We start from the raw sequence: 41,927 nt of genomic DNA, 5'->3' as shown, positions 1-41,927 counted from the left end.
CGCGGAAATCGTCGATGTCGTAGTTGAGGAGATAGCCCAGGTAGTAGAAGCCGGGCGGCGGCACGCTCGCCGCCTGCATCCCCTCGACGCCGGGCACGTAGTGCCCCTCGGCCTGAGCCAGCGGCGCGGCCAGACCGCCTGCCAGGGCAAGCGCGGCAATGACCCTGTGTTTTTTCATGCTGTGTTCCTTGTGCATGGATGCGCGCCGGGTCAGGTATAGACGTCCGTGAAGGACGGCACCAGGTAGCCCGTGTGATAGAAGATGCCGCTGCCCAGTTGGTCTTCGGTCCAGGTCGTCACTGGGCGGTCGGGCTGCGCCAGGTAGCCCAGTCCGGCAAAGGTTTCGTTGCGGTTGCCGCTGGGGTCGAAGAAGTAGATGGTCTCGCCGCGCGTGATGCCGTGGCGCGTAGGGGTCACATCTNTCTTCTTGGCCATGACGTCGGCGGACTTGAGCACGTCGTGCCACGAATCCAGGAAAAACGCGATGTGGTGCAGGCCGCTGACGGGGCCGCCCACAAAGGCGATGTCGTGTGGCGTGGACGTGCGCGCCATCCAGGTGGCGGCCTGCATGTCGCCCTGGGGGCCCACCAGCACCTGCTCGGTCAAGAAAAAGTCCAGGCATTCCTTCATGAAGCGCGTGTTGTCCTGCACGGTGTTGATGCCGGCCTCGGGGTTCATCTCGCACATCAGCAGCAGGTGGTCGAGCCAGTGCGCGCCCGCGCCCCGGACACCGTCGGGCCACGGGTCGGGATTGACAGTGCCCACATCGGTGCCCACGTATTCCTTCATGGCGTACAGGCGCATTTCGTGGCCGCTGGGCAGGTTGAACTGCAGCATGCGGCCGGTGGAGGGCAGCGTGCCTTCAGGCAGCAGCGTGGTCTTGATGCCCCAGGCCTCGATGCGTGCCTGCAGCGCCTCCAGATCCTCGTCTTTCTCCACCTTGTAGGCAACGTGGTTCAGGCCCGCCCGGTCGCTGGGGGTCAGGATGATGGAGTATTTGTCCCACTCGTCCCAGCATTTCAGGTAGACGTTGCCCGCACTGTCCTTCATGACGGTCTTGAGGCCCAGGACCTCTTCGTAGTGCTTGACGGCAGCAGCGATATCCATGACCCGCAGGCTCGCGTGGCCGATTCTCAGTACACCCATTTCATGTCTCCTCTTGGTTGATAAATCTTCAATGACTCAATTGGCTGGACGTTGCGCCACCGAGGCGGCACTGCCCAGAAACGGTTTGCGCAATCGGGCGGCCACTTCCAGGCACACCGCCTGGGTGGGCGCCACGCGGCAGGCCAGCGTGTAGCCTTGCGCTTCTTCTTCGGTGCTGACATGCGCCCGGCTCACGGGGCCCAGCGGCTGCACGCCGCCCTCGACGATGCGCACCTTGCACACGCCGCAGCCGCCGTTGACGCATCCCACGGGAATGCCCTTGCGGCCCAGCCGCAGCATGCCCTTGAGCAGGCTTTCGTCGGTGGCGCAGGCATAGCAGTCACCGGTCTGCGCGACATGCACATCCACGGTCGGTCGTTGGCTCATCCACATGCCGGCCTCCGTCAGACGCGCTTGAACAGCGGGCTGCGCGCGCCCTGCGCATCGGCGGCCGAGAGGAACTTCTCGGTGTAGATGTCGCGCTCGAACAGCCGCCCCTGCATCAGCGTGGCAATGCAGGCCTCGACCATGGGAGGCGGGCCGCACAGATAAGCCTTGTGGCCCGCAAAGTTGCCCTGGAAGTGCGCCTGCGCGGCCTGATGCACAAAGCCGCGCGCGCCGCTCCAGTCCGAGCCCTCGGGCTCGGCTGACAACGACGGCACGTAGGTGAACTGCGGGTGCTGCTGCGCGAGTGCGCGAAATTCATCGTCGTAGTACAGCTCGTCGCGCGAGCGCTGGCCATAGACCAGCGTGACCGGCTCCGTGCAGCCGCCAGCAAGCAGCGCATGGATCATGGAGCGCGGGCTCGACAACCCCGAGCCGCCCGCCAGGAACACCATCGGCAGCCGCGCCGAACGCCGCACAAAAAAGCGCCCATACGGCCCGGCCAGGCGCAGCCGCGCGCCTTCTTGCAGCTGCTCGTGCAGCCAGGTGGTGCCGGCACCGCCGGGCACATGGCGCACGTTGAGCTCAACCTGCGCGCATTCGCCATCTGCGCCCGGCGCGTTGGCGATCGAGAAGGCGCGGCTTTGCCCCAGGCCCGGAATCTCCAGCTGCACATACTGCCCCGGCTGAAAGCGGATGGGCTTGTCCAGCCGCAGGTGCAGCGCCTTGATGGTGGGCGTGAGCCGCTCGATGCGCTCCACCGTGGCCGCGAAGTCGCGCACGGGAATGATTTCGGCGTCGGGCTCCTCGTCGATGTCGGCCTCGATGGTCGTATCGCACTGCAGCGTGGCGCAGCAGGCCAGCGTCTTGCCCTCGTCGCGCTCGAAGTCCATCAGCGCGAACGGGTTGGCGGCACCGTGGTCCACCTCGCCGTCGGCAACCTGCACCTTGCAGGTACCGCACAGGCCGTGGCCGCAGGCGTGGGGAATGTAGATGCCCTGGCGCAGCGCTGCGTCGAGCAGGGTCTGGCCCTCTTCGACGTCGATCGTTGCGCCCAAGGGCTCGATGGTCAGTTGGTAGGTCATGGCATGGACGCGGGGCCCGGGGGTAGCCCCCGGGCTTCCCTCACCGAATGGGACTTAGCTGCACGTACCCTGGATGCCGGTCAGGCCCGGGGTGCGAAAACGGATCGCGTCCTTGTGCTGAAGGCCATTGGCCTGCAGCGACTTGGCCGGATCGGGCGTCCACGGCTGGCCGGACTTGAACCACTCGACCTGGGACCAGTCGATCTTGGCAAAGTCGGGGTGCTCGCCGTACACGCCGGGCAGCACGCCCTGGACCAGCGCGCCGAACGGGGTATCCGGCGGCAACGGCAGGCAGACCGGTGATGCAAACATCAGGTGATCCTCCCAGCCGATGTAGAGCAGCGGTGCGGGGAAGTTCTCGCGCCGGTCGCGGGCGGGAAAGTCGTAGGGTTTGACAGCAACGACGCTCATGCCTTGTCTCCTTGAACAGCATCACCACGCCAGGCGGCAAAGTTCTTCTGGTCTTCCGAGCCTTCAAAGTCGAGGTTGTCCCGGCCCACCTTCAGGTCGTAGTAGTCCATCACGGCAGCCATCGGGTCAAAGCCCTCCACCGTCGGGTCGGTGCCCTCGGGGAAGCAGTTGCCCTGGTAAATCTGGTGCACGGGCAGCCAGGCTTGCGAATATTTCTCGGGCTCGTCGTCAAAAATTTCTTTGCAACCGTCGCTGCAGAAGTGGTACTTGTCGCCGTGGTAGTCGGACTCGCGGTAGCAGATCTTGGTCGGATCGCCGGGCTCGGTAAAGAACATGGGGACCTGGCAGATGGTGCACAGCATGGGCAGCGTCTTGTTGTAAAAGCGCTTGCCCTGTTGCTGCTGCGCGTGGAAATGCTCGAAGCGCGGCCGGTAGTACTTGTCGAAGGTGTCGGGGTACTTTTCGCTCAGCCACTGCATCTCGTCTTCCTTGGGAATCCAGGTGTGGAACGGGGCGGCGGCCGCATAGTTGTAGAAGGTATTCCAGGCCTGGTGGCTGATGTGGTCTTTGCCGGCGCACGCCTCCTTCCAGCCCTTGGGCTCGCGGATGCCATAGCGGGCCAGATCGCGGAACAGCGCGCCACCGTTTTCCTCGGCGTACATCTCCCAGGCCTCCTTCCAGCTCATCACGCGCTTGGGCAGCATGTAGTCCTGCATCATGGCCACGATGGTCAGCAGGCGGTAGCCGCGCCAGAGCCACTTGTCGATCCACTTCTGCACGATCGGCACGTTGGCCGGGTCCTGCTCGAGCATGAACTTGATGCACTCGATGCCCAGGGTCATGTGACGCGATTCGTCGGACTGGGCCGAGAAGCCAAACGTCACGGTGCTCATGTCGCCGTTGTGGGCGGCGCCGGACATGAAGGGCACGAACACCAGGTTGGTCAGCACGTACTCGAACGAGAAGCTCACGGCGGTGAGGAACTCGAACGGCCCTGCGGTGGAGGCGTCTTCAAAAAACGACTTGGGCACGGACAGGTACCACACACGGTCAAACATGTGGGGTGCCTGGTGCAGGCCATTGAAATACTTGTTGTAGTGCGACAGGGCGTGGGTTTCGGTCTGGCAGTGGCGCAGCTCGTCAATGGACTGCATCTGCGCGGCAACGCGGGCACCGGCACCGGTGAAGTGGCGGCCCACATGGGCAAAGCCGCGGTGCGCGAGGTACTCTATCGGGGTCACGGCCTGGAAGAAGATCTTGATCGCATTCACATAGCGCGCATCCGAAATACCCAGCTGGCCATTGTTCTGCGCAAAGGCCTCGATCACGGCATAGAGCTTCTTTTCCTTCTCGCCCTGGTATTTCCAGTAGGCGTCCATGGTCAGGCGAAACGGGTCTTCCCATTTATCCCAGTCGTGGATCTTGATGCCTTCGTATTTGTCGAACGGGAACACCTTGTCCATCGGTTGGTAGGTAGTGTCCCAGGCCAGATCGCGCGTCATGGCGATGTGGCGTTCTTTCAGGCCGAGCTTCTTTTTGGTAACGGGTGCGTCCATGGTGTTATCTCCTGGTGGTTGCGGCAATAAATCGGGGGGTGGCGGCTGCTTTAGCGCAGCCAGCTCAACGACAACTCGTCGTCGTCTTCATTGATGTAGCCTGAGATCGTGACCAGATTGACGTGAATCTGTTGCAGGTCAAAACGCTGGCCGGTTTGCTCTTCGATGCTCTCGCGGCGCACTACCAAGCGGCCGGGGGCGTCGATCTTGACCAAACCGGGCGAATGCACGGCAGTGGCTTCGGGGTTGTTGGCCAAGATGGCATCGACAATCGGGCGCGATTCTTCGTTGTCTTGGAAGGCAATGAAAACTTTAGAAACGGGTTCGGTCATCACAAACTTTCTCAGAGGGTTAGACCGGCCTTGCGGGCGCGGGTGTTGAGGGTTTCGCGCACGGCCAGCAGGGCTTCGGCACCGGCAGCGCCCAAGGCCATCTCTGCCACCGGAGCCAAGGCGGCTTGGGCTTGATCGGCGTAGCGTTGGAACCAGCTGCTGATCAAGGAATGGTTGTCGGCGTTTTCGGCGGCGGCCACTTTGATGACCGCGTCCACCCAGCGTGCGCTCTCGTCATGCCATTCGGGCATGAAGGCCGTGAGCATGGCCACCGCCGTACCGCCCTGCACCGCAAGGTGGTCGTCCACGAAATGCGTGTAGATCAGCGGGTACAGCAGACCGTCGAGCGCCAGGTTCTGCGCCACGAACAGCTCGAACGGGTCGTTGACGACCAGCGTGTCCTCCACCAGCTTGCGCAGTCCCTGCCAGCGCGGGTCCTGCAGCCAGTCGTTCTTGCCGGCTTCCAGTGCGCCGGGCTCCCCCAGCGCCAGGCCCAGGCGGGTCAGGTACTGGGCCACGCCTAGCTGGTCCATGGCGTGCATCATGGCCGGGGCGGTAAAGGCCGTTCCATAGCCGCGGTCACACACCTGGCAATTGTTCATGTTGGCGCCCCAGGCCGCGTGGCGCAGCGGCATGAGCACCTCGCAGGCTGCGGCGCGCTGCGCGTCGGGAATCTTGTCGATCAGGCCGCGCGACTCGACAAACTGGTAGTTGGCCTCCATCGCCTCTTGCTGGCGCGCACGCGCCATGGTCCAGTTGGCGTAGTAGAACTGGCGCGGGTCGCGCAGCGCGTCCCAATCGGCCAGCTTGACGGCCGTGCGGCCAGCATCAAACAGCTCAAACTCGGGCTCCCAGGTCGGGCGGTAATGGAAGTTCGCGGCGTTCTGAATGCCCAGCGTGGCTTCAAGGTAGCGCGACGCGGGCTTGTCGCCCGTGTAGGCCGCCACGCGGGCGAAGGTGTTGCGCAGCGGCTGAATTTCGCGCGCCTGCAAGTCGATGTTCATGGGGCTTATCTCCTGGTCGTGGTTGTTGGGGCAGGGCTCAGTCATCCAGGTGGCGCACGCGGTGCGCCGCGCAAAAGGCATCGAATGCCGGTTCAGGGAGCATCAGCTCCACCGACAGCTCGGGCCATCCGATCGAGAAAGCAAACTCGACAAAGCCGTTGTCGCGGCGGCCCAGCACGCGCACAAACCGCTGCGACAGATCGCAGACGGGTTGCGGGGTGGCAGATGCGTCGGTGGCAATGGCGGTGTGGGTCATGACGGTCTCCTTTTCGGTTTTGCGCCATCTGTTTAGCACGGGCCATGCCAATGCTGGCGTTTTGCGCGCAAATATCGATAAATCCAGGGTTAATCCCTAGCAAATCGCGTCAAAGAGGCCCGCCCGCAGGTTGGTAGCCGCCGGCTGCGGCACCCGCGGCCAGCCCGGAGCCGCGATTGCTGCACAGCAGCATGATGTTTTGATGAGACCCAGGGGTCAGCCAGTTCATGAAATGATGAAAAACCTCCCCGGGTCGATCCCGATGGACGACCACCCGCTGTTTATCGATACTTTTTTCATGCCAGCCACCACCCTGCCCCCCTACCCGTCCGACGCCGACTTGCGCCGGCTGGTGCACTTCTCGCCCGTCGATGGGCGCATCTGGCTGGCTGATCAGCGCATGCTGCTGGTACATGCGGCGGCCTTTCAGGCGTTGCGGCGCGAGCTGGTGGCCAGCCTGGGGCCGGAGCACGCCCGCCCCTTGCTGATGCGTGCGGGTTACGCATCGGGCGAGCGCGATGCGCTGCTGGCGCGCCAGGTGCGGCCGGGCGCATCGCTGTTCGACGCCTTTGCCGTAGGGCCGCAGTTGCACATGCTGGAGGGCGCGGTGCGCGTGCAGCCGAAGGTGTTCGAGCTGGACGAGGCGGCAAGCCACTTTCACGGCATCTTTCAGTGGGATCACAGCTGGGAGGCCGAGGTGCACCAGCGCGCCTGGGGCCCGCAAGGTGCGCCCGTGTGCTGGATGCTGCTGGGCTATGCCTCGGGCTACACCAGCGCGTTCTTTCGGCGCCCGGCCCTTTTCAAGGAAGTGCAGTGCACGGCCTGCGGCCACGCGCACTGCCTGATTGAGGGCCGCTTTGAGCACGAATGGCCCGACGGCGAGCAACTGGCGCGCGACTACGACCCCGACTCCATGCTGGTGCGCCTGGGCGAGCTGCAGTCGCAGGTGGATGCGCTGCGCACCCAGCTACAGCCCGCAGATGATCAGGGCCCGCTGCTGGGACGCTCGCGCGCCTTCAACGACACCGTGGAGCTGCTGCGCAAGGCCGCGCCCACGCAGGTCACCGTGCTGCTGACCGGCGAGACCGGCGTGGGCAAGGAGCGCTTTGCGCGCGCGTTGCACGCCATGGGCCCGCGCGCCGACAAGCCCTTCGTGGCCGTCAACTGCGCGGCGCTGCCGGCCGAGCTGATCGAAAGCGAGCTGTTCGGCGCCGAAAAAGGCGCCTACACCGGCGCCACCGCCGCGCGCGTGGGCCGCTTCGAGCGCGCGCACGGCGGCACCTTGCTGCTGGACGAGCTGGGCGAGCTGCCCCTGCCCGCGCAGGCCAAGCTGCTGCGCGTGCTGCAGCAGGGCGAAGTGGAGCGCCTGGGCGGCACGCAGCCGCGCAAGGTGGACGTGCGCGTGATTGCCGCCACCAACGTCGATCTGGAAAAAGCCGTGGAAGAAGGGCGCTTTCGGCGCGACCTGCTCTACCGCCTGAACGTCTATCCCATCCGCATCCCGGCGCTGCGCGAGCGCGCGGACGACATCGAGCTGCTGGCCATGCACCTGCTGCAGCGCTACGCCGCCCTGCACGGCAAGCGCCTGGCGGGCTTCACCGACCTGGCCATGACCGCCATGCGCCAGCACGCCTGGCCCGGCAACGTGCGCGAGCTGGAAAACCTGGTCGAGCGCGGCGTGATCCTGGCGCCCAACGACGACCTGGTGGACGCCGCCATGCTCTTTCCCACATCAGTCCTTCCCACGGCCCACACCGTGAACGCGGCAGGAGCGCTGGAAAGCGAAGCGCACTGCCAGCAAAGCGCCGGTCTGTACGACACCCTGCAAGCCAGCGGCCTGACGCTGGACGCGCTCGAAGACGCGCTGATCCGCGAAGCCGTGGCGCGCGCAGGCGGCAACCTGGCCGCGGCGGCGCGCGCGCTGGGGCTTACGCGCCCGCAGCTGAGCTACCGCCTGTCGCGCCTGCAAGAGCGGCCGCTGGCGGCTTCGTGAGGCGAACGCCAGCCCCGCATTGCCATGGCCAAACGCAGTTTTCACCCCCTGATTGCACTGCCCGGCGGCGACGCCGCCGAGGACGCAGCCCTGTACGACGCCCCCTCGCGCACGCTGATCGAGCAAACCTACGCCACGCTGCGCAGCGACATCGTCGAGGGGCGCCTTGCGCCCGGCAGCAAGCTGCGCATCGAGCACCTGCGCACCCAGTACGCGGTGGGCGCGGGCACGCTGCGCGAGGCGCTCACGCGGCTGGCCAGCGACGCGCTGGTGACCGTGGAGGGGCAGCGCGGCTTTCGCGTGGCGCCCATCGCCATCGAAGACCTGGAGGACATCACCCACCTGCGCGTGCAAATCGAAACCACGGCGCTGCGCCAGTCGATACGCGCGGGCGACGCGCAGTGGCGCGAAGCGCTTGCCGAGGCCTATGCGGCCATCTCGGCCGAAGAGCAGCCCATCGCGCCGCACCGCCGCCGCCAGTGGGAGCTGCTGAACGTGCGCTTTCATGAGGCGCTGCTGGCGGGCCACGCCTCGCCCTGGACGGTGCGGGTGTTGCGCCTGCTGTCGCGCCACAGCGAGCGCTACCGCTTCTGCGCCATGGGCCTGCCGGGTGGTGTGCGCGATGTGCACGCCGAGCACACCGAAATCTTCGAGCTGGCCATGTCAGGCCAGGATGCCCGCGCCGCGCTGGCGCTGGAGGCACACATCCGCGCCACGCCCGATTTGCTGATCCGCGCCCTGCGCGAAGGCCGCGCCTTTTTGCCGGGCTGCGCACCGCCGCAGCTTCAAGTCAAATCAGCTGCCAGCCCTTGAACAGCGAGCGCTGCCAGCTACTAATAAAGTAGCAAGTCAGCCCCCCCGCGCTGCCTGGTACAGCCCCTGCACCTTGGGCACGTTGCCCTCCAGTTCACGGATGCGGTCCGGCCCCGAGGGATGGGTGGACAGAAACGCGACCCCGTTATTGCCCGTGGCCGCGCCCATCTTGCGCCACAGGCTGACGGCGGCCTGCGGGTTGTAGGCGGCGCGGGCGGCCAGCTCCAGGCCGACCAGGTCGGCGTCGGTCTCGTCGGAGCGGCTGAACTTGAGCGTGAGCAGCTGCGTGCCCAGGTTGGCCGCCACGTTGCCCAGCTCGCCCAGGCCCAGCAGCTGCGCGCCCAGCGACAGGCCGATGCTGGTGGCCTGGCTCTTGGCCACGCGCGAGCGGGCGTGCTCGCGCAGCGCGTGGGCCATTTCGTGGCCCATGACCATGGCGGCTTCTTCGCCGGTCAGCTTGAGCTGGTCCAGGATGCCCGTGTAGAACGCGATCTTGCCGCCCGGCATGCAAAAGGCGTTGATCTGGCGGCTAGCGATCAGGTTGATCTCCCAGCGCCACTGGGCGGCGCGGCTGTTCCACTGCGCGGCGTGGGGGATGAGGCGGCGGGCAATGCCGCGCAGCGCCACCAGCTGCGGGTGGTTGTCCGGCGCCAGCGCGCGCTTGGCCCTGGCCTGCGCCAGCAGCTGGCCGTATTGCTGCACGGCGGATTCTTCCAGCGTCTCGGCGGGCACCAGCATGCGCATGCCCGATGCGCTGCCCACATCCACCTGCGCCGCCGCCGGCAGCGCCGCCGCGCCTGCCGCCGCCAGCACAAAGGCGCGGCGCGCCTGCCAGATTCCGCCGGCCTGATCACCGCGCACGTCACCGCGCGCATTCACGCGCGCAACGCAGCACAGGCAGCCCGGCCAGGCGGACAACGAGGACAAGGGGTTGGTAGTGCGGGTGGTCATGCGCGCGAGTCTAGGACACCCTGGCGCGCTGCGCCACACCGGGTGGGNGGCGCCGCCGCAGCGTGCGGATAATCCCGCCACAGCACGCACCTGCACCTGTCCTGCGCTGCTCGGGTGCTCATACCGCACCCGCCCTGCACTCATCTCGCACTCATCTCGCGCACCCTGCCGCCCCTGCACATGCCCCCCGACACCACCACCGCCGCCGCCCCTGCCGCAGCCACCAATGCCACCGCCGCCCCCCGGCGCAGCTGGCGCCAGGCCTGGCTTGTCTATCTGGAGCCCGCCAGCCTGCGCATGCTGGCCCTGGGCTTTGCCGCCGGGCTGCCGCTGTTGCTGGTGCTGGGCACGCTGTCTTTCAGGCTGCGCGAGGCGGGCATCGACCGCACCACCATCGGCTATCTGTCGTGGGTGGGGCTGGCCTATGCGTTCAAGTGGGTCTGGTCGCCGCTGGTGGACCGCCTGCCGCTGCCGCTGCTCACGCGCTGGCTGGGGCGCCGGCGCAGCTGGCTGCTGCTGGCGCAGGCGCTGGTGATGGCCGGGCTGGTGGGCATGGCGCTGGCCGACCCGCGCGACGCGCTGGGGCCCATGGTGTGGTGCGCGCTGCTGGTGGCCTTCGGCTCGGCCACGCAGGACATTGCGCTGGACGCCTTCCGCATCGAATCCGCCGACGCCGACCATCAGGCCGCCCTGGCCGCCACCTACCAGACGGGCTACCGCCTGGCCATGATCTGGGCCGGCGCGGGCGTGCTGTGGGTGGCCGCGCGTGCCGAGGTGGCGGGATTGGCCGGCTACCAGGCCAGCGCCTGGGCCACGGCCTATCTGGTGATGGCGGCGTCGATGCTGGTGGGCACGGTGACGGTGCTGCTGTCACCCGAGCCCCAATCCGATGCCGCGCGCCCGCTGGCGCCCGCGCGCAACCTGGGCGAATGGCTGCGCGGCGCGGTGGTGGCGCCGTTTGCCGACTTCATCCGCCGCTACCGCTGGCAGGCGGCGCTGATTCTGGCGCTGATTGCCGTCTATCGCATCAGCGACGTGGTAATGGGCATCATGGCCAACCCGTTCTACGTGGACATGGGCTACACCAAGGACGAGGTGGCCGCCGTGAGCAAGGTCTTCGGCGTCATCATGACGCTGGCGGGTGCCTTTGTGGGCGGCGTGCTGTCCATGCGCCTGGGCGTCATGCGCGTGCTGATGCTAGGAGCCGTGCTCAGCGCGCTGACCAACCTGCTGTTTGCCTGGCTGTCCGGGCATGGCCACGACCTGACCGCGCTGGTGGCCGTGGTCAGCGCCGACAACCTGGCCGGCGGCATCGCATCGGCGGCGTTCATCGCCTATCTGTCCAGCCTGACCAACGTGCAGTACTCGGCCACGCAGTACGCGCTGTTCAGCTCCATGATGCTGCTGGCCCCCAAATGGCTGGCGGGCTTTTCGGGCCAGTTTGTCGATGCCTACGGCTACAGCGCGTTCTTTACCAGCACGGCCCTGCTGGGCCTGCCGGTGCTGCTGCTGGTGGCGCTGGCGAATAAAGCCAAAAAGGCCTCTAGCGCTTGATAGATAAGCGCTGGCAGCTATCAAAATCATACCAAACCGGTTTACCCAACTTTACCCGTGCTTCAACCGCCGTAGATGGCGCGCGGTGAACATGGCAGCACTGAAAGGCACCGCATGAGCTCGCAACTGCTGATGATCGAAGACGACCACCGCCTGGCGCAGATGGTGGGCGAGTACCTCGGCCAGTCCGGGCTGCAGGTCACGCACATGGCCGACGGCGCCAGCGGCCTGGCGCGGCTGCAGGCGCCCGAGGGCGGCCAGCTGCCCGACCTGGTGATCCTGGACCTGATGCTGCCCGACATCGACGGCCTGGAGGTGTGCCGGCGCATCCGCGCGCTGCCGGGCGCCGCCGCCCAGGTGCCGGTGCTGATGCTCACGGCCAAGGGCGACCCCATGGACCGCGTGATCGGACTGGAGATCGGCGCCGACGACTACCTGCCCAAACCCTTCGAGCCGCGCGAGCTGCTGGCGCGCATCCGCGCCATCCTGCGCCGGCGCGAGAGCGGCGCGCAGCCGGCCACGCAGGTGCTGCGCTTCGGCTCGCTGGAGATCGACCGCGACGCACGCACCGTGAGCGTGCACGGCCAGCCGGCGGAGCTGACCTCTTACCAGTTCGACCTGCTGGTGACCATGGCCGAGCGCGCGGGCCGCGTGCTCACGCGCGACCAGATCATGGAGGCCGTGCGCGGGCGCGAGCTGGAGGCGTTCGACCGCTCCATCGACGTGCACATGGGCCGCATCCGCGCGGCCATCGAGGCCGACCCCAAGAACCCGCGCCGCATCCTCACCGTGCGCGGCGTGGGCTATGTCTTCGCCAAGCAGCAGGACTGACCTGCCTCTTTTGAAAAGCCCCGCACGCATGTCCCTCATCAGCCCCTTCTCCCGCCGCCTGTACCTGCGCATCTGGCTGGCCGTGGTCGGGGGCGTGCTGGTGTTCGCCTTCGCCGTGGGCATGGCCTGGCGCTGGGCGGCCGAGCAGAACCAGCAGCAGCCGCCCTCGCGCGAGATCCGCATCACGGACGCCGCGGGCCGCACGCTGGTGGATGGCGTGGGCCTGCGCCAGCGGCGCGACCCCAGCGAAGGCGTGCTCTACCGCATCGAGAGCGCCACGGGCGAGGTGTTCGAGATGCACCTGTCCCCGCGCCCGCCCCGCCCGCGCCCCGACGAGCGCGGTCCCGCCGCGTGGTTCCGCCCGCCCTTCGGCTTTCTGTGGATGCTCGCGCTGGTGGGCATTGCCGTGACCGTGGGCGTGTTCCCCATCATCCGGCGGCTGCTGCAGCGGCTGGAGCAGCTGCAGCGCAGCGTGCAGCGCTTTGGCGAGGGCGACTTGTCGGTGCGCGTGGCCGAGCAGGGCCATGACGAGGTGGCGGCGCTGGCGCGCCAGTTCAACGCCGCCGCCGCGCGCATCGAGACGCTGGTGCAGTCGCACAAATCGCTGCTGGCGAATGCCTCGCACGAGTTGCGCTCGCCGCTCACGCGCATCCGCATGGGGCTGGAGCTGATGCAGGGCGGCACGCCCTCCCCTGCATTCCGCGCCGAGATTGAACGCAACATCGCCGAACTGGACCAGTTGGTGGACGAGATCCTGCTGGCCAGCCGCCTGGATTCCGGCGCCGCCGATGTGGGCACGGTCGAGCCCGTGGACTTGGTGGGCCTGGCCGTGGAGGAATGCGTGCGCGTGGACGCCGAACTGCACGTAGGCTCCGGCGATGGTGCAGACGCCATGACGGCGCCCGTCGAAGTGCCGGGCGTGTCCAAGCTGCTGCGCCGCGCCGTGCGCAACCTGCTGGAGAACGCGCGGCGCTACAGCCAGGGCGAGATCACCCTCACCCTCACGCGCGAAGGGCACGACGCCGTGCTGCGCGTGTGCGACCACGGTCCGGGCGTGCCGCCGGAGCAGCGCGAACGCATCTTCGAGCCCTTCTACCGCCTGCCGGGCGCCAGCGAACGCTCGGGCGGCGTGGGCCTGGGCCTGGCGCTGGTGCGCTCCATCGCGGCGCGCCATGGGGGCAGCGTGGTGTGCGAGGACCGGCCCGATGGCGCGGCAGGCGCCTGCTTCACGCTGCGCCTGCCGGTCACGCGCTGAGCGTCGGCGCACACGCCCTTGCCTCAGCAGGCACATTCGCCCATGTTGTAGGGTGGCGCTTTTCCCGTTCCGCAAGGCCTGCCCATGACCGCCGCCGCGCCCTTCTTTGCACCTGCGCCGCCGCTGCAGGTGGCGCACTGGTTCAACACCCCCGAGCCGCTCACGCTGGACAGCCTGCGCGGGCGCGTGGTGGTGCTGCACGCTTTTCAGATGCTGTGCCCTGGTTGCGTGGAGCACGGCATCCCACAGGCGCGGCGCGTGCATGAGGCGTTTGCGCAGGATCAACTCGTCGTGATCGGCCTGCACACGGTGTTCGAGCACCACGCCGTGCAGGGCACGCCAGAGGTGCTGCAGGCCTTCATCCACGAATACCGGCTGCGCTTTCCCATCGGCCTGGACCAGCCCGATGCGCCGCGCAGCATTCCACGGACCATGCAGAGCCTGTCGCTCAGCGGAACGCCCAGCCTGGTGGTGCTGGACCCGCAGGGCCGCGTGCGCCTGCACCACTTCGGCCATCTGGACGATCTGCGGCTGGGCGCGCTGCTGGGCCGGCTGCTGGCGGAACCCACGCCAGCCGCCCCGGCGACCGTGCCCGCCACGGGCTGCGACGATGGCGGCTGCCCACTGCCCGATCAGCCCCGCCCATGAACATGACCCCCTTGCCTTCCCAACCCACGGCCCTGGGCACGCTGCGCGCCGTGCTCACCGGTCGCGCGCAACCCTACACCCGCCCCGGCAGCCGCAGCGCCATTGCCAAGCAGGCACGCAGCGGCCCCGTCGCCGTAGGCGCGGAGGGACTGGACGGTGACGAGCAGGGCGACCTGCGCGTGCACGGCGGCCCCGACAAGGCCGTGCACTGCTATGCATGGCCGCAGTACACGCCCTGGCGCGAGGAGCTGGCGGGCCACGCCACGGCGCAGGCGCTGCTCGCGCAGCCCGGTGCCTTTGGCGAGAATTTCAGCCTGGACGGCGTGCAGGAGGCCCAGGTGTGCATTGCGGACCAGTGGCGCATCGGCAGCGCCGTTTTCGAGGTCAGCCAGGGCCGCCAGCCCTGCTGGAAGCTGAACGACCGCTTCCAGGTGCCCGGCATGGCGCTGCGCGTGCAACGCAGCCTGCGCGCGGGTTGGTATCTGCGCGTTCTGCAACCCGGGACGGTGCAGGCGGGCGACACCGTCTGGCTCCTCGCGCGGCCGCGGCCCGCGTGGCCCATCGCACGGTTGCTGGAGGTGATCGACCGGCGCGACTGCACACCCGCCACGCTGCGCGAAATCCTCGCTCTGCCGCTGCCGCCGTCATGGCAGCGGCTGTTCCAGCGGCGCCTGGACAGCGGACAGAGCGAGGCCTGGGACGCGCGCCTGCAGGGGCAGCACTGACGGCCTGTCAGGCGCGCTGCGGCCAGCGCCAGGCCGACCAGCCGTACATCGCCGCGCCGGCCACCAGTGCCCCCGCCGCCAGCGCCAGCCCGCGGGCAAAGCCCTGGCCGGCATCGGCGTGCGCGAGCAGCCACGCCACCAGCGGCGGACCCGCGATCTGGCCCAGGCCGTAGACGGCCGTGACCAGGCTCGCAAAGCTGTCGGCAGACTGCGGCCACAGGCGCCGCGCCTCCTGCAGGCCGTAGAAGGTGATGGCCGTGAACGGCAGGCCCACCAGCGCGCTGCTGAGTGCAAAGCCCGCCGGCGTGGGCCAGACCAGCCCCAGCACGATGCCCAGCGCCTGCAGCGCATACGCCGCCAGCAGCAGCCAGCGCCGGTCCCAGGCGCTGGGCGCGCGCGTGCTGAGCGCCGCGCCTACGGCCACGCCCGCGCCGAACATCGGCCAGAAAAGGTCGGGCCAGGGTGAACCGGAGGGCAGCGCGGCACGCGCAATCACGGGCAGGAAGGTGGCGGTCACGATGTAGCCCAGCCCCGCCAGGCCGTACGCCACGGCGTGCACGCCGCGCGCCGCCAGGGTGCCGGCGTTTCCCCCCTGCCCGGCCGCGCGGGGCTGGGCACCGGCGTCGGTCTTGACCGCGCGGCCGCGCACCACGGGCCACACGCCCACGCACAGCAGCACCGAGAGCACCCCGAAGACCACCCAACCCGAGGCCGCACGCCACTGCGCTGCCACCATCGCGCTGGCGGCCAGCCCCGTGAGCACGATGCCCACGCCCGGCCCGCAGAAGATCAACCCGCCCATGGCCGGGCGGCCCAGCACCGCCAGGCGTACCATGCACCAGGCCGCCACGTTCAGCAGCACGAAGGCGCTGGCGGCCCCGGCCGCAAAGCGCAGCGCCGGCCACGCGGTGGCCACGGGCAGCGCCATCGCCAGCGTGAGCAGCACCGTGGCCACCAGCCCGGCACGCGCCAGCCGCGCCGGATGCCAGCGCGCATAAAAACTCGGTGCCACCCAGGGCAGTGCCATGCAGGCCAGCGCCCCCAACAGGTAACCCACGTAATTGGCCGTGGCCAGCCAGCTGCCCTCGGTGAGGGTCAACACCCCGTCATGCAGCATCATGGGCAGCAGCGGGGTGAACGCGAACCGCCCCACGCCCATGGCCACCGCCAGCGCCAGCATGCCGGCCAGGGCCACGGCATGGGGCCGCTCGCTCCAGTGCAGGGCGGGCCCGCGGGGCGCGGGCACATCAATCGACGGGGTGGCTTGTGGTTCCATGGCGCGGTCTCCGGCGGTATGATCGCCATCAATCTTTTTTTAAGATGATTTTTCTACAAATCATCTCACAAACATATCCATGGACCTGGTGGCGCTGGAGATTTTTCGCACGGTGGCCCACGAGGGCAGCGTCACGCGGGCGGCCGAGCGGCTGGGCCGCGCCCAGTCCAACGTGACCACGCGCGTGCAGCAGCTGGAGGAGCAACTGGGCGCCGCCCTGTTCCTGCGCGAGGGGCGGCGCATGGTGCTAACGCCCGCAGGCGCCACGCTGCAAGGTTATGCCGAGCGCCTGCTGGCGCTGGCCGAGGAGGCGCGACAGGCCCTGCACCCGGGCACTCCCGCCGGCCACCTGCGCATCGGCGCCATGGAAAGCACGGCCGCCGCGCGCCTGCCCGCGCCCCTGGCGCAACTGCATGCGCGCTGGCCCGCGCTGGTGCTGGAGCTGCGCACCGCGCCCTCACGCCAACTCGTAGAGCAGGTGCTGGCCCACGAACTCGACTGCGCCCTGGTGGCCTGGCCGCCGCCGGGCCTGGACGAGGAGGCCCCGGTGCAGCGCATGCCCGTCTGGACGGAATCGCTGCTGCTGGCCCTGCCGGCCAGCCACCCGCCCGTCGAAACATCTGCCGACCTGCGCGTGCACACCCTGGCCGCGTTTGCGCACGGCTGCACCTACCGCCGCATCGGCGAAGACTGGATGCGCCAGGCCACGGGCCAGGCGCCGCAGGTGCTGGAGCTCGCGTCCTACCCGGCCATCCTGGCCTGCGTGGCCGGGGGCCGTTGCGCCGGCGTGGTGCCTGAGGCGGTGGTCGATCTGCTGCACACACCGCCCGCGCTGCGCTGGGTGCCGCTGGGCCCCTGCGACACGGTGCTGGTGCACCGCACGGGCTATGCCACGCCCGCGCTGGCCGCGCTGCAAGCAGCGCTGCACGACGCCCAGGACACCCCCTCTGTTCTCGCCCCCGATTCTTCTTTGCGGAGCTGACCCCATGAATGCCTTGCTGCAACGCCTGCAGATCGACCTGCCCCTCTTCCAGGGGCCCATGACGGGCTCGGACACACCCCAGTTGGCCGCCGCCGTATCCCAGGCCGGGGGGCTGGGCTTTCTGGGCTGCGGCATGCGCTCGCCCCAGGCCATGCGCGAGGCCGCGGCCGCCGTGCGCGCAGCCACCGCCAAGCCCTTCGGCATGAACCTGTTCGTGCTGGAGCAGCCCACGCCCGATGCAGCCACCGTGCAGGCGGCCATAGCCCGCCTGACGCCGCTGTACGCCGACCTGGGCCTGCCCCCGCCCGAAGCGCCAGCGCGTTGGTGCGAAGACTTTGACGCCCAGTTCGAGGCGCTGCTGCAGGCCCGCCCCGCGGTGGCCAGCTTCACCTTCGGCATCCTGAGCCGCGCGCAGGTGCGGCGCCTACAGGACGAAGCGGGCTGCTGCGTGATCGGCACCGCCACCACGCTGGCCGAGGCGCAGGCCTGGGCCGCCGTGGGCGCGGACGCCGTCGTCGCCAGCGGCATGGAGGCAGGCGGCCACCGCGGCACCTTCCTGGGCGACTTCGAGGCCAGCATGGTCGGCACCCTGGCGCTGGTGCCGCAGTGCGTGGATGCGCTCTCCATCCCGGTGATCGCCGCCGGCGGCATCATGGACGGGCGCGGCATTGCGGCTGCCCAGGCGCTGGGGGCGCAAGCGGTGCAGCTGGGCACGGCCTTCCTGGCCTGCCCCGAGTCGGCCATCGTGCCCGCGCAGCGCGCCGCCATGGCCCGCGCTCAGGCCACGGACACGCGCGTCACGCGCATCTACTCGGGCCGACCCGCGCGCGGCATCGTCAACACACTGATGCAGCGGCTGACACCGCACGAGGCCGCCGTGCCCGCCTACCCGGTGCAAAACGCGCTGACCGGCGCCCTGCGCAAAGCCGCCGCCAGCCAGGGACGGGCGGACTACCTGTCGCTGTGGGCGGGCCAGGGCGTGGCCGCCGCGCGCGCGCTGCCGGCACAGCAGCTGGTGGCGCTGCTGGCGCAGGAATGGCGTGCCGCGCTGCAGCGCCTGAAGGTTTAAGCCATTTTGGCCTCTGGCGCTTACACAACAAGCGCTGGCAGCTATCAAAAGTATAGCTACCGAGCATTAACGCGGTCTGCATCCAGCCACCGCCCCGCAACACTGTCTGGCAGGTACAGGCCACGCGCCAGGTAGTCGTCCAGGCGGCGGCGGTCGGGGCCGCGCAGCTTGATCAGCGGCGGCAGCGGCCCGCGCACACGCATGAACAGCAGCCGCAGCTTGAGCGCCGCGCGGCGCCAGCGGCCCAGCACATGCAAAAAGAATGGCCCCGACTCCGCCGGGGACAGACTCAGGCGGTAGCGTCCCCCGCGCAGCAAAATCACCTGTAGTGCCAGGTGCATGCTCAGGTAGGCGGGCATGTCAATGCGCTGCAGCGCCTGCGTGTACAGGCCCTGGGCCTGCAGGTGGGCGATGTACTGCTCGCCGGTGCGGGCGATGACCTCCTGCGTGAATTCACGCTGCAGATCCTCGATGAAGGCGCTGCCGGGCGGCGCGGCCATGAACCAGTTCTCCACCACCGGGCGCTGGGGGACGCTGGTGTACTGCTGCAGGTAGTAGCCCACGAAGTCGGCACCCGTGCGCGCCTGCTCCTGCAGAACCCAGTCCAGCGGCTGGGTGAGGATGGTGCTCGCGTCCAGCCAGATGCCGCCGTGGCGGCGCAACAGCTCCAGGCGGATCCAGTCGGCACGCTTGGCCGCCGATGCGCCGTCGAGGGCAGCAGGGATGGCCGGCAGGTACCGCAGCACGCCACGCTCGTCCAGGATGCGGATCTCGAAATGCGGATGCAGGCGCCGCCAGTGGTCGAAGCAGCGCTGCACCAGCAGCGGCGGTGTGCCGCCCTGCCAGTAGCTCCAGAGAATGCGGGGAATGGCCGTGCGCGTGGCCGGCGCTGCGGCTGCGGTGCCCATGGCGTACAGCGTGAACACGGGCGCTGGAGCGACCTCCAGGTCGCGCGGGCGCAGGCGGTACCAGCGCTTCAGCCAGCCCGCCAGCCACAGTTCGCCCCGGTGCTTCCAGTGGGTGGAGGATGGCGCATGCGACATGGGTCAGACCTTTTCTTCGACCGCCACGACACCCCAGGCACGGCGCAGCCGCAGAGCGCGCAGCCACCAGCCGCGCCGCACGTAGGCGCGCAGCAAGGCCTGCGCCGACAACGGCGATGCCGCAGCAAAGTCGTTACGCAATCGCTGCGCTGCGGCTCGGCGTTCGGCCGCGGGCAGATCGGCCCGCTCCAGGAAGCGCGCCGCGCCGGCAAGGTTGCGCGCACTCTGGTGGGCCAGGGCGAAATGCAGCGCCGCGCTGGCAGGCAAGACCCCTTTAGCCTCGGCCGTGCGCAGCGCCTGGGCAAACGCGCCCAATGCCCGTGACTGATCGAGCGCCTTGGGCAAGGTCATCGTCGCCAGGATGCTGCTGCCGCGCTGGCGGTAGGCCACCCAGGGCTGGGGCATGTAGCAATAGCTGCGCGCGCGCAGCAGGGCCAGCGGCATGGCGGCCATGTCCTCGAAGTAGCGGCCCGCGGGAAAGCGCAGGTCTGCGCCCCACAGCGCGCGCCGCGTGACCTTGGACCAGGCATGCAACTGCCCGGTCATCAACACGCCCGTCAGCAGCGCAGCGCGGTCGCGCTGAAGCCCTCCCTCCGGGCCGGCAAAGGTGGCGCGATGGCCCTCGCCGCGCAGCCGGTGCTTGAGTTGCGTACGCTCGCGCCACACCATGAAGTCGCACAGCACCGCATCCGGGGCATGGCGCTGCACGGTGGCCTGCAAACCGGCCAGCGCGCCGGGCAGCAGCTTGTCGTCGGAGTCCAGGAACCAGAGGTATTCACCGCGGGCGGCGTCGATCATGGTGTTGCGCGCGGCGCTCAGGCCCTGGTTGACCGCGTGGCGCATCAGGGTCAGCCGACCGGGCCAGCGCTGCGCCAATTGCTGCATCAGTGCACGCGAACCATCGGTGGAACAGTCGTCGAGCACCAGCACCTCCACGCCCGCCTCCCCCTCCCCGGCAAGCGGCAGTTGCGCCACCTGCTCCACCACGGAGGCGAGACACGCTTGCAGATAGTCCTGCACGTTGTAGACAGGCACCAGGATGCTGAGCCAGGGCGCAGCCGGCGCGCGCACGGCGCCGCTCACTGAGCAACCTCCAGCCCCCGCAGCAGCAGGTCCTCGTACCGCTTCGTCATGGTCTGCAGGCTGTACAGGTGCCGGGCATCTTCCTGCGCGGCCTGGGCCATGCGCTGCGCCTCGTCATCGCGCACTAGCAGCCGCTCCAGTGCGTCGGCCAGCGATGCGGGATCGGCATGCGCGGCCAGCAGGCCATTGCGGCCGTCATCGATGATTTCCTGCACGCCCACCACACGGCTGCCCACCACGGCGCAGCCTGCGGCCATGCCCTCGATCAGCGACAGGGGCATGCCCTCGTAGTGCGTGGCCAGCACGCAGATGCGGTGGCCCATGAGCAGTCCCGGCACATCACCGCAATGGCCCAGGAATTCCACCTGCCCGTCCAACCCTAGGGCCGTGCACAGCTTGCGCGCCGCCCGCTGCGCCGCCGCCTTGCCGCCGCCGGCCAGTTTGACGGGCGGCGTGAGGCCGCGATCGCGCAGCAGCGCGACGGCGCGCAGCAGCGTGGCATGGTCCTTCTGGCGCGCAAAGCGCGCGGCCATGACGATGCCCGGCACACGGTCGGCCCAAGCGGGATGGCGCGCCAGCTCATACGGCCCCAGCGCGATGCCATTAGGAATGGCCACGGTCTTGGCGGCGGGAAAGCCACGCGCGAGCAGGCTCTGGCGCACGCCTTCGGAGACGCCCACGATGAGGTCGGTGCGCTCAGCCAGCCACAGCGCTTGGCGCAGCCGCCAGGCGGTGTAGCGCTCGCGGGAGTTGTGCTCTACATGCACCAGGTGGGGCACGCCGGCGATCAATCCGGCATAGCGGCCCCATAAATGCTCGCTGAACCCATGGGCCACCAGCACATCGGGTTGGAAACGCCGGCAGAGCGCGACCAGCTGCCAGATGGTGGCCACGTGCGCCCAGCCGGCCACGGTTTCCACCACCAGCCCCTGGTCCCGCAGGGCCTGCACGCGTTCGTTGCGCGTGTGCCGCTTGCGGCGCAGCACCAGCAAGGCCTCGCAGCGGCCCGAAGCCGCGTGCGCACGTACCAGATCCACGGCCACCTGCGTGGCACCGGAAAACCCGCCCGTCACGAAATGCAGCACCCGCGGCCGGCGCACGGCCGGGGTGCCGGCCGCGCCGGGAAGGCCAGGGGCAGACGCCGCAGACACCATGGCTTGGCCTTATGCCGCAGCCGCCGCGGACCCCTTGCCCGCGTACAGCGCGTCCATGCCGCGCACCGCCGACCAGGTGGTCATCACCATGAACAGGTAGAACATGATCCCGCTGTTGTGTGCAAAGAAGACCTGCGTCATCCCGAATCCCGCGTACAGCAACGGAATGCACACGCCCGCCATGCGCAGCGCCAGCACCTGCGCACGCACCTCGGCCGCTTGCCCCGCGTAGGCAGCCATGCGCGCGCGGGTGGGCCAGAACATGCCCAGCGGCACCGCATAGAACAGCAGCAGCAACAGCACGCCCACAAGGCCCGCCTTGATGAACATATCCAGGGGTTCGTTGTGGGTGTAGATGTATTCAAGGATGGAGGGCTCGTACTGCCCCGCCGCCACCCGCTTTTCCTTTTCGGCCAGATAGCCGCGCATGCCCCAGCCGAGGAGAGGCTTCTCCAGCCCCACCTCCCAGGCAAAGCGCCAGTGCTCCAGCCGCTGACCCACGGAGGTGTCGGCCGCACGTTCGGTGCCGTAGATCAGCACTTCTTTCTCCATCACGTTCCAGCGCTCGGCCAACACCTTATGGTTGGCGGCACCCAGCACGACCAATGCAATGGTCGTCCCCGCCAGCATGCGCCACAACTCGCGGCGATAGAACTGCCACAGGAAATACAAGCCTACCGGGGTGGCCATCAGCAACGCCAGCCATCCCCCCCGCGATTGCGAAAGCACAGATGCATTCAGCGCCAACAGCCCTCCAACGCAGGCCATCGCCACAGCCCTACGACTCAAGTGTTCTCGCAAAGCCAACGTTTGCACGGCAAGCATGGTGCCCATCAGCAGTGCCAGATTGCCCCACTGGATGGCATTAGTCCTTCCCGTGGGGAAGCCCGATGCACGCGGGGAGTTTTCCACGTACACCTGCCACAGCGCCACGACACCTGCACCCGCACACCCGGCAAGCAGTCCCCAGAACTGCGCCCGGGGCTTGGGAGCCGCAGTACTCACGAATAACAGGCAGACAATGCCGAAGGCGAATTTGGAAGGACGATCCCACCCCCCTAGACCTTCCAGCGGATTGGCCAGCACCAGCCACAGAACCCCGATACCGGACATGGCAGCCGCGAAGGCCCAGGTCCAGCGATCCTGCGGCAGGCGAGGCCAGCCGTGCAAGGAGCACAGAGCGCCGACCAACAGCAGCGCCGCACCATACGAATAGCCTGACTGCACCGTCAGCGCCAGCGCGGGTACCAGAAATACAGCCGCGGTGGCAACCCGACGAGGCCAGGGCCCCGGGCCCAGAAGATCATCAATCGTCATGAACAATACGCAGCCCTGGCCAATCGGCCGTGCAAATATCAACGCACCGCAGCCGAGGCAGCGATGGTGCCAGCATGCTCGACACTCGCCCGTGGCGCGAACGCCGCATCAATGCCCGGAGTGGACAACCTCGCCCGCCTTCAGGCGGTACACGGTGCCGCAGTAGGGGCACTTGGCCTCGCCCGTGTGGGCCACGTCCAGGTAGACCTTGGGGTGGCTGTTCCAGAGCTTCATGCCGGCCTTGGGGCTGGGGCAATACACGCAGCCCTGGAGGTTGAGATCCTTGGCCAGCAGTTCAACGATGGCTTGTGACATGGGTTCAGACCTTGGTGAGCCAGTGGGCGTACTTGGGATTGCGGCCGTTCACGATGTCGAAGAAGGCCGATTGGATCTTCTCGGTCAGCGGGCCGCGGCTGCCGCTGCCGATCTGCACGCGGTCCAGTTCGCGGATGGGCGTGATCTCGGCGGCGGTGCCGCTGAAGAAGGCCTCGTCGGCAATGTACACCTCGTCGCGCGTGATGCGCTTTTGCACCAGCTCCAGCCCCAGGTCCTTGCAGATGTGGAACACGGTGTTGCGCGTGATGCCGTTGAGCGCGCCGGCCGACAGGTCGGGGGTGTACACCACGCCGTCCTTGATGATGAAAACGTTCTCGCCCGAGCCTTCGGACACGAAGCCGGCGCTGTCCAGCAGCAGGGCTTCGTCGTAGCCATCGTCGGTGGCCTCCATGTTGGCCAGAATGGAGTTGGTGTAGTTGCTCGACGCCTTGGCCTGCGTCATGGTGATGTTGACGTGGTGGCGCGTGAAGCTGCTGGTCTTGACGCGGATGCCGCGCTGCATGCCTTCCTCGCCCAGGTACGCGCCCCAGGCCCAGGCGGCGACGATCAGGTGAATCTTGTTGCCCTTGGGCGAGACGCCCAGTTTTTCCGAGCCGATCCACGTCAGGGGACGCAGGTAGCAGGATTCGAGCTGGTTTTCGCGCACCACGGCCTTCTGTGCCTCATTCACCTCGTCCTTGGTGAAGGGGATCGTCATGCGCAGGATCTTGGCGCTGTTGAACAGGCGGTTGGTGTGCTCTTCCAGGCGGAAGATGGCCGTGCCCTGCTCCGTCTTGTAGGCGCGCACGCCTTCGAAGGCGCCGCAGCCGTAGTGCAGCGAATGGGTCAGCACGTGGATCTTGGCGTCGCGCCAATCCACCATCTGGCCATCCATCCAGATCTTGCCGTCACGGTCGGCCATGGAGGGAACAACGGGGCTCATGGAGATCCTTTTCGAGAGAACTGCGTGGGTCGCAAAGCGGGCAATTCTACGATTCGTCCGCCGGGTTGGCGGCAGCAGTCGGGCCGGCGTCCTCCTGCGGGGCGGGTCGCACCAACTCCCAGCGCACCAGGCGACCGTTGACAAACTCGCAGGTCACGTGCGACTGCGTGCCGTCGGTCCAGCGGTAGAGCTCGGGCTGCTGGCCGTCCGCCGACAGCTGCTGGCCCAGCGCACGCGTCATGGCGACCACGTGCAGCAGGTTCACACCGGCTTTCAGCTTGGCATTGAGCATTACCGCGCTGCCCACGTAGCCGATGGGGTGGTTACGGGCCTTCTGCATCACGTTCATGAGCCGCGTGTAATGCAGCAGCCCCCACATGACCAGCCCTCCGCTCACGGTGAGGATGCCCTGCGGGCCATAGGCGCGGTAGGCGGCGATGACCAGGACGACGATGCCCGCTGGGATCAATATCTTGCGCAGATTCATGGCCGCATTGTCCTACGCAGCACCACCGGCGCCGCTGTGGAAGCTGCGTAGCCCCAGCGACACGACGCGTCAGTCCAGCCCGCGCACGGCAGTCATGGCCTCGTCCACGCGCTCCACTGCGTGGATCTCCAGCCCGGCGATCGGCTTCTTGGGCGCATTGGCTTTGGGCACCACGGCCACCGTGAAGCCCAGCTTGGCGGCTTCCTTCAGGCGCTCCTGGCCACGCGGCGCGGGGCGCACCTCGCCAGCCAGGCCCACCTCGCCAAACGCGATGAAGCCCTTGGGCAACGCCTTGCCGCGCAGGCTGCTGGTGATGGCCAGCATCACGGCCAGGTCGGCCGCGGGTTCGCTGATGCGCACGCCCCCAACGGCATTGACGAATACGTCCTGGTCGGCGCAGGCCACGCCCGCGTGGCGGTGCAGCACGGCCAGCAGCATGGCCAGGCGGTCGCGCTCCAGCCCCACCGACAGGCGCCGCGGGCTGGGCCCACCGCCGTCCACCAGCGCCTGGATCTCCACCAGCATCGGCCGCGTGCCCTCCAGCGTGACCAGCACGCAGCTGCCGGGCACCGGCTCGCTGTGCTGGCTCAAGAAAATGGCACTGGGGTTCGCCACGCCCTTGAGGCCCTTCTCGGTCATGGCGAACACGCCGATCTCGTTCACGGCGCCAAAGCGGTTCTTGATGGCGCGCACCAGACGGAAGCTGCTGTGCGTGTCGCCCTCGAAGTACAGCACCGTGTCCACCATGTGCTCCAGCACGCGCGGGCCGGCCAGCGCACCCTCCTTGGTCACGTGGCCCACCAGGATGACGGCGATGCCCGTGGCCTTGGCCATGCGCGTGAGGTGGGCCGCGCACTCGCGCACCTGGGCCACCGAGCCGGGGGCGCTGGTGAGCTGGTCGGAATAGACGGTCTGGATGGAGTCGATGACGCACACCGCGGGCTGCGTGGCCTCCACGGTGGCGAGGATTTTTTCGAGTTGGATCTCGGCCAACACGTTCACCTGGCTCGCATCCAGCCCCAGCCGGCGCGAACGCAACGCCACCTGGGCGCCGCTCTCCTCGCCCGTCACGTACAGCGTGGGCAGGCCCGCGCGCTGCAGCGCGTCCATCGCCTGCAAGAGCAGCGTGGACTTGCCGATGCCCGGATCGCCGCCGATGAGCACCACTCCGCCCTCGACCACGCCACCGCCCAGCACGCGGTCCAGTTCCTCGATGCCGCTCGCCGTGCGCGCCACCTCGGTCGCCTCGATGGCGGCCAGCGGCATCACCGCCTGCGCCTGGGCCAGGCCCGCGTACTGGCCGGCCCCGCTCAGGCGGTTCTTGCCCGGTCCGGCGTCGGGCACGGATTCGATCAGGGTGTTCCACGCACCGCAGGAGGGGCATTTGCCCAGCCAGCGCGGACTGGTGCCACCGCATTCGGTGCAGGAGAAGATGGTTTTTTCTTTGGCCATGGTGGCAGGACGCAGCGTAGGCCGGCGGTGGGCCGGCGCGGGGGATCTGTCCTATCCTAACGGGCAGTGCCGCCCCGCCGGGCGAACACCGACTCAGGAAGGACCCGCCATGCCCCTGCCGACACTTCGCCCCCTGGCCGCGCCACTGCTGACCGCCTGCGCACTGGCGCTGGCCGCATGCGACAAGAAGCCCGCCGATCCGCCGCACCTGCCCTCGGTCCCCGCCGTGCCCAAGCCCTCGGCGCCCGCCGCGCCCCTGCCCGACGCGCAGCCGGCCAGCGTGGGCTCCTGAGTTCCTGGTGCATCAAAAAAAGGAGCTGTCAGCGCTTGCCACAAGCCACATTCAGGTACTTATTGCATCGAAATGACCTGGGATTGAGCGCAAGCCGCTCCTCTTTTTATAGATACGATCATCCATCCTCCATCACGCCCGCCGTCCATGACCTCTCTCACCCTCTACTTCACCCCCGGTACCTGCGCACAGGCCGTGCGCATCGCGCTGGAGGAAGCGCAAGCACCCTATACCCTGGTCCGCGTGGACTTCGCCAGCCAGCAGCAGCGCTCGCCCGAGTACCTTGCGGTCAATCCCAAGGGCCGCGTGCCCGCGCTGGTGACCGAGCACGGAACGCTCACCGAGACCCCCGCCCTGCTGGCCTACGTGGCGCAGCGCTTCGCGGATGCGCGCCTGGCGCCCGCCGACCCCTTCGGCTTCGCGCGCCTGCAGGAATTCCACAGCTACCTGGCCTCCACCGTGCACATCGCCCACGCCCACCGCCCGCGCGCCAGCCGCTGGGCCGACGAGCCCGAGGCCCAGGCCGCCATGCAGCGCAAGGTGCCCGCCAACATGACCGAGTGCTTCACGCTGATCGAGCGCCATTACCTGGGCGACGGCCCGTGGGTGCTGGGCGAGCAGTACTCGGTGGCCGACGGCTACCTCTTCACCGTTGCGAGCTGGCTCAAGAGCGACGGCGTGGACATCGCGCAGTTTCCCAAGGTGCACGCGCACTCCCAGCGCATGGCGCAGCGCCCCGCGGTGCAGCGCGCCCTGGCCTGACGCCCAGGCGGGGCATACCCGCCCCCCAAAAAAAGGCCGGCGCCCCTTGCGAGGCCCCGGCCTGTAAAGGCCCGCAAGCGGGCCGGCTTTCATCCGTGACGGCGCATCAGTCGAAGGGCTGGGGGCGCTTGGTCGCATCGCTGGAGGGCGGCAGGATCGGCAGGGCGATCTGCGGCTGATCGCCCGTGAGCGTCTTGAGGAAGGCCACGATGTCGGCGTTCTCCTGCGCGGTGAACTTCTTGCCCAACTGGATGCGGCCCATGGTGTCCACGGCCTCGGCCAGCGTGTCGGCAGCGCCGTCGTGGAAGTAAGGGTAGGTCAGTTCCACGTTGCGCAGCGTGGGCACCTTGAAGTTGAAGCGCTCGGCATCGTTGCCCGTGACGGCGGAGCGGCCCTCGGCCGGGTTGTCCGTCTTGTATGCCTCGACCAGGCCCATCTTCTGGAAGGAGTTGCCGCCCAGGTTGGGGCCGTTGTGGCAGGCCACGCAGCCGCTGGTCTTGAAGAGCTGGTAGCCGCGCAGTTCCTGCGCCGTGATGGCCTGCTTGTCGCCTTTGAGCCATTGGTCGAAGCGCGCGTTGGGAGTCACCAGCGTTTCCTCGAACGCGGCAATGGCGGCCGTCACCTCGTCGATGGTGAGCTTGTCATGCCCGAAGACCCGCTTGAACTCCGCCACGTACTGGGGAATGGAGCGCAGCATGTCTACCGCGAGGTCATGCGAGAAGGCCATCTCGCCCGGGTTGGCGATGGGACCGCCCGCCTGCTCTTTCAGGTCCTTCGCGCGGCCGTCCCAGAACTGGGCCAGGTTGAGGCTGGAGTTCAACACCGTGGGCGAGTTGATCGGGCCTTTCTGCCACTTGTCGCCGATGGAGGTCTTGAGGTTGTCCGAGCCCCCCATGCTCAGGTTGTGGCACGAGTTGCACGAGATGAAGCCCGAGCGCGACAGGCGCGGATCGAACCACAGCTTCTTGCCCAGCGTGACCTGGGCGGGGTTGGTCACCTTGTGGGGCGCGATGGGCTGCACGGGCTCCTGTGCGCCGGCGCTGCCCATGGACAGCAGGGCCGCAGCCGAGACGATGCCCAGGAAGAACCGCGCGGCGGGACGGGAGGAGGGGGACTGGCTTTGCATAGGGGACTCCACTTCTTGTTCAGCGAACGTTCAAAGCGCTGCACGCCCGAGCACCCGGGGCGCCCTGCGGGCCGCACAGCAGGTGTTCGCTGTAAGAGTCATTCTTCGGGAAGACCCTGAGTAATGGCTTGATGCAAAACAAAGCCAAAAACATTTCCAGCAAAATGGTCTTTCAGCAACCCAGCGCCATCACCAAGGCATGCCGCGTGGGCCGCAGGGCCCCGCCAGAGGCAAGGTCAACGGCCCCGCAGCAGTTGCACCGCGTGTGGCAGCGAGCGCGCCTGCGGCAGCCAATGGTCCAGCGCCGCGCCCAGGGCCACCGCGCACAGCAGGGCGCCAAGCAAGGGCTTGCCCGTCAGGCGCCAGGCCGCGCCAAGCCAGCCCGCGCGCTCCGCGCCCATCAGCGCCCGTGCCGAGGCCACGGAGAACGCCAGTTCGACGGCCACGGCCAGCAGCACCTCGCTGCCAAAGTACAGCCACGCCAGCGCACCCGCACCCCCCAGCAGCGCCACGCCCACCACGAAGATCGCCACCACCGGCACGACCACCACGGCGGCTTCGTCGGCGCTTCCCGCGGCCTCCAGCGCGCCCGAGGCCGCGTCGCCCAGATCACCGCCCCATCCGGTGCCGCCGACGCCATCTGCGGCCGGCGCGTCCCACTGCCCAGTCGCGCCCGCCCCGCCAAAGTCGCCGCCACCGCCGTGCAAGGGTGGCGTGGTGCCCTGCGGCCCCGGGCCGGCGGGCCAGCCCGCATCGGGTAGCAGGTCCAGCCCGTCGGGCGCATCGCCCGCATCGCTGCGCCGGCGCAGCAGCCATGCGGCCCACAGGCGCAGCACCAACAGATAGACCCCATATCCCACGCCCAGCGTGACCAGGTAGCGCAGCGCCAGCGACGGCACGCCCAGCGCCATCTGCGCATGGGACACCGCCCACATCACACCCAGGATCAGACTGCCGATGCACCAGCCGTGCAGCCGCAGGGCATGGCGCTGGCGCAGGCCCTCCTGCAGCCGCTGCGGCAGGCGCATGCCGCGCCACGAGGCGCCCGTGCGGCCGCGCACCCGGGCCATGGATGGAATCAGTCCTGCACCACCACGGGCACGCGCGATGCCAGCGCGCACATCAGCTCGTAGCCGATGGTGCCGCCCGCTTGCGCTACCTCGTCGATGGGCAGCACGGCGCCGTTGGCGGCGCGGCCCCAGAGCGTGACCTCGGCCCCCAGCCCCGCGCCGGGCACGGGCGTGAGGTCCACGGCCAGCATGTCCATGCTCACGCGCCCGATGGTGCGCGTGCGCACCCCGTTCACCAGCACGGGCGTGCCGGTATCGCAGTGACGCGGATAGCCGTCGGCATAGCCGCAGGCCACGATGCCGATGCCCAGCGGCCCCTGCGCCGTGAAGCGCGAGCCGTAGCCCACGGTGTCGCCCGCCTGCAGCTGCTGCACGCCGATGATGCGCGAAGCCAGCGTCATGGTGGGCTGCAGGTCCCAGTCGGCCGCGCGGCGCTCGGGATGGTCAGGCGCGCTGCCGTACAGCACGATGCCCGCGCGCACCCAGTCCAGCCGCACCTGCGCATCACCGCCGTGGCGCAGCAGCGCGGCGCTGTTGGCGATGCAGCGCTCGCCCGGCAGGTCCTGCGTGGCGGCCTGGAACGCCTGCACCTGGTGCGCGATGCCGCGCGGGCCGTCGGCGTCGCTGAAGTGGGTCATGCACGAGATTTCGTCCACCTGGGGCAGCGCGTTCAGGCGCGCCCAGGCGCTGCGGTAGCGCTCGGGCGTGAAGCCCAGGCGGTTCATGCCGGAGTTCATCTTGAGGAACACGCGGTGCGGCACCTGCGTCTTGTGCGCGGCCAGCCAGTCGATCTGCGCATCGCAGTGCACGGCATGCCACAGGCCCAGGCGCGAACACAGCTCCAGGTCGCGCGGCTCGAACACGCCCTCCAGCAGCAGGACCGGGCCGCGCCAGCCGAGAGCGCGCACGCGCTCGGCCTCGGCCAGGTCCAGCAAAGCGAAACCGTCGGCGGCGCGCAGGCCTTCGAACACGCGCTCGATGCCGTGGCCGTAGGCGTTGGCCTTGACCACCGCCCACACGCGCGCATCGGGCGCGGCACGCCGCGCGCGCTCCAGGTTGTGGTGCACGGCTGCGGGGTGGATGGTCGCAAGAATGGGGCGCGGCATGGGGGTGTTTCTACGGACTGGACGGGGGCCATTCTGGCACTGGGCGCGCGGGGTCGCGTGATATAACCGCCCGTCGCTCCTCGGAGTGTTTCGAATTTTCACAGGCCATCATTCCCGCTGATGGAGCCACCAGCCACCTGATGAAGCGCGGTTTCTACACCATCATGTCGGCGCAGTTTTTCAGCTCGCTGGCCGACAACGCATTGTTCGTGACCGCGGTGGAACTGCTGCGTACGAGCGGCGCGCCGGAGTGGCAGCGCGCAGCGCTGGTGCCCATGTTCGCGCTGTTCTACGTGGTGCTGGCGCCGTGGGTGGGCGCATTCGCCGACTCCATGCCCAAGGGGCGGGTGATGTTCATCAGCAATGCCATCAAGGTGGTGGGCTGCCTGATGATGCTGTTCGGCCACCACCCGCTGCTGGCCTACGCCGTGGTGGGCCTGGGCGCGGCGGCGTATTCGCCGGCCAAGTACGGCATCCTCACCGAGCTGCTGCCCGCATCCCAACTCGTGAAAGCCAACGGCTGGATCGAGGGGCTGACCATCGCCTCCATCATCCTGGGCGTGCTTGTGGGCGGCCAATTGGTCGCACCCCACATCGCCAGCCATCTGCTGGCGCTGGACATGCCGGGCATCGATCTGGGCATCGACCTCGCGGCCGAAGCCGCCATCCTGGCGCTGGTGCCGGTGTACATGCTGGCGGCGTGGTTCAACCTGCGCATCCCGCACACGGGCGTGGAGATGCGCCCCCTGCCACCCAACCCGCTGGCGCTGCTGCCCGACTTCTGGACCTGCAACGCCCGCCTGTGGCGCGACAAGCTCGGGCAGATCTCGCTGTCCACCACCACGCTGTTCTGGGGGGTGTCGGGCAACCTGCGCTACATCGTGCTGGCCTGGAGCGCCGCGGCCCTGGGCTACAGCACCACGCAGGCCTCGGCCCTCGTGGGCGTGGTGGCCATCGGCACGGCCGCGGGCGCGGTGGCGGCGTCCCTGCACATGCGCCTGGACATGGCCACGCGCGTGATCCCGATGGGCATCGCCATGGGCCTGCTGGTGATCCTGATGAATGTCATCAGCAACATCTGGCTGGCCATTCCGTTCCTGATCCTGCTGGGTGGGCTGGGGGGCTTCCTGGTCGTGCCCATGAACGCGCTGCTGCAGCACCGCGGCCATAACCTGATGGGCGCGGGCCGCTCCATTGCCGTGCAGAACTTCAACGAGCAGGCCGCCATCCTGGGCATGGGGGCGTTCTACAGCCTGTCCACCAAGTTCGGGCTGTCGGCCTTCGGTGCCATCACGGCCTTCGGCATGCTGGTGGCGGGCGTGATGTGGCTGATCGGCCGCTGGCACGCGCACAACGTGCGCAGCCATCCCGAGGAAGTGGAGCACCTGCTCTCCATCGCCCGGCACGACCACCACTGAACCGGCGCGTGGGGCTACCCCGCGCAGCCCCGCGCGCCCGCCGTCGCGCCGGCACAATGCGCCGCAAAGGCTGGGCGTCTTCGCGCCTTCACCACTCTGTTTTTGATAGCTGCTTGCGCTTGCCAGATAAGCGCTACGGCCACTTTTTGCATGCAATCTCCGCTTCCCGCCCTGGCCTTGCTGTTCAACGCCTTCATCTGGGGACTGTCCTGGTGGCCGTTCCGGCAGATGCACGGCGCGGGACTGCACCCGCTGTGGGCCACGGCGCTCATGTATGGGGCCATCCTCCTTGTGCTGCTGGCGCTGCGGCCGGGCATTTCCGCGCAGCTGCGGCAGCACAAGGCCCTGTGGTTGCTGGCGCTGTGCTCGGGCCTGAACAACGTGGCCTTCAACTGGGCCATCACCATTGGCGACGTGGTCCGCGTGATCCTGCTGTTCTACCTGATGCCGGCCTGGAGCGTGCTGCTGGCCTGGCGCTTCCTGGGCGAGCGGCCCACGCCGCAGGCGCTGGCGCGGCTGCTGCTGGCCTTCAGCGGCGTGCTGCTGGTGCTGTGGCCCGCCGAGGGCGGCCTGCCGCGCCTGCTCGCCGCCCTGACGCTGGCCGATCTGCTCGCGATCCTCGGCGGCTTCACGTTTGCCGTGACCAACGTCACCCTGCGCCGCCTGCACGCCGTCCCGGGCCAGGCGCGCATGGTCGCCATGTTCGGCGGCTGCATGCTCATGGCGCTGCTGGCGGCCCAGCTGGGCCGATCCCTGGGCCTGGTGCCGCCCTTTCCACCGCTGAACGCCACCTGGGCCTGGGTGGCGGCGCTTCTGGCGGTCGTGCTGCTGATCGGCAACTGGGCGCTGCAATTTGGCGCCGCGCGCCTGGCGGCAGGGACGACGGCGATCATCATGCTGTCGGAGGTGGTGTTCGCCAGCGGCTCCTCGACGCTGCTGGGCGCTGCACAGCTGACGGGCGGGACCCTCGTCGGCGGCGCGCTGATCCTGCTGGCGGCCGGCTGGTCGGTCTGGCGGCCGCGGGTGCATGCAGCAGGCACACCCCATGCCCCCAGTGATAAGGTGACGGACACACGACCGGAGGCCCCATGACCACTGCGTATGACTTCGACGCGACACGCATCGACGGCGCGCCCCAGCCACTGAGCGACTTCCGCGGTCAGGTGCTGCTCATCGTCAACACCGCCAGCGCCTGCGGCTTCACGCCGCAGTTCACCGGCTTGCAGGCGCTGCATGAACGCTACGGGCCGCGCGGGCTGGTAGTGCTCGGCTTTCCGTGCAACCAGTTCGGCCACCAGGACCCGGGCAGCAACGACGCCATCGCGGGCTTTTGCCAGCGCAACTATGGCGTGCAGTTTCCCATGATGTCCAAGATCGACGTCAACGGCAGCGACGCGCACCCGCTGTACCGCTGGCTCACCGGCGAAGCGCCCGGCGTGCTGGGCACCAAGGCGATCAAGTGGAATTTCACCAAGTTCCTGGTCGGCCGGGACGGCCAGGTGATCCGCCGCTACGCGCCGCAGGAGGCTCCCGAGAAGCTCACGGTCGACATCGAGGCAGCGCTGGCGGCCTGAAGCCAAGCGGTTTTCACAAGTGGTCCGGCGCGACATACACGCTCCACAAAGGCCGCGGCAAGTACAGCCCCGATACCGGCCTCCGGGCCTGCCAAGACCAGCCAAGGCAGCAAGCGGGCTACGGCCCGCGGCTCTCACCGTGCCATGCTGCGTGGGTACGCCGTGGGGGGACAGGTTTGCAGCGCGCGCGCAGGCCCGGCGCCGGACCCGCAGCGGAGGAGCAAAAAAGGTCAGGAGGGGAACGCGGCGCCGTCCAGCCCCTCGGCCGGGCAGTGACGCATCCGGGCCTCGACCTGGCGCAGCAGGTCGGCCAGGGTCTTGCCGGGCTCCTGGCGGAAGCGCTCGTCCAGCACCTCGAAGGCCGCGATGCGGTCGATGCGAAAGCCCCGGAAGCCATCGCGCAGTTCGCACCAGGCCGACAGCGTCCACACCTTGCCCCAGTAGAAGCAGCCCAGCGGCCGCACGCGCCGCAGGCTGGGCCGGCCCTGCACGTCGGCGTAGTCAAGCCGCACCACGTGGCAGGACTGCACGGCCTCGCGCAGCGCCTGCAGCGCGGCCTGGGCGCGCGTATCCAGCCCCGAGCCCGGCGCGTAGAGCGCTTGCGCCTCGGCCGCCGCGCGCGCGGCGGGCGGCAGCACCGAGAGGATCTTGCCAAGCGCACCCTCGATCTCGCGCGCCATGCCGCCATCGACCCAGGTCTGCGCAAGCCGCGCGGCGGCCACGAGGGCGTTGGCCTCGCCCTGGCTGAACATCAGCGGCGGCAGCTCGAAGCCCGCACCCAGGCGGTAGCCCACGCCGGCCTCGCCTTCAATGGGTATGCCCTGGTGCTGCAGGTCGGCCACGTCGCGGTAAATGGTGCGCAGCGACACTTCCAGCCGCCCGGCGAGAAAGGCGGCCGTGGACAGGCGCCGGCCCCGGATGAGCTGGACGATCTGGAACAGGCGGTCGGCACGGCGCATGGAATCTCAGGCCACGGAAGGAATGGTCCGCATGGTACGGTGCCGGGTGCCAGGCAGGACAGCGCCCGGGCCTGCACTCAGAGCAGCACGCCGATGTGCAGGGCAACGCACTCCGGCCCCTCGTAGCATTCGAAGTCGGTGTCGAAGCGGCGCCGCACCTCGGGATGTTCCTCGAAGTAGCGCCACGCGGCGGCCCAGGCGTCGAGCACCATCTGCGGCATGGGCCCCTCGCAGTGGAACACCAGATAGCTGCCCGGCTGCACCTCGATGCGGGCCGCGCCCACCGGCGGATCGGCCTGCACGGCAGCCGACACGCCGGCCGTCACGTCGAAGGCGCCATGCTGATCGGACTCATAGGCACTGTAGACGCCGTAGAGGCGCCCGTCGGCCCCGGGGCCGGGCAACTGGCGCGCCCAGCTTTCGGTGAAGAATTGGTCCCACAGTGCGCCTATGCGCGCCCGTTCGGGCTGGGCCTCGTCTCGGTTGCAGGTACGCACGGCAACGCCCGCCACGCTGAACGCCGGCACCTGGACGGTGATTGGGATCATGGAAATCTCTCCTGAACGGAATCCAAGAACGCGCCGATGCTGCCGCCACCCTGCTGACAACGGGGTGTCAGCAGGGTGTGCGAGCCGGCGCCTCAGCGCGCCATGGCGTGCAGGCCGATGGTGTTGCCCTCGGTATCGCGCACGTGGGCGATGTACCCCATGCCCTGGGGCAGCTGCGTGCAGGCATCCACGACCTGGCCACCGGCAGGCACTACACGGGCCAAAGCCGCCTCCACGCTGGGCTCGCAGTCCAGGTAGATGCGCACGCCCGCGTCAGGCGCCGCGCGGCGCTGCGGGCCCGCCACCAGGCAGCCGCCCGTCGCGGGATCGTCCTTGGAGAACAGGGCCATGGGTTCGCCGCCGAAGTCTTCGCGGCGCATGGGGCGGTCCAGCATGCGCTCGTAAAAGGACTGCGCACGGCCGAGATCGGCGCACGGAATCTCGAACCAGTTGATGGCCTGGCTGGATGAGGGGGTGGTCATGGAGGGGCTCCTTGAAAGCAAGTTGCGAAGGCCTCCATGCTGCGGGGAAGCTGCTGACAGCGTCGTGTCAGCAGCCTGTCACCACCCCTCGCGCCGCGCTCAGGCGCCCGGTGCGCGGCNGTGCCCGCTCGAGCATCTGCGCAGCCTGCCGAGCGGGCAGGCCGTACATATCGGCAAAGGCCTCGGGGGTCTGGCCGCTGGCCTCGAAGGCACGCAGCAGCGCCTCGGCCTTGGCATCGCGCTCGGCCACCTCGGCAAAGGCCTCATCGAGCAGGGCGTTGGCCTTCTCGTCGCGGCCGCGCACCAGCGCGTCATAGGCCTCGCGCGTGAGGCCGCTGGCCTCGAACGCCTGGGCAATGCGCCGGCGCAGCTTGGCCGTCAGGTCCTCGCCGTCCTGCGGCTTGCGCCGGCGGAACACCTCCAGCAGCGCGTGGTGCACATGCTCGGGCGCCATGTCCTCCACGGGCTGGCCCTGCAGGTCGTGCCGCTTCATGCCCTGGGCCACGGCATTCAGGTAGCGCGTGGAACGTGTGTGGATGGACAGGGCGAGCTTGAGCGCGTCCTTGTCGATGGCTTGCCCATGCGCGGCCAGCAGGTCCTGGAAGATGCCGCGCTTGAGCGGCAGGAACTGCGCACCGAACAAGTGCGGATACCAGCCCGCCAACTGCTCCAGCAGCGNCGGCGGGGTGCACCCGCCGCGGGGCCGCCCTTGGCGCCGGCCTGGGGCGCATCGCCTGCGGCCTGCGCTCCCGGCTCACGCCGCCCCCCCGCGCGGCCACGGCCGCCGCGGCGATTGGCCCTGGGCGCGCGTGCGGCGCCGCTGTCAGCGGCAGGTGCCGGGCTGGCCGACGCGGGGCTCTCCGGTGTCGCATGGCCTTCGGCCGCGGGGACCGCAGCAGCGGTGGGTGGCACGCCTTCTTCGTGGATCGGAGCGGGTGCGTTCACGGTGTCGTTCATGGCTCGAAAGCGCGCGGCCGGGCCCCGAAAGCCCGCCCCGCGCGGCGGTCAAAACCCGCCATCATGCCAGCAATGCAGCGTCCAGCACCTCCACCCAGTGCTTCACGGGAATGCCCGTGCCGCTTTGCAGGTGGGTGATGCAGCCCATGTTGGCTGAGAGGATGGCCGCAGGCGGCTGCTCGGTGAAGGCCTCGCCCAGCGCGCCCAGCTTGCGGTCGCGCAGCTGGTACGACAGTTCCGGGTTGAGCACCGAGTAGGTGCCGGCCGAGCCGCAGCACAGGTGCGACTCGGTGCGCGCCACGCGCAGCTCGAAGCCCAGCGCCGCCAGGTGCCGCTCCACGCCGCCGCGCAGCTTCTGCCCGTGCTGCAGGGTGCAGGGCGGGTGGTAGGCCAGCGGGGCCGCGGGAGGCTGGATGCGCCCGCGCAGACGCTCCACCAGATCGGGCAGCAGTTCCGACAAATCGCGCGTGAGGGCGCTCACCCGCGCCGCCTTCTCGGCGTACTGCGCGTCGTTGCGCAGCAGGTGGCCGTATTCCTTCACGGTGACGCCGCAGCCCGAGGCATTCATGACGATGGCCTCCACCTCGCCGCGTTCCACATAGGGCCACCAGGCGTCGATGTTGGCGCGCATCTGGGCGAGGCCCCCTTCCTGATCGTTCAGGTGGAACTTGACCGCGCCGCAGCAGCCCGCCTCGCGCGCCACCACGGTCTGTATGCCTGCAGCATCCAGCACGCGTGCCGTGGCGCTGTTGATGTTGGGCGCCATCGACGGCTGCACGCAGCCCTCCAGCAGCAGCACCTTGCGCGCATGGCTGCGCGTGGGCCAAGCGCCCGCGTCCTGGCGCGGCGGCACCTTGGCGCGCAGGCGCTCGGGCAGCAGGCCGCGCACGGCCTGGCCCACCTTCATTGCCGGGGCAAAGAGCGGCGATGGCAAGCCTTCCTTGAGCATCCAGCGGGCCGCCGCCTCGCCGCGCGGGCGCGGCACCTTTTCCTCGACGATGCGCCGGCCGATGTCCACCAGATGCCCGTACTGCACGCCACTCGGGCAGGTGCTCTCGCAGTTGCGGCAGGTCAGGCACCGGTCCAGGTGCAACTGCGTCTTGCGCGTGGGATCGGCCCCTTCCAGCACCTGCTTGATGAGGTAGATGCGCCCGCGCGGTCCGTCCAGCTCATCGCCCAGCAGCTGGTAGGTGGGGCAGGTGGCAGTGCAAAAGCCGCAGTGCACGCATTTGCGCAGGATGGCCTCGGCCTCCTGCCCTTCGGGCGTGCCCTGGTACTGGGGTGCGAGCTGGGTCTGCATGGTGTGTCGTGGAGATCGTGGAGGGTTAGCGGCGCGCGGGGGCGTCTTCGGCGGGTGCGGGGGCGCGGCGCGCGCGCCACAGCTTGGCCAGGCGCTGGCGGTCGGCGGCGAGGGGGGGCAGCGACAGCGCCAGCAGGATGGACGCGAGCGGCACCACCCAGATGAAGCCCACGTACTTGAAGCCCGCCGCGCCGACCACGCCGCCGGCGGTGAACATGCCCAGCAGGCTGGCGAACATGCGCAGGCGCGTCTTGTTGGCATGCACCTGCGACTCGCGCGGCGTGCCGCTGCGGTTCCAGTACAGGGCCTTGCCCATCTCGATGCCGAGGTCGGTGACAATGCCCGTCATGTGCGTGGTGCGGATCTGGGCCGAGGACATCTTGGTCACCACCGCGTTCTGCAGCCCCATGATGTAGGCCAGCAGCAGCACCGTGAGGGGCACGGCGAACGGCGTGCGCCAGCCCAGCGTGATGGCCCCCATCAGGCCGAACAGCAGCATCAGCACCGCCTCCAGCAAGAGCGGCAGCGCAAAGCCGCTGCGCAGGTGCTGGTGGCGCGCCCAATTGACGAGGATGGCCGTGGAGCCCGCGCCCGACATGAACGCCCACAGCGTGCCAATGGCGCTGAGCACCAGCGTCATGTTGCCCAGCACCAGGTTGTCGGCCACCAGCGAAAGGAAGCCCGTCATGTGCGAGGTGTACATGTGTACGACCAGAAAGCCCCCCGCGTTGATCGCCCCCGCGTTGAACGCCAGCAGCAGGCCCAGCGTGCGGTTGGTGACCGTGGTGCGGTGCCGCCCGGTCAGGTGGCGCAGCAGGCGCATGGCTAGGGCCTGTTCACACTATTTTTGCCAGTGCGAATGGCGTGAAAACCGCGCCAATCTAGGCGCGTGACGACGCCAAGGCCGGGGCCTTGGCTAGGAGGGCAACGACGAATGGCGCGGTTTTCACTCCGTTCCCTCCGGGTTGCGATCAAAAAGGGCCATTCGCGGCGTTGCCAAGCCTCGCTGGGGTAGCACCCCAGCTTCGTTTGGCGCCTTGCGCCTGGCCCTTTTTGATCGCAACGCATCTGGCAAAAATAGTGTGAACAGGCCCTAGACGAGGCGCCCGGGGTTGAAGATGCCGGCCGGGTCGAACGCCTGCTTGAGCCGCTGGTGGATCGCAGCGAGCGCCGCAGAATTTGCATCAAAAACGGCTCTAGCGCTTATCCCATCTGCGCTAGCAGCTATGAATAGAGAAGCACTACCCCCCACCTCGGCGGCCAGTGCATGCAGCGCATCGCCGTGCTGCGGCAGCGCCTGCACCCAGCGCAGGCCGCCGTGCCACTCCACCAGCGGGGGCGCCACGCCCGCGGGCAATGCCAGCACGGGCGCGGTCTGGGGAACCGACAGGCGCCACAGCGCATGGTCCGCCGCGCGCGCGGCGAACCAGGGCAGGCGCTGGTCGCGGCAAGCCTGCCAGTCGTCCGGCACGGTGGGAGCGTCTTGCAACTCACCTCCCATGCTGCGGCAGGCGGCCTGCACCGCCGCCTGCGCGCCACGCAGGCGCACGTAGAGCTGGCCGCGGCCCGCATCCTCGACCCAGCAGCTGGCGTTGAGCGGCAGCGGCTGGCCGCCCCAGGCGTTGAGGCGGCGCAGCGCCTCGGCCTGGTCGCAGTCAAAGCGCAGCGTGGCCTCGGCCGGCGGCACCGGCAGCACCTTCAGGCTGACCTCCGTGATCACGCCGAGCTGCCCCCAGGCCCCGGCCATGAGGCGCGAGACGTCATAGCCCGCCACGTTCTTCATCACCTGGCCGCCAAAGCGCAGCAGCTCGCCGCGCCCGTTGATGATCTCCACGCCCAGCACGTAGTCGCGCACCGCGCCCACGCTGGCGCGCGCCGGGCCCGACAGGCCGGCCGCCACCATGCCCCCCACGGTGCCGCCTTCGGCAAAGCGTGGCGGCTCAAACGGCAGGCTCTGGCCATGGCGCGCGAGCAGCGCCTCCAACTCCGCCAGCGGCGTGCCGGCCAGCGCGGTCACCACCAGTTCGCTGGGCTCGTAGCTCACGACGCCGGCCAGGGGCCGCATGTCCAGCGGCTCGCCAGCATGCTGCGGCGCGCCCGGGCCATGGAAGTCTTTGGTGCCTCCGCCGCAGATGCGCACGGCGCTGCGGCGGTCTGCGCTGTCGCGCACGCGGTCGATGATCTGGCGAAGGGCTGCGTCCATCCGGCGATGGTACTGCCCTGCCCTTTCGGCCGGCCGGGACGCAGGTTTGATTTTTTTGAACGCGCGGCGTGAATGGCGCCGGCAGCCGTGCGCGCCGCAGGGGTCAGCGCTGGCCGATCTCGCACCAGGCCACGGGCAACCCCGCCACGGCCACGCGGGTGGACAGCACCTGCCCCGACTGGGGCCAGCGCGCCAGCTCATCGGCACTGCGGCCCTTGCGTGCAGAGGTGACGAACAGCGTGTGCCCGTCAGGCCCACCCACACAGGGCATGGTGGGGCAGGACAGCGGCGTGGGCAGCTCGGCCAGCACCTCACCGCGCGGCGACAAGCGCAGCACGCGCGCGCCCTCGTACAGCGCGCACCAGTAGGCGCCTTCGACATCCACAGCGGCACCGTCCGGGCGGCCGCCATAGGGGACTGCCTCATCGCGCGTCGCAAAGCGGTGCAACACACGCGGCGCCCCGATGGGCTCCAACTGGGCGTTGCAGTCCCACGCGCGGATGGTGTGCGAGGGCGTGTCGCTCCAATACAGCGTGTGCCCGTCCGGCGACCAGGCCAGTCCGTTGGCGGTGGCCACGCCGTCCAGCATGCGGCGCACCGTGGGAGCATCGGGGCCGTCCTGGTCCCCGCCGCGCAGGTCGATGCAGTACAGCGCAGCGACGGGCTGGCGCGGGCCCTGGGCGGGCTCATGCACCGTGCCCACCCACAGGCGCCCGAGCGCGTCGCACTTGCCGTCGTTGGCACGCTCGGTCGCCGGGTCGATGGGCAAGTGCGCCAGCGTGAGGAGCGGCCCGCCCCAGCGCGGCGCGTGGCAGATGCGGTCGCGCAGCGCCACTACCAGGCCTGCGGGTGTGCCCCCTTGGCGCGCCGGCGCGATGCAGCCGGGCTCGGCCGGCAGGGGCCAGCATTGCGCATCGCTTCCGTGCGCGCCGCTGCGCCACAGCGCGCGGCCGGCGATGTCCACCCAGTACAGACGGGACTCCAGGGGGTGCCAGAAGGGAGATTCGCCGAGTTGCGCGGGCGCGGCGGCCAGGGGCGTCCAGGCAGTGTTCATGCAGGCATTATTGGCCCCGGGCCTGCGCGCCGCCCAAAGAAAAGGCCCGCCAAGGGCGGGCCCAAACACGGGACAGGGAGTTACTCGCTTGTAGTCGGAGGGCCGCCGCGCCACCACGCGGCGCCCGCCATTCAACGGTGGTAAGCCGTCTCGCCATGGGAGGTGATGTCCAGGCCCTCGCGCTCGGCTTCCTCGCTCACGCGCAGGCCCACCAGCAGGTCGGCGACCTTGTAGGCGATGAAGGACACCACGCCCGACCACACGATGGTGAACAGCACGCTCTTGACCTGCACCCACACCTGCGCGCCCATGCTGAAGGTGTCGGGCGTCAGGCCGCCGGTGCCGCCCAGGCCCTGGGCCGCGAACACGCCGGTGAGGATGGCGCCCACGATGCCGCCCACGCCATGCACGCCAAACACGTCGAAGGCGTCGTCCACGTTCAGCATCTTCTTCAGGCCACCCACGCCCCACAGGCAGACCAGGCCGGCGATCAGGCCGATCGCGATGGAGCCCATGGGGCCCACGAAGCCCGCGGCGGGCGTGACCACCACCAGGCCGGCCACCGCGCCCGAGGCCGCGCCCAGCATGGAGGCCTTGCCCTTGTGCAGCGCTTCGCCGGCGATCCACGACAGCGTGGCGGCCGAGGTGGCCAGCACCGTGTTCACGAAGGCCAGGCCCGCAACGGCGTTGGCGGCACCGGCCGAGCCGGCGTTGAAGCCGAACCAGCCCACCCACAGCAGCGAGGCGCCCACCATGGTCAGCGTCAGGCTGTGCGGGGTGAAGGCCTCTTTGCCGAAGCCGATGCGCTTGCCCACCATGTAGGCACCCACCAGGCCCGCGATACCGGCATTGATGTGCACCACGGTGCCGCCCGCAAAATCGAGCGCGCCGTCGGCCGCCAGCAGGCCGCCACCCCACACGATGTGGGCCATGGGCACATAGCTGAAGGTGAACCACAGCAGCGCGAAGATGAGCACGGCCGCAAAACGCATGCGTTCCGCAAAGGAGCCC

General features: G+C 69.0%; 43 protein-coding genes and 2 pseudogenes (1 of these 45 running past the window's edge). 14 read left to right on the top strand and 31 right to left on the bottom strand.

The window, feature by feature from the left end; all coding sequences use genetic code 11:
• Nucleotides 1-210: 210 nt before the first annotated feature.
• From OX89_RS19070 to OX89_RS08040, 9 genes and pseudogenes are all read right to left on the bottom strand, one after another.
• A pseudogene (locus OX89_RS19070) lies at nucleotides 211-421 on the bottom strand (catechol 2,3-dioxygenase); the annotation flags it as partial.
• 1 nt (nucleotide 422) lies between these two features.
• Nucleotides 423-1,146: VOC family protein (locus OX89_RS08075; RefSeq protein ID WP_234305529.1), on the bottom strand; the 724-nt coding region annotated here is incomplete at its 3' end.
• Nucleotides 1,147-1,182: 36 nt separating this feature from the next.
• Entirely contained in the window at nucleotides 1,183-1,533 is a 351-nt protein-coding gene (locus OX89_RS08070; protein WP_047350241.1) for a 2Fe-2S iron-sulfur cluster-binding protein, read from the bottom strand.
• 17 nt (nucleotides 1,534-1,550) lie between these two features.
• Nucleotides 1,551-2,615, bottom strand: a complete 1,065-nt coding sequence (locus tag OX89_RS08065; RefSeq protein WP_047350222.1) for an NADH:ubiquinone reductase (Na(+)-transporting) subunit F — start codon at nucleotides 2,613-2,615, stop codon at nucleotides 1,551-1,553.
• Nucleotides 2,616-2,669: 54 nt separating this feature from the next.
• A complete protein-coding gene (locus tag OX89_RS08060; protein WP_047350221.1) occupies nucleotides 2,670-3,026 on the bottom strand; it encodes a phenol hydroxylase subunit P4 in 357 nt (118 codons plus the stop codon).
• Nucleotides 3,023-4,582: an aromatic/alkene/methane monooxygenase hydroxylase/oxygenase subunit alpha gene (locus tag OX89_RS08055; RefSeq protein WP_047350220.1), complete on the bottom strand. Its 1,560-nt coding sequence runs from the start codon at nucleotides 4,580-4,582 to the stop codon at nucleotides 3,023-3,025. Before OX89_RS08055 ends, OX89_RS08060 begins: the two co-directional genes overlap by 4 nt.
• A 50-nt stretch (nucleotides 4,583-4,632) precedes the next feature.
• Nucleotides 4,633-4,914, bottom strand: coding sequence for an MmoB/DmpM family protein (locus OX89_RS08050; protein WP_047350219.1), 282 nt, complete (start codon nucleotides 4,912-4,914; stop codon nucleotides 4,633-4,635).
• Between the two features lie 11 nt (nucleotides 4,915-4,925).
• Nucleotides 4,926-5,918 carry a phenol hydroxylase gene (locus OX89_RS08045; RefSeq protein WP_047350240.1) on the bottom strand — a complete coding sequence of 331 codons (993 nt, stop codon included), beginning with the start codon at nucleotides 5,916-5,918 and terminating at the stop codon, nucleotides 4,926-4,928.
• Nucleotides 5,919-5,955: 37 nt separating this feature from the next.
• Entirely contained in the window at nucleotides 5,956-6,174 is a 219-nt protein-coding gene (locus OX89_RS08040; RefSeq protein ID WP_047350239.1) for a phenol hydroxylase subunit, read from the bottom strand.
• Between the two features lie 298 nt (nucleotides 6,175-6,472).
• On the opposite strand from OX89_RS08040, the gene OX89_RS08035 reads away from it, so the two are divergent.
• Nucleotides 6,473-8,167 (top strand): sigma-54-dependent Fis family transcriptional regulator, encoded by a 1,695-nt coding sequence (locus OX89_RS08035; RefSeq protein WP_047350238.1) that lies wholly within the window; start codon nucleotides 6,473-6,475, stop codon nucleotides 8,165-8,167.
• Nucleotides 8,168-8,191: 24 nt separating this feature from the next.
• Nucleotides 8,192-8,980 carry a GntR family transcriptional regulator gene (locus OX89_RS08030; RefSeq protein ID WP_047350218.1) on the top strand — a complete coding sequence of 263 codons (789 nt, stop codon included), beginning with the start codon at nucleotides 8,192-8,194 and terminating at the stop codon, nucleotides 8,978-8,980.
• 36 nt (nucleotides 8,981-9,016) lie between these two features.
• Here the strand turns inward: OX89_RS08030 and OX89_RS08025 are convergent, their stop codons facing one another.
• A complete protein-coding gene (locus OX89_RS08025; protein WP_084002036.1) occupies nucleotides 9,017-9,931 on the bottom strand; it encodes a M48 family metallopeptidase in 915 nt (304 codons plus the stop codon).
• A gap of 180 nt (nucleotides 9,932-10,111) precedes the next feature.
• Between OX89_RS08025 and OX89_RS08020 the strand changes: the two genes are divergently transcribed.
• From OX89_RS08020 to OX89_RS08000, 5 genes are all read left to right on the top strand, one after another.
• Nucleotides 10,112-11,485: an MFS transporter gene (locus OX89_RS08020; RefSeq protein ID WP_047350217.1), complete on the top strand. Its 1,374-nt coding sequence runs from the start codon at nucleotides 10,112-10,114 to the stop codon at nucleotides 11,483-11,485.
• A 114-nt stretch (nucleotides 11,486-11,599) separates the two neighbouring features.
• Nucleotides 11,600-12,316 (top strand): response regulator transcription factor, encoded by a 717-nt coding sequence (locus OX89_RS08015; RefSeq protein WP_047350236.1) that lies wholly within the window; start codon nucleotides 11,600-11,602, stop codon nucleotides 12,314-12,316.
• Nucleotides 12,317-12,344: 28 nt separating this feature from the next.
• A complete protein-coding gene (locus OX89_RS08010; protein ID WP_047350216.1) occupies nucleotides 12,345-13,571 on the top strand; it encodes an ATP-binding protein in 1,227 nt (408 codons plus the stop codon).
• Between the two features lie 84 nt (nucleotides 13,572-13,655).
• Nucleotides 13,656-14,219 carry a redoxin domain-containing protein gene (locus tag OX89_RS08005; RefSeq protein WP_047350215.1) on the top strand — a complete coding sequence of 188 codons (564 nt, stop codon included), beginning with the start codon at nucleotides 13,656-13,658 and terminating at the stop codon, nucleotides 14,217-14,219.
• On the top strand, nucleotides 14,216-14,944 hold the full coding sequence (locus tag OX89_RS08000) for an MOSC domain-containing protein (RefSeq protein WP_047350214.1): 729 nt from the start codon (nucleotides 14,216-14,218) through the stop codon (nucleotides 14,942-14,944). Before OX89_RS08005 ends, OX89_RS08000 begins: the two co-directional genes overlap by 4 nt.
• 7 nt (nucleotides 14,945-14,951) lie before the next feature.
• Here OX89_RS08000 and OX89_RS07995 read toward each other — a convergent pair whose 3' ends face one another.
• On the bottom strand, nucleotides 14,952-16,220 hold the full coding sequence (locus OX89_RS07995) for a YbfB/YjiJ family MFS transporter (protein WP_047350213.1): 1,269 nt from the start codon (nucleotides 16,218-16,220) through the stop codon (nucleotides 14,952-14,954).
• Nucleotides 16,221-16,299: 79 nt separating this feature from the next.
• Here OX89_RS07995 and OX89_RS07990 point away from each other — a divergent pair, with 79 nt between their 5' ends.
• Both OX89_RS07990 and OX89_RS07985 read left to right on the top strand, forming a co-directional pair.
• Nucleotides 16,300-17,202, top strand: coding sequence for a LysR family transcriptional regulator (locus OX89_RS07990; RefSeq protein ID WP_047350212.1), 903 nt, complete (start codon nucleotides 16,300-16,302; stop codon nucleotides 17,200-17,202).
• A 4-nt stretch (nucleotides 17,203-17,206) separates the two neighbouring features.
• Entirely contained in the window at nucleotides 17,207-18,271 is a 1,065-nt protein-coding gene (locus OX89_RS07985; RefSeq protein ID WP_047350211.1) for a nitronate monooxygenase family protein, read from the top strand.
• Between the two features lie 56 nt (nucleotides 18,272-18,327).
• Here the strand turns inward: OX89_RS07985 and OX89_RS07980 are convergent, their stop codons facing one another.
• The 8 genes from OX89_RS07980 to radA all read right to left on the bottom strand — a co-directional run bounded on the left by OX89_RS07980 (nucleotide 18,328) and on the right by radA (nucleotide 26,065).
• Complete coding sequence (locus OX89_RS07980; protein ID WP_047350210.1) at nucleotides 18,328-19,314, bottom strand: glycosyltransferase family 32 protein; 987 nt, start codon at nucleotides 19,312-19,314, stop codon at nucleotides 18,328-18,330.
• Between the two features lie 3 nt (nucleotides 19,315-19,317).
• Entirely contained in the window at nucleotides 19,318-20,397 is a 1,080-nt protein-coding gene (locus OX89_RS07975; protein WP_369799265.1) for a glycosyltransferase family 2 protein, read from the bottom strand.
• A complete protein-coding gene (locus OX89_RS07970; RefSeq protein WP_047350209.1) occupies nucleotides 20,394-21,551 on the bottom strand; it encodes a glycosyltransferase in 1,158 nt (385 codons plus the stop codon). The genes OX89_RS07975 and OX89_RS07970 overlap by 4 nt, the downstream gene beginning before the upstream one ends.
• A gap of 9 nt (nucleotides 21,552-21,560) precedes the next feature.
• Nucleotides 21,561-22,868, bottom strand: coding sequence for an O-antigen ligase family protein (locus OX89_RS07965; protein ID WP_047350234.1), 1,308 nt, complete (start codon nucleotides 22,866-22,868; stop codon nucleotides 21,561-21,563).
• 108 nt (nucleotides 22,869-22,976) lie between these two features.
• Nucleotides 22,977-23,183, bottom strand: coding sequence for a zinc-finger domain-containing protein (locus OX89_RS07960; protein ID WP_047350208.1), 207 nt, complete (start codon nucleotides 23,181-23,183; stop codon nucleotides 22,977-22,979).
• A 4-nt stretch (nucleotides 23,184-23,187) separates the two neighbouring features.
• Nucleotides 23,188-24,126 (bottom strand): branched-chain amino acid transaminase, encoded by a 939-nt coding sequence (locus OX89_RS07955; RefSeq protein ID WP_047350207.1) that lies wholly within the window; start codon nucleotides 24,124-24,126, stop codon nucleotides 23,188-23,190.
• 46 nt (nucleotides 24,127-24,172) lie between these two features.
• Complete coding sequence (locus OX89_RS07950) at nucleotides 24,173-24,613, bottom strand: hypothetical protein (RefSeq protein ID WP_047350206.1); 441 nt, start codon at nucleotides 24,611-24,613, stop codon at nucleotides 24,173-24,175.
• A 69-nt stretch (nucleotides 24,614-24,682) separates the two neighbouring features.
• Nucleotides 24,683-26,065 carry a DNA repair protein RadA gene (radA, locus tag OX89_RS07945; RefSeq protein ID WP_011803649.1) on the bottom strand — a complete coding sequence of 461 codons (1,383 nt, stop codon included), beginning with the start codon at nucleotides 26,063-26,065 and terminating at the stop codon, nucleotides 24,683-24,685.
• A 109-nt stretch (nucleotides 26,066-26,174) separates the two neighbouring features.
• On the opposite strand from radA, the gene OX89_RS07940 reads away from it, so the two are divergent.
• A complete protein-coding gene (locus OX89_RS07940) occupies nucleotides 26,175-26,357 on the top strand; it encodes a hypothetical protein (protein ID WP_047350205.1) in 183 nt (60 codons plus the stop codon).
• Nucleotides 26,358-26,504: 147 nt separating this feature from the next.
• Nucleotides 26,505-27,119 carry a glutathione S-transferase family protein gene (locus tag OX89_RS07935; RefSeq protein WP_047350204.1) on the top strand — a complete coding sequence of 205 codons (615 nt, stop codon included), beginning with the start codon at nucleotides 26,505-26,507 and terminating at the stop codon, nucleotides 27,117-27,119.
• 106 nt (nucleotides 27,120-27,225) lie between these two features.
• On the opposite strand, the gene OX89_RS07930 is transcribed toward OX89_RS07935, so the two are convergent.
• From OX89_RS07930 to alr, 3 genes are all read right to left on the bottom strand, one after another.
• Complete coding sequence (locus OX89_RS07930; protein ID WP_047350203.1) at nucleotides 27,226-28,245, bottom strand: cytochrome-c peroxidase; 1,020 nt, start codon at nucleotides 28,243-28,245, stop codon at nucleotides 27,226-27,228.
• 236 nt (nucleotides 28,246-28,481) lie between these two features.
• A complete protein-coding gene (locus tag OX89_RS07925) occupies nucleotides 28,482-29,315 on the bottom strand; it encodes a hypothetical protein (RefSeq protein ID WP_047350202.1) in 834 nt (277 codons plus the stop codon).
• An 8-nt stretch (nucleotides 29,316-29,323) separates the two neighbouring features.
• Nucleotides 29,324-30,421 (bottom strand): alanine racemase, encoded by a 1,098-nt coding sequence (alr, locus tag OX89_RS07920; RefSeq protein WP_047350201.1) that lies wholly within the window; start codon nucleotides 30,419-30,421, stop codon nucleotides 29,324-29,326.
• Between the two features lie 140 nt (nucleotides 30,422-30,561).
• On the opposite strand from alr, the gene lplT reads away from it, so the two are divergent.
• The 3 genes from lplT to OX89_RS07905 all read left to right on the top strand — a co-directional run bounded on the left by lplT (nucleotide 30,562) and on the right by OX89_RS07905 (nucleotide 33,413).
• Entirely contained in the window at nucleotides 30,562-31,839 is a 1,278-nt protein-coding gene (gene lplT, locus OX89_RS07915) for a lysophospholipid transporter LplT (RefSeq protein WP_047350200.1), read from the top strand.
• A 150-nt stretch (nucleotides 31,840-31,989) separates the two neighbouring features.
• Complete coding sequence (locus OX89_RS07910; protein WP_047350199.1) at nucleotides 31,990-32,931, top strand: DMT family transporter; 942 nt, start codon at nucleotides 31,990-31,992, stop codon at nucleotides 32,929-32,931.
• Nucleotides 32,928-33,413, top strand: coding sequence for a glutathione peroxidase (locus OX89_RS07905; RefSeq protein WP_012655294.1), 486 nt, complete (start codon nucleotides 32,928-32,930; stop codon nucleotides 33,411-33,413). Before OX89_RS07910 ends, OX89_RS07905 begins: the two co-directional genes overlap by 4 nt.
• A gap of 230 nt (nucleotides 33,414-33,643) precedes the next feature.
• Here the strand turns inward: OX89_RS07905 and OX89_RS07900 are convergent, their stop codons facing one another.
• The 9 genes and pseudogenes from OX89_RS07900 to OX89_RS07860 all read right to left on the bottom strand — a co-directional run.
• Nucleotides 33,644-34,372 (bottom strand): YafY family protein, encoded by a 729-nt coding sequence (locus tag OX89_RS07900; RefSeq protein WP_047350198.1) that lies wholly within the window; start codon nucleotides 34,370-34,372, stop codon nucleotides 33,644-33,646.
• Nucleotides 34,373-34,449: 77 nt separating this feature from the next.
• Entirely contained in the window at nucleotides 34,450-34,920 is a 471-nt protein-coding gene (locus OX89_RS07895; protein ID WP_047350197.1) for a GyrI-like domain-containing protein, read from the bottom strand.
• A 92-nt stretch (nucleotides 34,921-35,012) separates the two neighbouring features.
• Nucleotides 35,013-35,402 (bottom strand): VOC family protein, encoded by a 390-nt coding sequence (locus OX89_RS07890; protein ID WP_047350196.1) that lies wholly within the window; start codon nucleotides 35,400-35,402, stop codon nucleotides 35,013-35,015.
• 120 nt (nucleotides 35,403-35,522) lie between these two features.
• A pseudogene (locus tag OX89_RS19065) lies at nucleotides 35,523-36,080 on the bottom strand (ProQ/FINO family protein); the annotation flags it as partial.
• 340 nt (nucleotides 36,081-36,420) lie between these two features.
• Nucleotides 36,421-37,659, bottom strand: a complete 1,239-nt coding sequence (gene glcF / locus OX89_RS07880; protein ID WP_047350195.1) for a glycolate oxidase subunit GlcF — start codon at nucleotides 37,657-37,659, stop codon at nucleotides 36,421-36,423.
• A 25-nt stretch (nucleotides 37,660-37,684) separates the two neighbouring features.
• Nucleotides 37,685-38,482: a YoaK family protein gene (locus OX89_RS07875; RefSeq protein ID WP_047350194.1), complete on the bottom strand. Its 798-nt coding sequence runs from the start codon at nucleotides 38,480-38,482 to the stop codon at nucleotides 37,685-37,687.
• A 270-nt stretch (nucleotides 38,483-38,752) separates the two neighbouring features.
• A complete protein-coding gene (gene glcE, locus OX89_RS07870; protein ID WP_047350193.1) occupies nucleotides 38,753-39,862 on the bottom strand; it encodes a glycolate oxidase subunit GlcE in 1,110 nt (369 codons plus the stop codon).
• Nucleotides 39,863-39,965: 103 nt separating this feature from the next.
• Nucleotides 39,966-40,916, bottom strand: coding sequence for an SMP-30/gluconolactonase/LRE family protein (locus tag OX89_RS07865; protein WP_047350192.1), 951 nt, complete (start codon nucleotides 40,914-40,916; stop codon nucleotides 39,966-39,968).
• A 131-nt stretch (nucleotides 40,917-41,047) separates the two neighbouring features.
• Nucleotides 41,048-41,927 carry the 3' portion of an ammonium transporter gene (locus OX89_RS07860; RefSeq protein ID WP_047350191.1) on the bottom strand. The gene runs 542 nt beyond the window's last position, so only the last 880 of its 1,422 coding nucleotides appear in the window; its start codon lies off the right edge, out of view; the stop codon is at nucleotides 41,048-41,050.

Source organism: Diaphorobacter sp. J5-51 (genome assembly GCF_001023515.1).
GTDB classification, from domain to species: Bacteria; Pseudomonadota; Gammaproteobacteria; order Burkholderiales; family Burkholderiaceae_C; genus Diaphorobacter; species Diaphorobacter nitroreducens.
The sequence above is the reverse complement of the archived record's forward strand: the minus strand, read 5'-3'. Positions and strand labels throughout refer to the sequence as shown.

Coding starts and splice junctions, on each gene's coding strand:
- OX89_RS07970 (WP_047350209.1), bottom strand. CDS start 21,551: ATGGTGTCTGCGGCGTCTGCCCCTGGCCTTCCCGGCGCGGCCGGCACC.
- OX89_RS08000 (WP_047350214.1), top strand. CDS start 14,216: ATGAACATGACCCCCTTGCCTTCCCAACCCACGGCCCTGGGCACGCTG.
- OX89_RS08030 (WP_047350218.1), top strand. CDS start 8,192: ATGGCCAAACGCAGTTTTCACCCCCTGATTGCACTGCCCGGCGGCGAC.
- OX89_RS07940 (WP_047350205.1), top strand. CDS start 26,175: ATGCCCCTGCCGACACTTCGCCCCCTGGCCGCGCCACTGCTGACCGCC.
- OX89_RS07935 (WP_047350204.1), top strand. CDS start 26,505: ATGACCTCTCTCACCCTCTACTTCACCCCCGGTACCTGCGCACAGGCC.
- OX89_RS07930 (WP_047350203.1), bottom strand. CDS start 28,245: ATGCAAAGCCAGTCCCCCTCCTCCCGTCCCGCCGCGCGGTTCTTCCTG.
- OX89_RS08055 (WP_047350220.1), bottom strand. CDS start 4,582: ATGGACGCACCCGTTACCAAAAAGAAGCTCGGCCTGAAAGAACGCCAC.
- alr (WP_047350201.1), bottom strand. CDS start 30,421: ATGCCGCGCCCCATTCTTGCGACCATCCACCCCGCAGCCGTGCACCAC.
- OX89_RS07895 (WP_047350197.1), bottom strand. CDS start 34,920: ATGATCCCAATCACCGTCCAGGTGCCGGCGTTCAGCGTGGCGGGCGTT.
- OX89_RS07900 (WP_047350198.1), bottom strand. CDS start 34,372: ATGCGCCGTGCCGACCGCCTGTTCCAGATCGTCCAGCTCATCCGGGGC.
- OX89_RS07925 (WP_047350202.1), bottom strand. CDS start 29,315: ATGGCCCGGGTGCGCGGCCGCACGGGCGCCTCGTGGCGCGGCATGCGC.
- OX89_RS07990 (WP_047350212.1), top strand. CDS start 16,300: ATGGACCTGGTGGCGCTGGAGATTTTTCGCACGGTGGCCCACGAGGGC.
- OX89_RS08060 (WP_047350221.1), bottom strand. CDS start 3,026: ATGAGCGTCGTTGCTGTCAAACCCTACGACTTTCCCGCCCGCGACCGG.
- OX89_RS07965 (WP_047350234.1), bottom strand. CDS start 22,868: ATGACGATTGATGATCTTCTGGGCCCGGGGCCCTGGCCTCGTCGGGTT.
- OX89_RS07905 (WP_012655294.1), top strand. CDS start 32,928: ATGACCACTGCGTATGACTTCGACGCGACACGCATCGACGGCGCGCCC.
- OX89_RS08070 (WP_047350241.1), bottom strand. CDS start 1,533: ATGAGCCAACGACCGACCGTGGATGTGCATGTCGCGCAGACCGGTGAC.
- OX89_RS07890 (WP_047350196.1), bottom strand. CDS start 35,402: ATGACCACCCCCTCATCCAGCCAGGCCATCAACTGGTTCGAGATTCCG.
- OX89_RS07910 (WP_047350199.1), top strand. CDS start 31,990: ATGCAATCTCCGCTTCCCGCCCTGGCCTTGCTGTTCAACGCCTTCATC.
- OX89_RS08020 (WP_047350217.1), top strand. CDS start 10,112: ATGCCCCCCGACACCACCACCGCCGCCGCCCCTGCCGCAGCCACCAAT.
- OX89_RS07960 (WP_047350208.1), bottom strand. CDS start 23,183: ATGTCACAAGCCATCGTTGAACTGCTGGCCAAGGATCTCAACCTCCAG.
- lplT (WP_047350200.1), top strand. CDS start 30,562: ATGAAGCGCGGTTTCTACACCATCATGTCGGCGCAGTTTTTCAGCTCG.
- OX89_RS07980 (WP_047350210.1), bottom strand. CDS start 19,314: ATGTCGCATGCGCCATCCTCCACCCACTGGAAGCACCGGGGCGAACTG.
- OX89_RS08035 (WP_047350238.1), top strand. CDS start 6,473: ATGCCAGCCACCACCCTGCCCCCCTACCCGTCCGACGCCGACTTGCGC.
- OX89_RS08015 (WP_047350236.1), top strand. CDS start 11,600: ATGAGCTCGCAACTGCTGATGATCGAAGACGACCACCGCCTGGCGCAG.
- OX89_RS08005 (WP_047350215.1), top strand. CDS start 13,656: ATGACCGCCGCCGCGCCCTTCTTTGCACCTGCGCCGCCGCTGCAGGTG.
- OX89_RS08010 (WP_047350216.1), top strand. CDS start 12,345: ATGTCCCTCATCAGCCCCTTCTCCCGCCGCCTGTACCTGCGCATCTGG.
- OX89_RS07950 (WP_047350206.1), bottom strand. CDS start 24,613: ATGAATCTGCGCAAGATATTGATCCCAGCGGGCATCGTCGTCCTGGTC.
- glcE (WP_047350193.1), bottom strand. CDS start 39,862: ATGGACGCAGCCCTTCGCCAGATCATCGACCGCGTGCGCGACAGCGCA.
- radA (WP_011803649.1), bottom strand. CDS start 26,065: ATGGCCAAAGAAAAAACCATCTTCTCCTGCACCGAATGCGGTGGCACC.
- OX89_RS08045 (WP_047350240.1), bottom strand. CDS start 5,918: ATGAACATCGACTTGCAGGCGCGCGAAATTCAGCCGCTGCGCAACACC.
- OX89_RS07995 (WP_047350213.1), bottom strand. CDS start 16,220: ATGGAACCACAAGCCACCCCGTCGATTGATGTGCCCGCGCCCCGCGGG.
- OX89_RS08040 (WP_047350239.1), bottom strand. CDS start 6,174: ATGACCCACACCGCCATTGCCACCGACGCATCTGCCACCCCGCAACCC.
- OX89_RS07985 (WP_047350211.1), top strand. CDS start 17,207: ATGAATGCCTTGCTGCAACGCCTGCAGATCGACCTGCCCCTCTTCCAG.
- OX89_RS08065 (WP_047350222.1), bottom strand. CDS start 2,615: ATGACCTACCAACTGACCATCGAGCCCTTGGGCGCAACGATCGACGTC.
- glcF (WP_047350195.1), bottom strand. CDS start 37,659: ATGCAGACCCAGCTCGCACCCCAGTACCAGGGCACGCCCGAAGGGCAG.
- OX89_RS07865 (WP_047350192.1), bottom strand. CDS start 40,916: ATGAACACTGCCTGGACGCCCCTGGCCGCCGCGCCCGCGCAACTCGGC.
- OX89_RS07875 (WP_047350194.1), bottom strand. CDS start 38,482: ATGCGCCTGCTGCGCCACCTGACCGGGCGGCACCGCACCACGGTCACC.
- OX89_RS08050 (WP_047350219.1), bottom strand. CDS start 4,914: ATGACCGAACCCGTTTCTAAAGTTTTCATTGCCTTCCAAGACAACGAA.
- OX89_RS08025 (WP_084002036.1), bottom strand. CDS start 9,931: ATGACCACCCGCACTACCAACCCCTTGTCCTCGTTGTCCGCCTGGCCG.
- OX89_RS07955 (WP_047350207.1), bottom strand. CDS start 24,126: ATGAGCCCCGTTGTTCCCTCCATGGCCGACCGTGACGGCAAGATCTGG.